The sequence below is a fragment of the Sanguibacter gelidistatuariae genome (genome assembly GCF_900096585.1).
Lineage (GTDB): Bacteria > Actinomycetota > Actinomycetes > Actinomycetales > Cellulomonadaceae > Sanguibacter > Sanguibacter gelidistatuariae.
On the sequence record NZ_FMYH01000002.1, the window covers coordinates 326956 to 383107 of the forward strand.

Genomic DNA, 56152 nt, shown 5'->3' on the forward strand with positions numbered 1-56152 from the left:
TTTCCCTGTGACGCGAACCACTTCCGCATCGAAGCAAAGGACTCTCTGATGGCTGCAGGGCAGCGCAGCACCACCGGCGCCCCCACGGGCGGCGCCACCACTGAGCAGAACGATCGTCGTAACGACCGTCGTGGCGGAGGCCGCGGAGACGGTCGGCGGGAGGCGCCCGAGAAGAGCGCCTTCGTCGAGCGTGTCGTGACGATCAACCGCGTTTCCAAGGTCGTCAAGGGTGGCCGTCGCTTCAGCTTCACCGCGCTCGTCGTGGTCGGAGACGGCGACGGAACTGTCGGCGTCGGCTACGGCAAGGCGAAGGAAGTTCCTGCGGCGATCGCCAAGGGTGTCGAGGAGGCCAAGAAGAGCTTCTTCAAGGTTCCTCGCATCCAGGGCACCATCCCGCACCCCATCACTGGTGAAGCAGCAGCCGGCGTGGTCTTCCTGCGCCCTGCGGCACCCGGTACCGGCGTTATCGCCGGTGGTCCGGTTCGCGCAGTGCTCGAGTGCGCTGGTATCCACGACGTCCTGTCGAAGTCGCTTGGTTCCACCAACGCGATCAACATCGTGCACGCCACGGTGGCAGCACTGCGCGGACTGGAGCTGCCTGAGGCAGTTGCAGCTCGTCGCGGGTTGCCGCTCGAGCACGTCGCCCCGGCGGCGCTGCTCCGTGCACAGGCAGCCGGTCGTGCTGCGGCAGCTGGGGCAGGTGCATGATGGCCCGTCTCAAGGTGACCCAGCTCAAGTCCGGTATCGGCGGCAAGCAGAATCAGCGCGACACCCTGCGCACTCTTGGCCTCAAGCGGATCGGCGACACCGCCGTGAAGGAAGACCGCCCGGAGATCCGCGGGATGGTAGCAACGGTGGCACACCTCGTCGCCGTTGAGGAGGTCGAGTGATCATGGCTGAGAAATCAGACAAGAAGGACGTCGCCGTTGAGGCTGTCGCTCCCGTAAAGAAGACCGCTGCGAAGAAGGCTCCGGCCACGAAGGCAGCTCCGGCTGCCGAGGCAGCGCCGAAGGCGAAGACGGCAAAGGCTCAGCCTGCTGACGTCGGAGCCGGTGGACTGGTCAAGGTTCACCACCTGCGTCCCGCCCCGGGTGCCAAGACCGCCAAGACCCGTGTGGGTCGTGGTGAGGCATCCAAGGGTAAGACCGCCGGACGTGGAACCAAGGGCCAGAAGGCTCGTTACCAGGTTCCCGAGCGGTTCGAGGGTGGACAGACGCCGATGCACATGCGGCTTCCGAAGCTCCGCGGGTTCAAGAACCCGTTCCGCACCGAGTACCAGGTCGTCAACCTGGAGAAGCTGTCCGCTCTCTTCCCCGAGGGTGGATCGGTCACGGTCGACGGTCTTATCGCGAAGGGCGCCGTCCGCAAGGGCGAGCTCGTCAAGGTGCTTGGCACCGGTGAGATCACGGTCAAGCTCGACGTGACTGTGGACAAGGTCTCCAGCAGCGCCAAGGACAAGATCCTTGCCGCTGGTGGTTCCGTCTCGCAGGACTGACACACCGCTGCAGGGCCGGTCGCGCATCGCGCGACCGGCCCTGTCTGCGTCTGCAGGTGAGATTGTGATCTGACTTTCGGACCGATTATCGTGAACTGCAACACAGCAGATAAGGTTCGGTGGGCGTCGGTCGACCGACGCCATCTTCAGCGGCCGGTTATCCGGTATCGACATCCCGCTCCGGCGGACCAGGAGGACTAGGTGCTCAGCGCATTCGCAAGGGCGTTCCGTACGCCCGACCTGCGGCGAAAGCTGCTGTTCACGATCTCGATCATGGCGCTCTTCCGTGTCGGGTCCTTCGTTCCCTCACCGGGCGTCGACTACGGGAACGTGCAGCAGTGCCTCAACAACGGGGGCACGAGCGACATCCTCGGCCTGGTCAACCTGTTCAGCGGCGGTGCGCTGCTGCAGCTGTCGATCTTCGCGCTGGGCATCATGCCCTACATCACGGCGTCCATCATCGTCCAGCTCCTACGCGTGGTGATCCCTCACTTCGAGGCGCTCCACAAGGAGGGCCAGTCCGGGACCGCGAAGCTCACGCAGTACACCCGGTACCTGACGGTCGGCCTGGCCGTGCTGCAGGCGACGACGTACGTGACCATGGCCCGCAGCGGACAGCTGCTGCCCGGGTGCGACGTCATCCCCAACACGAGCTTCCTGACCTCGCTGATCATCGTCATCACGATGACCGCAGGCGCCGGCCTGATCATGTGGCTCGGTGAGCTCATCAGCGAGCGCGGCATCGGCAACGGCATGTCCTTGCTCATCTTCACGTCGATCGCCGCGAGCTTCCCGCCCGCCCTGTGGTCGATCGCCGGCGGCGCCGGTGGCCCGCAGAAGTTCACGATCGTCATCCTCGTGACGCTGCTCGTGGTCGCCCTCGTGGTCTTCGTCGAGCAGTCCCAGCGACGCATCCCGGTCCAGTACGCCAAGCGCATGGTCGGTCGCAAGATGTACGGTGGCTCGACCACGTACATCCCGATCAAGATCAACATGGCCGGCGTGATCCCCGTGATCTTCGCGTCCTCGCTGCTCGCGGTGCCTGGCCTGATCGCGCAGTTCGCCAGCCCGGAGTCCGCCTGGGTCGCGTGGGTCCAGCGCAACATCGTCGCGACGAGCGCACCGCTGCACCTGGCGATCTACGTCGTGCTCATCCTGTTCTTCTGCTTCTTCTACACGGCCATCACGTTCAACCCGGACGAGGTCGCCGACAACATGAAGAAGTACGGCGGATTTGTGCCCGGCATCAGGGCCGGCCGCCCCACGGCTGAGTACCTCGACTACGTCATCACCCGGATCACCTCAGCCGGTTCCATCTACCTCGCGCTCGTCGCGCTGATCCCCACGATCACGTTCATCGTCATGGATGTCGGCACGAACATCCCCTTCGGTGGGACCTCGATCCTCATCATCGTCGGCGTGGGCCTGGAGACGGTCAAGCAGATCGACTCTCAGCTGCAGCAGCGCCACTACGAAGGGTTCCTCCGATGAGCGCACGACTGGTCCTCCTGGGCCCTCCCGGGGCCGGTAAGGGCACGCAGGCGGCCCGCCTGGCCGAGAGCCTCGGCGTCGAAGCCATCTCGACCGGCGACATCTTCCGCGCCAACATCAAGGGGGAGACCGAACTTGGCAAGCTGGCCCAGGCATACACCGCCAAGGGCGAGCTCGTGCCCGACGAGGTCACCAACGCCATGGTGCGGGACAAGCTGACTGCGAAGGCTGCGGCGGGTGAGGTCGGGTTCATCCTCGACGGGTACCCCCGCAACGTCGCCCAGGTAGCCGAGCTCGATGCGATCCTGGCTGACCTGGGCCTGGCCCTGGACGGCGCACTGGAGATCACGGCCGACGCCGACGTCGTGACCGAGCGCCTGCTCAAGCGCGCCGAGATCGAGGGACGCGCCGACGACACCGAACCGGTCATCCGTCACCGGCTCTCCGTCTACGCCGAGCAGACCGCCCCGATCTCCGGCCTCTACGCCGAGCGTGGCACTCTGGCCGAGGTGGACGGCCTCGGCGAGGTCTCCGAGGTGACCGATCGTCTCGTGGTGGCGCTGGCCGCCCTCAAGGCCTGACAGTCCCCGATGTTCGGACGCGAGCGGATCGAGTACAAGATGCCTGAGCAGGTTCTGCTCATGCGTCGCGCGGGGCTCGTGGTGGCTCAGGCGCTGTCGGTCCTCGAAGAGGTTGCCCGGCCGGGGATCACGACTGCCGAGCTCGACCGGATTGCGGCTGAGGTCATCGCGGACGCGGGCGCCGTACCGTCTTTCCTCGGCTACGAGGGCTTCCCGGCTACGGTCTGCATCTCTGTCAACGACGAGGTGATCCACGGCATCCCGGGCGGCCGCGAGCTGGGGGAGGGCGACGTGGTCTCGATCGACTGCGGGGCGATCGTCGACGGCTGGCACGGCGACGCGGCTCTCTCGCTCGTCCTGGAGGGCGGATCCGCTCAGGACGCGGACCTGGTCCGCGCGACCGAGGACGCTCTTTGGGCCGGGATCGCGGCGCTCGCGACCGGCACGAGGATCTCAGCTGTGGCGGACGCGGTCGAGGACTCGATCGCCGCGTCAGGCGCGGCTCACGGGACCCGGTACGGGATCGTCGAGGAGTATGTCGGTCACGGCATCGGGTCCCAGATGCACCAGGCGCCCGACGTGCTCAACTACCGCACCCGGGAGCGTGGTGCGAGGCTCCGGCCGGGCATGTGCCTGGCTGTCGAGCCGATGATCACCCGCGGGGAGCAGGTCACCCAGGTGTGTGAGGACGACTGGACGGTCGTGACGAGTGACGGGTCGCGCGCCGCTCACTGGGAGCACACCGTAGCGATCGGTGAGGCCGGCATCTGGGTGCTTACCGCCCGCGACGGTGGGGCGGCCCGCTTGGCGGCGCTGAACGTCCAGATTGCCCCGTTCTAGCTCGCCGCTGCTTGACAAGCGGCGGGTTTTCACCCTCCGCGTCCAGGAGACTTCGCGTAGTCTTCCCATTCTCGGATCGTTCCCATGAGGCGCGATCGACGGGGGAAGTGCAGACCTTGGGCAGGGGTGACGTGATGGCACCGGATACGGTCGGGGGTGGGGCTGTGACGCTCGCGCTGGGGCACGCGTCCCGGTGGCCGCGCACCCCCTCTGTGTTCGTCGTCAAGGCGAGCCTGATCGGCCTGCTGGACCGTCGAGAGCCGCTGACGATCGTGCGTGGCCCGCGCGGCTACGGCAAGACGAGCCTGGTCAGTCACTGGGTCCGCTCGCTCCCCGACGAGGTGAGCGTCGTGTGGGTATCCGGCCGCACGGCTCCCGGCGACGACGCCGGCCCGGTCCCGTCGTTGTGGGATCTGGTTGCGGACTCCATGGTTGGCTCGGGCCTCCTTCAGCTTCCTGAGAACGGGGCTTCCGGGCGCACGGAGGTGATCCACGCGCTGGCGAGCTCTCAGGGGGAGACCTGCCTCGTGGTCGACGACTTCGACCAGGTCCGTGACCCCCGCGTCGAGGCCGACCTCCTCGATCTCCTGCGCCGGTTCCCAGGCCTGTCCCTCGTGCTGTGCATGCGTGACGTGGCGAGCGTGGAGACCGTGCTGGCGGCGACGATCGACTCGGTCGTGATCCGTCCCATCGACCTGCTGCTCGACGCTCAGGAGACATACGAGCTGGCCGAGCGCCTTGGGTTCACGCTCTCGGGGGACGACGCGCGGGCGCTCCATCTGGAGACCGCGGGATGGCCGGCCTTGGTCCGGGCGATCCTCACCAACGGAGCGAGTCCCCACCCTGGCCGCAGCGGGATCGCGATCGACCTCCAGGCGGGTGAGCCGTTCCTGCAGTCGGTATGGACCGAGCTGACAGACCGGCGGATGCAGCGCTTGATCGTGCGGACCGCGATCCTCGACGAGTTCACAGCCGCCTCCGCCCAGCTCTGCTCAGGGCTGCGCGATGTCGGTGCCACGCTTCAGCTGCTTGTCGGGTCTGGGCTGCTCATGGCCGAACGCTTCCAGGACGCAGTCGTCTACCGCTACGCCCCGGCTGTGCGGCACGCGTGCCTGGACGCCCTGCGCCGCCAGGACCCTCGCCAGTTCCGCGTCGTCTCGCGCCGAGCCGCGCAGACCCATACCGCCCAGGGGCGCAGCGCCACCGCGTTGGCTCTGCTGTCCCGGGCATCACTGTGGGAGGACGTGGCCCAGCTTGTCGACGCGTTCTGGGTCGAGCTCGTCGCGGAGTCGCCAGACGAGATCGCGGCTGCCGTCGCGGCCATGCCCAGCGAGGTGCTTGAGCGTCACGCGCGCCTGGTCATCGCCCGCGACCACCTGCTCCCGTTGCACAAGCCGGCAGGGGATCCGGCCGACCATTCCCGCAGCCATGTGCTGGACCTCGCGGCTGTCGGACCGGCCAGCGTGGAGCGACGTGAGGTGTTTGCGCTGCCTGGGGTCGCCGAGGCCATGGAGCAGAGCCTGGCCCAGATCGCGATCCTGCGGATGACGGGTGACTTCATGGCCGCCCGGGTGGTTGCGGAGCGCGACCACGACGCGGTCCTCCTCCAGGTGGAAGACCTGCGCAACGACGTGCGGGACGAGCTGGCACCGGTCCTGCACGAATGGGCGGTGACGCGGCTCCTGGCCGCAGACCTGCCAGGTGCCCTGAGCGCGTTCCGGGAGGCCGCCGAGCTCGCCGGTGAGCACCACCACCCGGCGATCGTGCGTGAGGCCTCGGTGGGGGCAGCCCTGGCTTGCGCCATGCTCGGCTATCTCGAACCGGCCGAGGCGTGGCTCGCCGCGGCCGCCCGGGCGCCGGTCGGCTATGACCAGGATCCGACGGCCGACAAGATCGTGGCCACCGTGCGCGGGATCGTGGCGCTCGAGCGGATCGACATCGAGGCAGCGGTCGGCGCGGCTGCCTTCGACGTGCCCGAGGAGGCCGGGGAGTTCTGGGCCCTCGCAGCGATGATCAGGGCCCAGGTGGCACTGTTCGACGGGTCACACTTCCGCGTCCTGGGAGAGATCGAGGCAGCGAGAGTCGACGGGGGAGTGCCGGGGCTGCGGGAGGCGCTGCTCGTCGCGGCGTCGGTCGACCTGAACCTCGCGATCGGGCACTTTTCTCGGGCCCGGACCGCGATCGCGGGCTTCCCCCAGAGCTACGAGATCACTGGGCTGGCCCGGGCTCGCACGGAGTACTTCTCCGGAGAGTTCGCGCGCGCCGTCGATGTGGCGACCCGGTGGCTCAAGACTCGGATCTACGCGCCCGCGAACCGCCTCGACTTCCTGCTCATCCTGACCGGAGCCGAGCACGCCCGCGGGCGACGCTACGAGGCGGCGGTTGCGCTCGAGGAAGCCGTCGCCATCTCGCTCGCGACCGGCCTCCTCCGGGCCTTTCTCAAGGTTCCGCGGGCGACTCTGAGGGATCTGTCGACCGAGGTGCCACGGATCGCCGCCATCCTCGACAGGGAGGGGCTCGCCGATGCGGCTGAGCTGTTCCCGGCTCCGACGGCCAGTGCTCAGCTCAGCGAGCGTGAGAGGGAGGTGCTCGAGAGCCTCGCCACGAACGCCTCGTTGGCGGGTGTGGCGCGCTCGCTCTACCTGTCCTCGAACACCGTCAAGACCCACCTGCGCAGCATCTACCGGAAGCTGGGCACACACTCGAGTGTGGAGACGGTCGAACGGGCCTGGGAGCTCGGGTTGATCTCGCGACCCGAGTGAGGCCGACCCAGCCAGCACAGTCGGACCGGGTTTCCCTTCGCCGCTGCATGCCGTAGGATGCTTCGTTGGGTGTCTAGTGCTCTCGCACTGCCACCACCAATCCACGGGAAGCTCGGATCTGTAGGCTCCGGCCGGCCGGTTTCAAGGTAACCGTGGGCAGTAGTTCGTCACGAGAGTTAGCGGAGGATATGGCGAAGAAGGACGGTGTCATCGAGATCGAGGGCAGCGTGGTCGAGGCACTGCCGAACGCGATGTTTCGCGTGGAGCTGGCCAACGGTCACAGAGTGCTCGCTCACATCTCGGGCAAGATGCGTCAGCACTACATCCGAATCCTCCCTGAGGACCGGGTGGTTGTTGAGCTGAGCCCGTACGACTTGTCCCGTGGCCGGATTGTCTACCGCTACAAGTAACCACCACTCGATCAACTGCTGCCAGCGCGCTCCGGACACTATCGTCCGGATCTCGTCATGCGGCGGCGGAGGAACCACGATGAAGGTCAACCCCAGCGTCAAGAAGATCTGCGACAAGTGCAAGGTGATTCGCCGGCACGGTCGCGTCATGGTCATCTGCGAGAACCTGCGTCACAAGCAGCGCCAGGGCTGATTGCCCAGCGCTCTGCGCAGCTCGACCAGCATGTCCAGTGCCCCTGAGAGATGATCTCAATGGGCACGACCAGCGCACCATCACCGGGCCGCGCGCGGAGTGATCCGTGACGGCTCGTGAACCCTCGGCTCGGAGGCCGGGGCTCGCAGACAGCGAGAGATGATGCGGCAGACCTCCGAAGGCACTACAGGAGCCGGAAGGCACATGGCACGTCTTATCGGTGTCGACCTCCCCCGCGACAAGCGGCTAGAGGTTGCACTCACTTACATCTACGGCGTTGGCCGTACCCGCGCTCAGCAGACGCTGGGCGCCACCGGGATCAGCCCGGACGTTCGCGTGAAGGACCTCGGGGACACCGAGCTCGTCGCGCTGCGTGACTACCTCGAGGGCAACTACAAGCTCGAGGGTGACCTTCGCCGTGAGGTTGCTGCTGACATCCGCCGCAAGGTTGAGATCGGCTGCTACGAGGGTCTGCGCCACCGCAAGGGACTTCCCGTCCGCGGACAGCGCACCAAGACCAACGCTCGCACCCGCAAGGGCCCGAAGCGCACCGTGGCCGGCAAGAAGAAGGCCCGCTAGCAGCAGTAGTTCGCCGGGAACCCTCCGCAGCGCCCACGGCGCGACGGGGCGAGCGTCCCGCGATCCGAAGACCTCAATCCAGGAGAAAAACAGCACATGCCTCCCAAGACTCGCGGCGCGCAAAGCGCACGCAAGCCTCGCCGCAAAGACAAGAAGAACATCGCCGTCGGCCAGGCGCACATCAAGAGCACGTTCAACAACACCATCGTCTCGATCACGGATCCGTCCGGCGCCGTGATCTCCTGGGCCTCCTCCGGCCAGGTCGGCTTCAAGGGTTCGCGTAAGTCGACCCCGTTCGCGGCGCAGCTCGCCGCCGAGGCCGCCGCTCGCCGCGCCCAGGAGCACGGTATGAAGAAGGTCGACGTCTTCGTCAAGGGCCCCGGTTCCGGCCGTGAGACCGCGATCCGCTCCCTCCAGGCCGCTGGCCTCGAGGTCGGCTCGATCCAGGACGTCACCCCCCAGGCGCACAACGGCTGCCGCCAGCCGAAGCGTCGCCGCGTCTGACATCCACGCATCTCCTGCTCGATCGGGTTCTGCCCACCCCGCGCCTCGGTGCGGGGTGGGCATGGCCCCGCTCGGTGGGTGTGCTGCTGCAGGTCCCGGCAAGAAGTTTCGTCATGCCGGTCACACGATGCGTCATATAGCGGACGCACGCTGAAAGGAATTCACCAGTGCTCATCGCACAGCGCCCCACTCTGACCGAAGAGGTCATCTCGGAGAGCCGTTCACGCTTCTCCATCGAGCCCCTCGAGCCCGGCTTCGGCTACACGCTCGGCAACTCGATGCGTCGCACGCTGCTCTCCTCGATCCCCGGTGCCGCAGTCACGTCCATCCGCATCGACGGTGTGCTCCACGAGTTCACCACCGTTCCGGGTGTCAAGGAAGACGTCACGGAGATCATCCTCAACGTCAAGAACCTCGTCGTCTCCTCGGAGAACGACGAGCCCGTCGTGATGTACCTGCGCAAGCAGGGCTCCGGAGTGGTCACGGCCGCGGACATCGTCCCCCCGGCCGGCGTCGAGGTGCACAACCCTGACCTGCACATCGCCACCCTGAACGACAAGGGCAAGCTGGAGATCGAGCTCACTGTCGAGCGTGGACGTGGCTACGTCTCCGCCCAGCAGAACAAGTCGTTCGACGCTGAGATCGGTCGCGTTCCCGTCGACTCGATCTACTCTCCGGTCCTCAAGGTCACCTACAAGGTCGAGGCGACCCGAGTCGAGCAGCGCACCGACTTCGACAAGCTGATCGTCGACGTCGAGACCAAGCAGGCCATCAGCCCGCGTGACGCCCTCGCATCTGCGGGCAAGACGCTGGTTGAGCTGTTCGGTCTGGCTCGTGAGCTCAACGTCGAGGCCGAGGGCATCGAGATCGGCCCGTCGCCGACCGACGCTGCACTGGCCGCTGACCTCGCTCTGCCGATCGAGGACCTGCAGCTGACGATCCGTTCGTACAACTGCCTCAAGCGTGAGGGCATCCACGCTGTGGGCGAGCTCGTCGCACGCAGCGAGGCAGACCTGCTCGACATCCGCAACTTCGGTGCGAAGTCGATCAACGAGGTGAAGGACAAGCTTGCTGAGCTTGGCCTCTCGCTCAAGGACTCGCCTCTGGACTTCGACCCCTCGACCGCCGACTACTACGACGGCGACGAGTCGGACGACGAGCAGTTCAACTGACTTCAGGGTTGACCGGTACGCCGGACAGCTCGACCAATCCTTAAAGGAGCAAGAACATGCCTACCCCCACCAAGGGTGCACGGCTCGGTGGTAGCCCGGCGCACGAGAGCCTCATCCTCAAGAACCTCGCGACGAGCCTCTTCGAGCACGGACGCATCACGACCACCCAGACTCGGGCCAAGCGCCTGCAGCCCGTGGCCGAGCGCCTGATCTCCAAGGCCAAGCGCGGCGACCTGCACAACATCCGTCAGATCGCCAAGACGGTGCACAACAAGACGCCTCGCCGTCCCGACGAGCCGGGTGACGCAAACACCATCCTGCACCGTCTGATCACGGAGATCGCACCGGCCATGGCTGACCGCCAGGGTGGCTACACGCGCATCACCAAGGTCGGCAACCGCAAGGGCGACAACGCCCCCATGGCTGTCATCGAGCTCGTGCTCGAGCCGGTCAGCCCGAAGCAGGCTGTTGTGCGCGAGGCCGAGAAGGCCGCCAAGAAGAGCGCGCCCAAGGCCGCTGCTGTCGAGGCGCCGGTCGAGGCACCCGCCGACGAGGCCGTGACCGAGGTCGCTGCTGAAGAGTCCGCCAAGCAGGACTGACGAGCGATCGGCCTAGGCCGACGCCCGCAGATGAAGGCCCGGACCGAGATCACCTCTCGGTCCGGGCCTTCATGCATCCCAGGCGATATATGCACTACCGTCATCCCTGATCAGACAGCAGACGACGAAGGCAGATCCGGGTGACGTGGACCGAGCAGGTGCCGGCCTTTGCGGGCGCCTTCGCGTGCGTCGTGGCAATCTTCCTGATCCCCGGGGCGGGGCTGCTGTGGCTGGCCCGGGTACGTGGCCTTGTGGCGTGGGCGCTGGGCCCAGCGGTGTCCGCTCTGCTCTACGGGACCGCCGCGGTCGTCCTCGACCGGGTGGGCCTGCCCTGGGGGCTTCCAGCCGTCCTGGCGGCGGCCGTACCGGCCGCGGGCGTCGCCCTCTTGCTGGGGCGGTGGAGACGCCACGACCCGCCGCTGCGGACCGCACAGCTCCCGACCATGGTCATCCGCGCCCTCTGGACCGCCGCGCTGCTCGCCGGTGCGCTTCTCGTGATCGGCGTCTTCGCCGGTATGCCCGACCTCGCCGCCCCGCTTCAGGTGCGCGACGCCGTCGTGCACCTCAACGGTCTCGAGCTGGTCCGTCAGGATCACAACGCGTCGATGTTCGGTGGCCTGGACCTCGTGGTCAGCAGCGCCGGCGCGGGGGCTTTCTACCCGAGTCTGTGGCACGGAGCGCTCGCGCTCGTGCCCTTCGGGTCGGCCGGGGTGGTCTCGACCGCGGGCATGCTTGCCGTCGCGACCGTGCTGTGGCCGCTGTCCATGGTTGCGCTCGCCCGCGCCGTGCTGCCCGCCCAGCCGTGGGCCGTCGTCGTCGTGGCGGCGCTCAGTACGTCATTCTCCTTCTTTCCCTTCGGTCAGCTGGTGCTCTCGGCACAGTGGCCGAACGGGCTGGGCACCGCCATGATTCCGGCGGTGCTCGCCGCGACCGTGCTCTGGGTGCGCAGCTGGCACGACGCCGCGCTGGCCGCGCGGGTGCGCCGGCGACGCGCCCTGAGCGGCGCCGTCGTGCTGGCGGGGGCCGTCGGGGGGATGGTGCTCGTGCACCCGAACACGGTGTTCTCCTATCTCGTCTTTGCCGGCCCGCTCCTGCTGGCTGTCGCCTGGCGGGCGTGGCGAGCGCACCCGCGAACCGGCCGGACGGTGGTCTGGGTGGTCGCCGGTGTCGTCGTGGCTGCTGCCGGAGTCGCAGCGGCAGCGCGGGTCAGCGGGCTCGATCGCGTCCTGAAGGACGTCATGGGCTATCAGCAGATCCTGCCCGAGCGGCCCTACCTGTTCACGATCGCGCGCCTGCTCGGAGACACGACTCTGGCGTCGGTCCCCGGCAACGTGCTGCTCTCCGCCGCCGTCCTGACCGGCGTGGTGGTCCTGCTCCGGGAACGGCGACTGCGCTGGGTGGTGCTCGCCTGGGCCCTGACGATCGCGCTGGCTGCGCTGGCCGGCGGCCCCGAGATCGGGCTGCGCGGGATCACGGGTTTCTGGTACAAGCACGTGTTCCGGCTCGAGGCGCTCTACCCGATCACCGCGGTCCTGCTCGCGGCGGTGGGCGTCGGATGGTGGGCGAATCGCCTGCACACCCGCTGGTCGGCGCGGGTGAGGGACAAGGCGCCCCGCGGCGCCGGACGGCTGGTGAGCAGCCCGGTCCGGGCAGGCGCCACGGTGCTCGCGGCGGTCCTGGCCTCGAGCGTGGTCCTCGGGGTCCCGGCGATGGCCACCCGCTCGGCCGGCGTCTACGACCCCGAGAACCTGGGCGCCAGGCTGCTCGTCTCGGCCGACGACCGGCGGCTGCTCGACCGGCTCCCCGAGCTGGTGCCCGCCGATGCGGTCGTGCTCGGCGACCCGAACGCTGGTGCGGTGCTCATCTTCTCCTACGGGTCCCGGACACCGGTGTACTACCGGATCGGGGCGGACTGGCTGGGCACCGACCAGCTGCTGCTCGCCCTGCACTTCGACGAGGTGTCCAGCGACCCCGCGGTCTGCGAGGCCCTCGCCAGGCTCGGGGTGGAGTACTTCTACCTCAGCTCCGACCGGGAGGACAAGAAGTGGCCGAGCAACCTAGCCACCCACGCCCTGCGCGCTGTGGACACCGCGAGCGGCTTTGAGCTGCTCGCGAGCGAGGGCGCGGCGCAGCTGTTCCGGATCACCGCGTGCGAATGAGCCCAGCCGCTCTCGACGACGCCCACGGAGACCGCGGCGACCGCCTCCCCGTGCTGCTCGTGCACGGCATCCGGACGTCGTCGACCATGTGGCGTGCTCAGGTCGAGGCCCTGCATGCCGCCGGAGCTGCCGTCCTCGCCGTGGACCTGCCGGGTCATGGCACACGTCTGGGCGAGCCGTTCACAGTGGCCGCAGCGCGCGCGGTGATCACCGGCGGCGTCGAGCAGCTGGGCGGGCGGGTGCTCCTGGTCGGGCTGTCCCTCGGGGGGCTCCTGGCAGTCGACTATGCGGCCCGTCACCCCGACCAGGTCGGTGGTCTGGTGGCCGCGGCGTGCAGCACGAGCCCCCAGGTCCGGCTGCGGGCCGGATGGGCCGAGATCTCACGGTGGATCGAGGCGACACCGGGTTCGGGGGCCCAGCTCAACGCCTTCGTCGTGCGGACCTTCCTCACGCCCCAGGCGGCTCTGGACATCGGTGCGGGCGGCTTTGCGCTGACGGTCATGTCTCAGGCGCTGCGGGCCGTGGCTGGGTTGGACCCGGAGGCGGACCTGGCCACGGTGGGATGTCCGGTGTGGGTGGTCAACGGTCGCTTCGACCACTTCCGGTCCCAGGAGGGCCGCATGCTGCGGGCCGCCCGCAGCAGCGGCCAGCCGGTCCACCACGTCGTCGTGCCGCATGCGCGGCACCTGGTGAGCCTCGACGCCCCGGTCGCCTTCACCCGGGTGCTGCTCGAGGCGCTGGACGCGACCGCAGCGGGCCGTGCCGGCCACGGGGCAGGCCAGGGGTCAGGTCAGCAGGTCCCAGGCCCGCGACCCACCGACCAGAGCCGCTGAGTTCGTCACCACGACGACGTCGTCGCCGAGCTGGTCGAGGACCGGCTGGGTGAGCTGGCGGGAGTTGCCGCCGCCGAGGTAGAGCCTGTCCCACCAGAAGACCGGGCGCAGACCGGCGACCACGCGGGCGACCCTGCGCGACCACAGGCCGTTACCGAGGCGGCGACGTTCGATCTCCCCGATGTACTCGTCGTAGCTGGTCCCGCGGCGCAGGGGCGCGTGGGAGAGCTCGAGGTGGGGCGCGATCGCGCCGCCGTCGAAGTGTGCCGAGCCGAGACCGGTGCCCAGCGTGAGCACAAGCTCCAGGCCGGTTCCGGCGATGACCCCGGCGCCGTGCAGCTCGGCGTCGTTGAGCACGAGGGTGGGCGCCGCGAGCCGTTCGGTGAGGGCAGCCCGGATGTCGAAGCCGGTCCACTGCTCGCGCAGCTCGGGGTCGACACGGGTCCGCGGACCGGATCGGGTGATGTAGTGCGGGGTGTGGATCACGACGCCGTGCCGGATCATCCCGGGCATGCCCACGCTGACCCGGTCCGCGCGGGGGAGGTCGGCGGCCAGCGCGGCGATCGTGGAGACCAGCAGCGACGGCGGGAGCGGATACGGTGTGGGGACCCGAGCGGCCGGCGCGTGCGCAGTCCCTGCGGAGTCGAGCACGGCCGCCTTGATCCCGCCGCCTCCGCAGTCCACCGACAACGTGAGGGTCCCGGGTGAGTGCGCAAGAGCCATGTGCCCACACTAGTGGCACGCGGGCAGGGCGGTAGGCGATGATGTACGGCGTGATCCGCATCCGGCTCGACTTCTCCTACCGAGGTACCGACTTTGCCGGGTGGGCTACCCAGCCCGGCCTGCGGACCGTGGAGGGCGTGCTCGACGACGCGCTCACCACGGTCCTGCGCGTGCCGGCCCCGCGTGTCACCGTCGCCGGGCGCACCGACTCCGGAGTGCACTCCCGGGGTCAGGTGGCCCACCTGGACCTCGACCCGCAGGTGTGGGCACGGGTCGCCGGACGGCCGGGTGAGGCCCGGCGGACCCCGGCCCAGGCCCTGCTGTCCCGGCTCAACGGGGTGCTCCCCGGCGACCTGAGGGTGCGCGCGGTGAGCGAGGCCCCACCCGGCTTCGAGGCACGGTTCGGGGCGTTGCTGCGCCGGTACACCTTCCGCATCGCCGACGCCCCGGAGCTGCACGACCCGCTGACCCGCGACTGGGTGCTCTGGACCCGGCGCGGCCTCGACGTCGGCGCGATGCACGCAGCCCTCCAGCCGCTCCTGGGCGTGCGGGACTTCGCGGCCTTCTGCCGTCCCCGCCCGGGTGCCACGACCATCCGCCACCTGCAGGAGTTCAGCTGGGAGCGGCCCTCACAGGGTCCCGATGCCGGGCTGGTCGTCGCGCGGATCCAGGCCGACGCGTTCTGTCACAACATGGTGCGGGCGCTCGTGGGCGCCTCGCTCGCCGTGGGGGAGGGCCGTCAGGACATCGACTGGCCCGCCCAGGTGCTCGCCCTCGGGGAGCGCGACCCACGGGCCGGGGTCATCGATGCGCACGGCCTCGTGCTCGAGGAGGTGCTCTATCCCCCGGACGCCGAGCTGGCGCTGCGCGCCGAGCAGATCCGGGCTCGCCGGATGGACGAGCACGTCTGGGTGCCGGGCGAGCCGTAGGCCAGCCCTGTCTGCCCGGTCGGTCTCAGGGCTCCTGGATGACGTGCATGGCGGCTTCCTCGGCGGTCGCCGCCCCGCCGGCCACACCCTCGTCCTCGGCGAAGGTGTCGTTCACCCGCCCGTCCAGGGCATCGGAGTCGGCGACCAGCCGCCCCGCGCGGTCGGGCTCGCCGCCGCCGATGTCAGGGCGGTCCCAGACGTCGGGCTCCTCCTGGGCGAGGTGCTGGTCGAGGGACTCCCCGGTGCTCTCCTCCCGTGCGGTCTCACCGAAGTGGTTGTTGCGGTCGCGCTCGGGAGGGGAGTACCCCTCGTCGAGCAGGTCGTCGACGCCGCGCTCGAGGAGGGTGTCCTCCTTGGTCAGCTGGTCGGAGTCGACCTCCGAGCCGAGCTCGGGGTCCGTGCCGGGGTCTGATGTGTTGTTGCTCATGACCCCACACTTGCACCGGACCAGGGAGAATGCATGTCGGGCGCGCGTCCGCGGTCGAGCCGATCGGGGCACGGAAAGGGTTCGCCTCTTCCGGCCCCCAGGCCGCACACTTGGTCGGTGGGCCATATCGACATCAACGACATCAGCTACTTCCTCCCCGACGGGCGTCCCCTGCTCTCGGGAGTGAACCTCCGGGTGGGCGACGGCGCCAAGGTCGCCCTGGTCGGTCCCAACGGGGCCGGCAAGACGACGCTCATGCGGATCGTCGCCGACGACCTCGCCCCGCACAGCGGCCGGGTGAACCGCAGCGGCGGCCTCGGGGTCATGCGTCAGTTCGTCGGCCGGATCGACGACGACCGCACCATCCGGGACCTGCTCACCGATCTCGCCCCGCCCGCGGTGCGCGAGGCCGGGATCGAGCTGGCCGCCGCGGAGCTGGCGATGATGACGGCCGAGGACGAACCGACCCAGATGCGCTACGCGCAGGCGATCGCCGACTGGTCCGACGCCCGCGGCTACGAGGCCGAGAACGACTGGGACCACGTGACCGACGAGGTCCTGTCCATCCCCTTCGAGCGGGCCCAGTGGCGCGAGGTCCGGACACTGTCCGGCGGGGAGCAGAAGCGTCTTGTCCTTACGTCGCTGCTGCGCGGCCCTGAAGAGGTGCTGCTGCTCGACGAACCGGACAACTACCTCGACGTGCCCACCAAGCGGTGGCTGGAGACCCAGCTTGCCGCGACCGCCAAGACCGTCCTGTTCATCAGCCACGACCGGGAGCTGCTCTCGCGGACCGCGACCCAGGTCGCCTCGCTCGAGCCGAACCCGTCCGGGGGGTCCATCTGGGTCCACAGCGGAGGCTTCGCGACCTACGGGGCGGCTCGCGACGACCGGATGAGCCGGCTCGAGGAGATGCGCCGACGCTGGGACGAGGAGCACGCCAAGCTCAAGGACCTGGTGAACGCGCTCAAGAACAAGTCCGCCTTCAACGACGGGCTGGCCAGTCGGTACCAGGCCGCCCAGAGCAGGCTGCGCCGCTTCGAGGACGCCGGACCGCCCGAGGTGGTCGTCCGCGAGCAGAACGTCCGGGTCCGCCTGACCGGCGGTCGCACCGCCAAGCGCGCGGTCGTCGCGGGGGCCCTCGAGCTCACCGGCCTGATGGAACCTTTCGACGCCGAGGTCTGGTTCGGCGACCGGGTCGCGGTCCTGGGCTCCAACGGCTCGGGGAAGTCCCACTTCATGCGGCTGCTCGCCGCGGGTGGGTCGAACCCGGACCCCGCCGACTCCGACCACGCCCCGGTCCCGGGCGGGGCCCCGGTGCACGGTGGACCGGTCGCGCACACCGGGACGGTCACGCTCGGCTCACGGGTGCGTCCGGGATGGTTCGCGCAGAACCACACCCACCCCGAGTTCGACGGCAAGACGCTGCTGGACATCCTGCACCGCGGGGAGGGCGCCCGGGACGGGATGAGCCGGGAGCCGGCGAGCAAGGCGCTCGACCGCTACGAGCTCGCCGGCCAGGCCGAGCAGCGCTTCGAGACCCTGTCCGGTGGGCAGCAGGCCCGCTTCCAGATCCTGCTGCTCGAGCTGGGGGGAGCGACCCTGCTGCTGCTCGACGAGCCGACCGACAACCTCGACCTGCACTCGGCCGAGGCGCTCGAGGCCGGGCTGGCGCAGTTCGAGGGCACGGTCGTCGCCGTCACCCACGACCGGTGGTTCGCGCGCGGGTTCGACCGCTTCCTCGTCTTCGGCAGCGACGGCCGGGTGCAGCTGACCGACGAGCCAGTGTGGGACGTGGAACGGGTCCGGCGCGAGCGCTGAGCCCGCGCCCGGGTGCGGTATCACCCGGGCGCCGAGCCGGGGACACGTCGACCGTGCTCAGGGGGCCAGCTCGAGGGAGACGGTGACGTAGGAGTGGGCCGGCAGGTCCACCTCGAGGCCGAGGGCGTGCGTGCGGATACCCGTGTGCAGAACCGGCGCGACGGCGTCGGGCACCTCGGGGGTGTTGTGCGCCTGGATGTCGCTCGCGCCGAGCAATCGCGCCGAGAACGCGCTCACCGCCCGCCCGCGCAGGTCGAGCACCACGGTGCGGGGGCCCTCCGCGTCCAGGTTGGACAGCGAGACCAGGGCCGTGTCGCCCTTGGTGGAGGCCGAGGCCGAGAGCAGGTTGAGCGCCGATCCCTCCACCTCGCGCGTGGGCAGGTCGCCCTTGAGGTGCACGGGGAGCTGCTGGGCGTCGTGGTGCCCGGTGTTCATCTCGAAGACGTGGTAGGTCGGCGTCAGGACCAGTGCGCCGGAGTCCGGGTCGGTGAGGATCATGGCCTGCAGCACGTTGACGGTCTGGGCGATGTTCGCCATGGCCACGCGGTCGGCGAAGGCGTGGAAGACGTCGAAGTGGACGGTCGCCACGAGCGCGTCGCGCAGGGTGTTCTGCTGGTACAGGAAGCCCGGGTTGGTGCCCTCCTCCACGTTCCACCAGGTGCCCCACTCGTCGACGATCAGGCCGACGGTGCGCTCGGGGTCGTAGCAGTCCATGATCGCGGCGTGCCCGCGCACGAGCTCCTCGATCCGGGCGGCCCGCTTCATCGTCAGGTAGTACTCCTCCCGGGTGAAGGACGTCGCGTCGCCCTTGTCCTCCCACGGCCCGGTGTGGGTGTAGTAGTGCAGGGACAGGCCCTGGAAGAAGTTGTTGGGCGTGCGCGAGCACCCCAGGCAGGAGAGCGCCTTCATGAGCGTCTCGGTCCAGGTGTAGTCGTCGACGTTCGCGCCGGCGGCGATCTTGTAGACCTGGTTCTCGCCGTGGTTGCGGACGTACGTGCCGTACTGGCGCGCGAGGCTCGCGTAGTGCTGGGCGTCCATGTTCCCCCCGCACCCCCATGCCTCGTTGCCGATCCCGAAGAAGGGCACCTTCCACGGCTCGTCCTGCCCGTGCTCGCGGCGCAGGCTCGCCATCGGTGAGTCGTCGCCGCGGGTCAGGTACTCGACCCACTCGCTCATCTCGCGTACCGTGCCCGATCCGACGTTGCCGTTGACGTAGGGCTCGGCCCCGAGCAGCTCGCACAGCTTCATGAATTCGTGGGTGCCGAAGGAGTTGTCCTCCACGACGTCGCCCCAGTGCGAGTTGACCATCCGAGGGCGGTCTTCGCGTGGGCCGACGCCGTCGCGCCAGTGGTAGTCGTCGGCGAAGCAGCCGCCCGGCCAGCGCAGGTTCGGGATGCTCAGCGCCCTCAGCGCCTCGACGACGTCGAGGCGGATGCCGCCCTCGTTCGGGATGTCGGAGTCCTCGCCCACCCAGAAGCCGCCGTAGATGCAGCGGCCCAGGTGCTCGGCGAAGTGGCCATAGACGTGGCGGGAGATGGTGGGACCGGGTACATCGAGGTTGATGACGGCGGTTGTGGTGGTTGACACGTGAGGAGGCTCCAAGTCGGGGTAGAAGCGGGGACGGGTGGTGGATCAGCCTTTGACGCCCCCGGCCAGCAGGCCGTTGACGATGTGCTTCTGGGTGAAGACGAAGAAGATGACCATCGGGATGAGGGCGACGACGGAGACGGTCATGAACATCGGCCAGTCGGTCGTGAACTCCGAGACGGCGTTGTAGACCTGCAGCACGATCGTGCGCTTGCCGGGCGAGGAGATGAACACCGTCGGCAGGAGGAAGTCGTTCCACACCCACATGGTCTGAAACACCCCCACCGTGAACAGGATCGGCTTGATGAGCGGCAGCACGATGCGCCAGAAGATCTGGAACGCTCCAGCCCCATCGAGGCGCGCGGCCTCGATGATCTCGAAGGGCAGCGTGCGGATATAGCCCTGGATGAGGAAGTAGCAGAAGATCGCCCCTCCCATGTACATCACGACGAGGCCGTTGAGGCTGTCGACGAGCTTGAAGCCGACCAGGGTCCGATAGAGCGGGATGAGGGTGGACTGGCCGGGAACGATGAACCCCAGGAGCAGGACGCCCCCCAGGAAGGCGTTCAGCTTGCTGGTGCGCATGACCATCGCGTACGCGGCCATCGCGCCGACCACAAGCTGCAGGATCACCGACAGTGCTGTCACGTACAGCGTGTTGGCGAAGGACCGGAAGATGCGAGGGTCGCTGAAGACCTCCTTGAAGTTTCCGAAGAACCACTCCGTGGGAGGGGACAGCGGGGAAGCCACCATGTCGGCCTGGGTCTTGAAGGTGTTGATGACGATGTAGTAGAGCGGGATGGCGACGAAGCAGGCCATGGTGATCATGACCACGCTCAGGAGGGCGCGACGCCACATCGGAGCCTTCATGTGAACCGCCTCTCGATCGTCTTGGTCAGTCGGAGCTGACCGAAGGCCAGCAGCCCGACGGCGAGGGTGAAGAGCACAGCGAGGGCCGAGGCCAGTCCGTAGCGCCCCTGTCCCACCCCGGAGACCACGATCGACTGCGTGATCGTGTAGGTGGAGAACCCGGGTCCGCCGTTGGTGAGGGTGTACGGCAGGTCGAAGACCTTCAACCCTCCGGTCATCAGCAGGAACGTGCTGATCACCATGGCCGGGGTCAGGAGCGGGAGGGTGATCGCGAAGAACTGCTGCCGCGGGGAGGCGCCGTCGATCTTGGCCACCTCGTAGTAGTCGTCCGGGATGGACTGCAGGTAGGCCGTGTAGAGCACGGCGTGCCATCCGACGGCGCCCCAGACGCCGACGACGATCACGGAGAGCTTGGCGAGGTTGTCCACGGACAACCAGCCGATGGGTCCGATGCCGAACACCGTCTTGAGGACCGAGTTGAGCACGCCGGACTCGAGCGGGGACAGGATGTAGCGCCAGACCAGGCCGAGGATCGCCATGCTGGGGATTGCGGGGAAGAACCACAACGACCGCACGAAGTTGCGTCCGAAGAAGGCCTTGTTGAGCTGGACCGCCAGCGGGATCGCCAGGGCCGTGATGATGATGGTTGTTCCCACGCCGAACAGCAGCGTGAAGCTGAGCCCCGCGAGCATCGAGGGATCGGTCAGAATCACCTTGTAGTTGTGCAGACCGATGAAGTTGGTCTCGGGGCTGTAGCCCGTGAAGTCGGTCAGGCTCCAGTAGAAGGTCTGCCCGAGCGGGATGACGAAGAGGAACACGAAGACGACGATCGCGGGTAGAAGGAATGCCTGGTTGACGGTGATCTGCTTCCAGCCGCCCGCGGTCCCACCCCCGATGCCGCGCCGTGTGCTCCGCCCGCCAATTTTTTCGGCGTCTCCGGCGGGGCTCCGCCGGTTGAGCAGTGCTGTCATGTCTGGGTCGCCTTTCGCAGTGTGCGAGCGACGCGGGGAGGCCGAAGCGGCCTCCCCGCGTCGCCGAGCTTTTGCTAGCTCAGGATGCTGCGAGCTTGGAGTCCATCGCCTTGGCGACCTCGGCCGGCGTGATCTGGCCCTGGATCATCCGCTGGATCTGCGCCACGGCCTCGACGTTGAGGATGTCCTCCGAGCGCTGCCAGGAGATCATCGGCAGGTAGAGGTCGCCGGCCCGGATCGCGCCGGCGAGCGGGGCGAAGGCCTCGTCGACGGGCGGGTCGAAGTCGCTCGTGACGGTGACGTCGTTCGTCTGGGCCTGATAGACCTTCACGCCCTCCGGTGAGGAGAGGAACGTCAGGAAGGTCTTGGCGGCCGCCTGCTTGGCCTCGCTCGACTTGGAGTTGATGGCGTAGCCGGGTGACGCGGCTCCGGCGAGGAACGGTGCGTTCCCGTCGATGCCGGGGATGGCGGAGTAGGCGAAGTTGAGGTCGGGAGCCGCCTCGCGCACCGGTGCGATGATCCACGGGCCGGCGTTGATGATGGCGACGCGACCGTTGGCGAACTCGTCACGGACCATGTCGCCGTCCAGGCCCACGACGTCCTTGGACATGATGCCCTCGGTGAAGACGCGGTTGTACTCCGTGAGCGCCGGTGTCCACTGCTCCTCGAAGGTCGACGCACCGGAGAAGATCTGGTCGTCGAGCGTGGGGCTCATGGACGCGCCCTGAGCGCCGACCCAGGAGGAGATGGTGGTCGGCATCTGGTCGACGCTCTCGAGGAACGGCGTGATGCCTGCGTCCTTGAGCTTGGTGCACATCTCGAGGAACTCGTCCCAGGTCTCGGGGATCGCGTCGTACCCGACCTCGGCCAGGAGGTCTTTGTTGTAGGCGTAGCCGGCCGCCCAGGAGGACACGGACAGGCCGTACACGGCTCCGTCGCGGCCGTAGGTCTCCTGGTTGAACTCGGCGACGTTGTCGAGGAACGGCTCGCCGGCCAGGTCGACGACGTGGCCGCCGTCGATGAGGTTGGTCTTGTTCTCGGCTGCGATGAGGAAGACGTCGGGGGCCGTGCCGGAGAGCACGCGCGTCTGGAGGGCCTGGATGTACTCGGCGACCGGTGGCGAGTAGGAGGTCTCGACCTTGATCTCGGGGTGGGCCGTGGCGAAGGCGTCGAGGACCGGGGTCATCTGCGCCTCGCCCGTCCAGGACAGGAAGGTGATCGTGGTCTTGCCGGAGTCGTCGCCATCACCGCTGCCGCATGCGGAGAGGGTGAGGGCCATGGCTGCCGCCATCGCAGTGGCGATGATGAGTGGGCGTCGCTTCATGAGGGAACTCCTTCGTTTCCAGGGGCGTGCACTGCTCGCACCGGCGCGTCGATCTCTCCGGTGAGGTGGGTCGGCCGCATTGCCGACTACGCTCGTCATCGAGGTGGTATATCGATACACCTGGGTGTTGAAGAGGACTCTGGCACCTCGCCCCCGAGGTCGTCAACCCTCGACGATCACGTTTTGAGAACGTTCACATCTGGAGCCGTGTGGGAACGTGTTCCCACCAGTGCGTGAAAGGAACCACCGTGACCACCATGAGCGACGTCGCTCGCGAGGCCGGCGTCTCCGTGATGACGGTGTCCAACGTCGTCAACGGCAGGCCCCGGGTCGGCGCCGAGACGCGGCTGCGGGTGCTCGACGTCATCGCCGGTCTGGGCTATGAGGTCAACCTGAACGCCCGCCGCCTGCGCGCGGGACGCACCGACACCGTCGCCCTCATCGTTCCGTGCTTCGACCACGTCTACTTCGGCGACCTGGCCGCGCGGGTGGCCCGCGCGCTCGAGGCGACCGGCCGACACCTCGTTGTCGAGCAGGGTGGGGCGACCCGCGAGGGCGAGCTGGCCGCCGTCTCGCTCGCCCGGCTCAAGATGTATGACGGCGTCCTGCTCTCCGTGGTGGGGCTCGACAGCGCCGACGTGGACCGTCTTCGCACCGCGACCCCCATCGTGCTCCTGGGCGAGCGCGAGCTCCCGGAGCGCTTCGACCACGTGTCCATGGGCAACGTCGAGGGCGCCCGGCTGGCGACCGCCCACATGCTGGCGACCGGCTCGCGATCCGTCGTGATCCTCGGTGGCGCTCGGGAGTGGTCACCCCAGGAGAGCGGCATGTCGCAGATGCGTACCGCCGGGTGGCGCGCGGCTCATGCCGACGCCGGGCGCGAGCCGGACCCGCGGCTGGTCATCGAGATGGCGGCGCCGGACAGCGCCGAGGCGCACCGCGCCATCGGCGCGCTCGTGGACTCCAGGGTCCCCTTCGACGGCGTCTTCGCGGTGACCGACGCCGTCGCCATCGGGGTCCTGGCGGGCCTCGCGGCGGCCGGGCTGCGCGTGCCCGAGGACGTCCAGGTGATCGGCTTCGACAACCTCAATCTCTCCGAGTTCCTGGTGCCGGCGCTCTCGACGGTCGACCCCGGCCACCTCGCGATGGTGGACGGGGCGCTGCGCCTCCTCGACCGCCGGATCGCGGCGGGCGACGAACCGGTCGTGCCCGAGCACGTCGTGGGACCTGTGCGGCTCGTCCTGAGGGGCTCGACGCGTCGCTGACCGCGGGCGCCCTCTAGGCTTGGGGCATGGCTGTGCACAAGATCGTCCTCTTCTACGCCTTCACCCCGGTCCCCGACCCGCTCGCGGTCAAGCTCTGGCAGACGGCGCTCGCACAGCAGTGGGACCTGACCGGCCGGGTGATCGTCTCCGAGCACGGGATCAACGCGACCCTCGGCGGCACGGTCGAGAACCTCAAGCGCTACGTCCGGACGACCCGTCAGTACCCCGGCTTCGCGGACATGGACGTCAAGTGGTCGCAGGGGACCGGGGTCGACTTCCCGCGGCTGAGCGTCAAGGTCCGCCCCGAGCTCGTGAGCTTCGGCGCCCCTGACGAGCTCACGGTGGACTCGACCGGGGTGGTCGGGGGAGGGGTGCACCTGAGCCCCCAGGAGGTTGACGACCTCGTGGCCGCGCGGGGCGAGGAGGTCGTGTTCTTCGACGGGCGCAACGCCTTCGAGGCGGAGATCGGCCGGTTCAAGGGCGCGATCGTGCCCGATGTAAGCACGACCCACGACTTCGTGGCCGAGCTCGACTCGGGCAAGTACGACGACCTCAAGGGCCGCCCGGTCGTGACCTACTGCACGGGCGGGGTGCGCTGCGAGGTGCTCTCCTCGCTCATGGCGTCCCGCGGCTTCGGTGAGGTCTACCAGCTTGACGGCGGCATCGTCCGCTACGGGGAGACCTTCGGTTCCCAGGGCCTGTGGGAAGGCTCGCTCTACGTCTTCGACCAGCGGATGCACGTCGAGTTCGACGATCAGACCCGCTCGCTCGGGCGCTGCGTCCTGTGCCAGGCGACGACCGCGAACTACGAGAACTGCGCCGCGCCGTCGTGCAAGACGTTGCGGGTCGTCTGCGCCGGATGTGTCCCCGGTGCGGCCGTCCAGGTCTGTGCGTCCTGTGAACCCGTCAGCGTGTGAGGTAGTCGTGATATGCCGATCGCCAGCGCTCGGGTAGTATCTGTTAACGGCTTGTCATTTCTGCTCTTGCTTCTAAGAACGGTGACCTGATTTCGGCAGCATCTGCTGAGGCTCGTCGCTGTGATGTAACCGGTTTTGACCGGCTGCCCCTAGAGCGGATATCGTGACTAGTCGTTGTGCTTCCACACGTGACCGGTGCGCCCACTCGCGAGGTCTACCCACGAAGCGCTCACCGACCTCGCCGACTGCAGAATCCTGCGTCGGAGAAGACACACGAACACGAAACGAAGGCTACGACCGTGCGCACGTACACCCCGAAGCCCGGCGATGTCCAGAGTGACTGGTACGTCATCGACGCGACCGATGTCGTCCTGGGCCGCCTCGCTACCCACGTTGCTACCTTGCTCCGAGGCAAGCACAAAGCCACCTTCGCTCCGCACGTCGACGGCGGTGACTTCGTCATCGTCATCAACGCCGGCAAGGTTGCCCTGACCGGCAACAAGCGTGAGCAGAAGCTTGCATACACCCACTCCGGTTACCCGGGTGGTCTGCGTGCGGTTGTTTACTCCGATCTCCTGGAGAAGCACCCCGAGCGCGCAGTGGAGAAGGCCGTCCGCGGCATGCTTCCCAAGACCACCCTCGGTCGCAACCAGCTGGGCAAGCTCAAGGTCTACCGTGACGCTGAGCACCCCCACGCTGCGCAGCAGCCGAAGCCCTTCGAGATCACCCAGGTCGCCCAGTAGGCTCCGCCTGCTGAGCCGACATACAAGGACACGAGGACACCGCTGTGGCTGAAACCACCGTTGACATCGACACGCTGGACGAAGAAGCTCCCAGCACCTACACCTCTGAGACTGCTGCCCCCGCGGGCCGCGGCCAGAGCAACACCGCGCCGGCCCAGGCCCTGGGACGTCGCAAGGAGGCGATCGCCCGCGTGCGCATCGTCCCCGGCACCGGACAGTGGAAGATCAACGGGCGCACGCTCGAGGGTTACTTCCCGAACAAGGTCCACCAGCAGCTCGTGAACTCCCCGTTCAAGCTCGTTGACGTCGAGGGTCGTTTCGACGTCGTCGCACGCATCAACGGTGGTGGCACCTCCGGCCAGGCCGGCGCGCTGCGTCTCGGCATCTCTCGTGCACTCAACGAGGTCGATGAAGAGAACAACCGCCCCGCGCTGAAGAAGGCTGGCTTCCTCACTCGCGACGCACGCGTCGTCGAGCGCAAGAAGGCCGGACTCAAGAAGGCCCGTAAGGCACCTCAGTACTCCAAGCGCTGATCTTGCGCTCTCGCGGCGGCCCCGATGGTTCTCCATCGGGGCCGTCGCTTTTTGTTAACTAGACAAACATTCTTTCAAGGTGGGGCGTGGCAGACATGGGTCGACTTTTCGGAACAGACGGCGTGCGGGGCTTGGCGAACCGCGACGTCACTGCGGAGCTGGCCCTCGACCTCGCCGTCGCCGCCGCGCACGTGCTCGGCCAGCGCGGCGTCTTCTCCGGGCACCGCCCCAAAGCCGTCGTCGGACGCGACCCGCGGGCCTCGGGGGAGTTCCTCTCCGCCGCCGTCTGCGCCGGCCTGGCCAGCGCGGGGATCGATGTCGTCGACGTCGGCGTGGTTCCTACCCCGGCGGTTGCCTACCTGGCCGGGAACATGGACTTCGACCTTGGCGTGATGATCTCCGCCTCGCACAACCCGATGGAGGACAACGGCATCAAGTTCTTCGACCGCTCGGGCTACAAGCTTGCCGACGATGTCGAGGACCAGATCGAGACCCGCATGGGTGAGGACTGGGAGCGCCCGATCGGCCCCGCGGTCGGCCGGATGACCCAGGACTTCACGGCTGTGTGGCGCTACGTCGACTACATCGTCGGGACCGTTCCCTACCGGCTCGACGGCCTCAAGGTCGTCGTCGACAGCGCCAACGGCTCCGCGAGCGAGGTCGGCCCCGAGGCGTTGCGCCGCGCCGGCGCCGAGGTCGTGGTGATCGGCTCCTACCCCGACGGGGAGAACATCAACAACGGCTACGGGGCGACCCACCCGCGCCGGATGGCGGCCGCCACAGTCGGGCACTGGGCGCACGCCGGTGTCTCCTTCGACGGCGACGCCGACCGGTGCATCGCCGCGGACGAGGAGGGCAACATCGTCGACGGCGACCAGATCATGGGAATCCTCGCCCAGGCGCACGCGGCGCGCGGCACCCTCGCGAACGACACCTTGGTGACCACGGTCATGTCCAACCTCGGGCTCAAGCTCGCCATGGCACGCTCGGGCATCCGCACGGTCGAGACGAACGTGGGGGACCGCTACGTGCTCGAGGAGATGCGCCGCGGTGGGTTCTCCGTCGGCGGGGAGCAGTCCGGGCACGTGCTGCTCACCGACTACGCGACGACGGGGGACGGCACGCTGACCGCGCTGCACCTGCTCTCCCGGCTCGCCGAGGCCAAGGTGACCATGTCCGAGCTCGCGTCGAGCATCGGGCGGCTGCCGCAGACCATGGTCAACGTGACCGGGGTGGACAAGTCCGCTGCGAAGACCGACGTCGAGGTGCTCAGCGCCGTGGCTGCCGCCGAGGCTGTCCTGGGGGAGACGGGCCGGGTGCTGCTGCGCCCCTCCGGAACCGAGGCGCTCGTGCGGGTCATGGTCGAGGCGGAGAGCCAGGACCAGGCTGATCAGATCGCCCACTCCTTGGCCGACGTCGTCCGCGCGCGACTCTCCCTCTGATCGTGGCGACCGATCCCGTGTTCCGGGCGGCCGTCGAGGCGTTCCTCGATGCCAACGACCGTGGTGTGCTGCCGATCGTCCAGGCCGGGCACCCGGTGCTGCGCGCGCCGTCCGCCGTCTACGACGGACAGCTTGGCGACCTGCTCGACGACTTCCTGCACGCCATGCGCCTGACCATGCTGGACGCCCCCGGCGTGGGGCTCGCCGCGCCGCAGATCGGCGTCGGGCTCGCGATCGCCGTGGTGTGGGACCCGGGGGTCGGGGAGAACGCCGCGAGCGACCCGCGGGAGCGGACGCCGGTTGCGCACCGGACACTCATCAACCCGTCCTACGAGGGGGTGGGGACCGAGCGCCGCGCCTTCTACGAGGGATGCCTGAGCGTGGACGGCTACCAGGCCGTCGTCTCCCGTCACCGCAGCGTCCGCCTCACCGGACAGGACCAGGCCGGGCGCGAGCTCGATGAGGTCCTCACCGGGTGGCCGGCGCGGATCATCCAGCACGAGACCGACCACCTGCGGGGCCAGCTCTACCTCGACCACGCCGAGCTGCGGTCGTTGTCCAGCAACGAGAACCTCTCGCGGTTCTGGGCCGACACCCCGGACCCGGCCACAGCGGCGGAGATCCTGAACTTTCCGCTGGGCTGATCGGCATTTGGCCGATGTTCTGGCCGGTCGTCCCACGATGGGATCTCAGGGGAGAGATGGGGGACACCCCTGATGTCTCTAGAGGCCGCCCCTGCCTAGGCTGGCCGGGACCGGATCGGCGACGGAAGGCCTGCCATGCTTGACGGACTTGAAGTCTGGGCCGCGACCCTTGCGGCATCGCCGTGGATCCTTGCGATCGTCATTGCGTTTGTCTTCATCGACGCGTTCTTCCCGCCGATCCCGAGCGAGTCCTTGATCATCGGGGTCGCGGCGCTGGCCTCGTCCTCGGCGGGTCCCAACCTCTGGCTCCTCGTCGCGGCGGCCGCGGTCGGTGCCTTCGCGGGTGACCTGCTGGCCTACACGATCGGTGCGCGACTGCCGATCCGCAGGCTCCCATTCATGCGAGGCCGGCAGATGCAGGCGGCCTTCGCCTGGGCGGATGGCGCCCTCCTCGACCGGCCCGCGCCGCTCATCATCGCGGCGCGGTACATCCCGGTGGGGCGGGTCGCGGTGAACATGACCGCGGGATCTGCACGGTACCCGCTGCGGCGGTTCCTTCCCCTGTCCGCGATCGCCGCGGGCACCTGGGCGGTGTACTCGACCCTGATCGGCCTCGGAGCCGGGACGTGGTTGAACGGCAACCCGCTCCTGGCGGTCGTGCTCGGCGTCGTCGGCGGCGGCGCGATCGGCTTCGGGGTGGACTGGGTGCTGGGCAGGGCGCTCCGGGTACGCGGCGCGGGCGAGGTGGCCCGCAAGCCAGCTCTCGCGCCGCTCAGATCTTGCGCAGCCGCACCCGCTGGACGGAGTGGTTCGGCCCCTTGGTGAGAACGAGCGTCGCCCGGGACCGGGTGGGCTGGATGTTCGCCAGGAGGTTCGGCTCGTTGATCGAGTCCCAGATGCCCTCTGCCTTGGCGACGGCCTCGTCGTCGGACAGCGTCGCGTAGCGGTGGAAGTAGGACTCTGGGCGGGCGAAGGCGGTGCTGCGCAGGGACAGGAAGCGGTCGACGTACCACTGGCGCACGTCGGAGGTGCGGGCGTCGACGTAGATCGAGAAGTCGAAGAAGTCGCTCACCGCGAGGCTCGACCCGCTCTCGGTCGTGCGGCCCGGCTGGAGCACGTTGAGGCCCTCGACGATGAGCACGTCGGGCCGGCGGATGACGATCTCCTTGCCCGGCACGATGTCGTACGTCAGGTGGTCGTAGACCGGGGCGCGGACCTCGGGGCGGCCGGCCTTGACCTTGGTGAGGAAGCGGAGCAGGGCGCGTCGGTCGTAGGACTCGGGGAACCCCTTGCGGTCCATCAGCCCGCGGCGCTCGAGCTCGGCGTTGGGGTAGAGGAACCCGTCGGTCGTGATGAGCTCTACCCGGGGGGTGTCCGGCCAGCGGGCCATCAGCTCGCGCAGCACCCGCGACGTCGTGGACTTGCCCACCGCGACTGACCCGGCCACGCCGATGACGTAGGGGGTGCCCCCGGACTCCTCGCGCAGGAATGTCGACGTCGCGCGGGTCAGGCTCGCGGCCGTCGCGACATACAGGTTGAGCAGCCGCGAGAGCGGACGGTAGATCGTGTCTACCTCGGCGAGGTCGATCGGGTCGCCCAGGCCCCGCAGCCGGGCGACGTCGTCGTCGGTCAGCGGGAGCGGGGTCGACTCCGAGAGTCGGTACCAGGCCGCGCGATCAAGATCGACATACGGCGTGGCTGGGACGAGGCTGGTGGCTACCACCCGATGATTCTGCCTGATCGAAGTGGGGGGCGCGTCGATTAGACTGGCGACCATGTGTGGAATCGTTGGATATGTAGGCGCCCAGACCCCGTCCGACCGTGCCCAGGAGGTCGTGATCAGCGGCCTGCGGCGCCTCGAGTATCGCGGATACGACTCTGCCGGTGTGGCGCTCGTCGCACCTGGAGCGCTGCTGACGATGATGAAGAAGGCCGGCAAGCTGGTCAATCTTGTCGACGAGCTCGAGGCGCGCCCGCTCGCTGACGCGACCGCCGCGATCGGGCACACCCGGTGGGCCACCCACGGCGCGCCCAACGACCTCAACGCCCACCCGCACCTGTCCGAGGACGGGAAGCTCGCGCTCATCCACAACGGGATCGTCGAGAACTTCGCCGTGCTCAAGCAGGAGCTGCTCGCCGACGGCGTGACCTTCCTCTCCGAGACCGACACCGAGGTCGCCGCCCACCTGCTCGCGAAGGAGCTGGCCGCGGCCGGTGACCTCACCGAGGCTATGCGCCGGGTCGCGCTGCGCCTGGACGGCACCTTCACCCTCCTGGCCGTGCACGCGGACCACCCCGACACGGTCGTCGGCGCCCGTCACGACTCCCCGCTCGTCGTCGGGCTGGGGGAGGGCGAGAACTTCCTCGGCTCCGACGTCGCCGCCTTCATCGCCTACACCCGCGAGGCCCTCGAGCTCGGCCAGGACCAGATCGTCACGATCACCCCGGACGCCGTCTCCGTGATCGACTTCCAGGGCGAGGCCGTCGAGCCGCGCCGCTTCACGGTCGACTGGGACGCGGCCGCCGCGGAGAAGGGCGGCTTCGCCTCCTTCATGGACAAGGAGATCCACGACCAGCCGCAGGCCGTGGGCGACACCCTGCTGGGCCGCACCGACATCGCAGGTCGTCTGATCCTCGACGACCTGCGCATCGACGAGGCCGTGCTGCGCAGCATCGACAAGATCGTCGTCATCGCGTGCGGGACCGCGGCCTACGCCGGTCACGTCGCGAAGTACGCGATCGAGCACTGGTGCCGCATCCCGGTCGAGGTCGAGCTCGCCCACGAGTTCCGCTACCGCGACCCGGTCGTCAACGAGAAGACCCTCGTCGTGGCGATCACCCAGTCCGGGGAGACCATGGACACGCTCATGGCCGTCCGCCACGCCCGCGAGCAGGGCGCCAAGGTCATCTCGATCGTCAACACCCACGGGTCGACGATCCCGCGCGAGTCCGACGCCGTGCTCTACACCCACGCCGGCCCGGAGATCGCGGTCGCCTCGACCAAGGCGTTCCTGTCCCAGATCACCGCCGCGTACCTGCTCGGGCTGTACCTCGCCCAGCTGCGCGGCAACAAGTTCCCCGACGAGATCGCCGAGATCCTCGACGACCTCAAGGCCATGCCCGCCAAGATCCAGGAGGTCATCGACCGCGGCGGCCGCGTCCGGGAGATCGCCCGCTGGATGGCCGACACCTCCTCGGTCCTGTTCCTGGGCCGCCACGTCGGATTCCCGGTCGCGATGGAGGGTGCGCTCAAGCTCAAGGAACTCGCCTACATCCACGCCGAGGGCTTCGCGGCAGGCGAGCTCAAGCACGGCCCGATCGCGCTCATCGAGCCCGGCCAGCCGGTCTTCGTCGTCGTGCCATCCCCGCGTGGCCGTGACTCCCTGCACTCCAAGGTGATCTCCAACATCCAGGAGATCCGGGCCCGTGGCGCGCGCACCCTGGTCATCGCCGAGGACGGCGACGACGCGGTGCTGCCCTTCGCCGACGAGGTGTTCTGGGTGCCGCAGTGCCCCACGCTGCTCGCCCCGCTGCTGACCGTCGTGCCGCTGCAGATCTTCGCCTGCGAGCTCGCGACCGCCCGCGGCCTCGACGTGGACCAGCCGCGCAACCTCGCAAAGTCCGTCACGGTCGAGTGATCCTCGGGGTCGGGGTCGACGTCGTCGACATCGCGCGCTTCATGGCCACGCTCGAGCGTGCGCCGAGGCTGCGGGAGAAGTTGTTCACTCCCGTCGAGCGCGACCTCGCCCCGTCCTCGCTGGCTGCCCGGTTCGCCGCCAAGGAGGCCCTGGCCAAGGCCCTGGGCGCCCCGGGCGACCTGCACTGGCACGATGCGACGATCCCGCGGGTCCCCGGCGGTGCCCCGGTCATCGAGATGCGCGGGACGGTCGCCGCGAGGGCGGCCGCCCTCGGCGTGACGAGCCTGCACCTTTCCCTCTCGCACGACGGCGGGATCGCAACCGCGATGGTCGTGATCGAGGGACCGGACGCTCGCTCGTGAGCAACTGTCACTCGCCCGCCGGGTGATCGCAGGTTGTTCGACTACGCGAGCGCCGGGGCGACCTGCGACTCGAAGAGCTCGATGCCGGACCGGTCGTAGGCCGCCTCGGCGAAGTACGTGATCGCGTAGGTCATGCCCAGCGCCTTGAGCCCCGTGAGGGTCTCGACGATCTGCTCGGGGGTCCCCACGAGCGGACCCGAGCGGAGGTCCTCGACCGTACTGGCGGCCTTCGCCGGAACCGTCTTGGCGTAGTGCTCACCGATCCACGCGAGGCGATCGGCGACGTCCTTCTCGGTCTCCCCGATGACGACGTTGTAGTTGGCCGATCGGGTGATGTCGGCGAAGTCGCGTCCCTGCTCCGCGCAGTGCTTGGCCAGGATGGCCGACTTGTGGGCGAAGACCTCGGGCGCGCCGTCGAAGTTCGTGAAGTCGGCGTGCTGGGCCGCGATCCGCAAGGTCTTCTTCTCCCCGCCACCCGCGATCCACAGCGGCAGCCCGCCGTCCTGGAGCGGCAGCGGGTAGTTGAGCGCGCCGTCGACCTGGAAGTGCTTCCCAGCGAAGGTCGCCGACCCTTGGGTCCACATCTGCTTCATGATCTGCACGCCCTCGTCGAGGGCGTCCAGGCGCTCCCCGGCACGCGGGAAGCCGTAGCCGTAGGCCCGCCACTCCTCCTCGTACCAGCCGGCGCCGATGCCCATCTGCGCACGGCCGCCGCTGATGATGTCGACCGTCGTGGCGGCCTTGGCGAGGTAGGCCGGGTTGCGGTAGGCCATGCACGTGCACATCTGCCCCAGCTTGACCCGGGACGTCGACGCCGCGAAGGCAGCCATGAGCGACCACGCCTCGTGGGTGGCCTCCGTGGTCGGCTCGGGCACGGTGTGGAAGTGGTCGTAGACCCACACCGAGTCGAAGACCGTGCCCGTGTCCGCGTGCTGGGCGAGGCCGTTCATGGTGGTCCAGTGGGCGGCTGGGGCGATGCCTGTGAGGTCTTGGCGCCAGCCCTGTGGGATGAAGAGTCCGAATCGCATGGCTCCACAGTACGCATTCGCAGCCGTGACCTTCCGGCGCAGACGCCCTGTTCACGGCATGATGGCCAGATGATCGAGGCCTACGAGTCGTCCGCCGTCCGTGCCGCCGAGGAGCCGCTCCTGGCGGCGGGCGTTCCGCTGATGGACCGGGCGGCCTTCGCGCTCGCGGCCGCGGCGGTGCGCGAGCTGCGCGCGCGCACCGGTCGTCCGGGGCTGAACCGCAACCGCGCGGTCTTGCTTGTGGGACCGGGCAACAACGGAGGGGACACGCTCTACGCCGGAGCGAGGGTCGCCGCGCGCGGCGTCCACGTCGTCGCCGTCCTGGTCGGCGATCGCGTGCACGACGCCGCGCTCGCGGCCCTGCGCGCGGCCGGCGGGACGGTCGTGGCGTGCACGGGAGAGGACACCACGACCGGTGCCCTCGCCGGCGATATCGTCACGGTCGCCGAGGCCGCCGACCTCATGGCCTCGGCGGACATCGTTCTTGACGGACTGCTCGGGATCGGTGGGAGGGGCGGGCTGCGCGGGTCGGCGCGTGACCTCGTCGCCGCGACCGTCGCAGTCCTGGGGACCCGCCCGCTCCGGTCCCGGCCGGTCGTGGTCGCCGTCGACGTGCCGAGCGGGATCGGCGTCGACGACGGCGCCATCTATGGGGCGGCCGACGGCCCGGTTCTGACCGCGGACCTGACCGTCACCTTCGGGGCGGTCAAGTCCGGGTTGCTGCTGCCCCCGGCCTCGGCCCACGTTGGCCGGATCGAGGTCGTCGACATCGGGCTCGGTCTCCCCGGGCAGGCCGGGCCGGCCACCACCAGCGCAGCCGCCGTCCGCCGTCTCACCGCCGCGGACCTCGTCTCGCGCGGCGTCCTCGCCGTGCCCGCCGCCGACGCGCACAAATACACCCGCGGGGTGCTCGGCGTCGTGGCCGGCACCCAGCAGTTCCCCGGGGCCGCGGTCCTCACGGTGAGCGGCGCGATCCGGGCCGGCGTCGGGATGGTGCGCTACCTCGGCGCGCGGGAGGTCACCGCGGCGGTTCTCGCGGCGCGCCCCGAGGCAGTCCCGGCCGGTGGCCGGGTGCAGGCCTGGGCGCTCGGCCCCGGGATCTCGCCCGCCCCGCCCGCGACCGACGAGGCGGCCCGGGCTCAGCAGGGACGCATCCGCCACGCCCTCGCGCAGGTGACCGGTCTGCTCGGCTCGGACGTCGTCGGCGACGTGGTCCCGGCCGCGGTCGACGCCGGAGCGATCGCGCTGCTCCCTCGCGACTGCCCGCCGTGGCTCGTCATCACCCCGCACGCCGGCGAGCTCGCCGAGCTGCTGCGGTCGAGGGGGGAGAGCGTGGAACGGTCCGACGTCGAGGCGCACCCGCTGGCCTGGGCCCGCCGGGCCCGCGACCTCACCGGCGCGACCGTCCTGCTCAAGGGGGCCACGACCGTCGTCGTCGGCCCCGGAGTGACCTACACCCAGGCCGACGGGCCGTCGTGGCTGGCGACCGCGGGCGCCGGGGACGTGCTCACCGGCCTGCTCGGCTCGTTGCTCGCCGCCCACAGCGTGGCCGCGGTCAAGGACCCCGCGCTGCCGGCCCTGCTCGCGGCGTCGGCCTCGCTCCTGCACGGGCTCGCGGCCCACCGCGCCAACCCCGGCGGCCCGGTCGCGGCCCTCGACGTCGCGCGGGCGCTCCCCGCGACGATCGCCGATGTGCTCGCCGGACGGGACCCGCTCGCGTGACGGAACAGCTGCAGCCCGTCTACGCCCCGGACGACCTCCTCAGCCGCGTCCAGGCGTTGCTCGCCGCGGCCCGGCCGGACCAGGCCGCCCCGCCCGACTCTTCCGGAGTGCGTCCGCCGCGGATCCTCGTCGGCATCGCCGGGCCACCCGGCTGCGGGAAGTCGACCCTGGCCGCCGGGCTCGTCGGCGCGCTGAACGCGGCCGGCACGACCGCGACCTGCGTCCCGATGGACGGCTTCCACCTCGCCGGGGCCGAGCTCGCCCGGCTGGGCCGCCAGGACCGCAAGGGCGCCCCGGACACCTTCGACGCCGCCGGCTTCGTCAATCTCCTGACCCGGCTGCGCTCGCGGACCGAGACGGTCTACGCACCGTCCTTCGACCGCGACCTCGAGGAGCCGATCGCCGGCGCGATCGCCGTCGACCCGTGTGTTGAGGTGGTCGTCACGGAGGGCAACTACCTGCTGCTCGACGACGGCCCGTGGGCGCGCGTCCGGACGCTCCTGGACGAGACCTGGTACCTCGACCTGCCCGACGACGTCCGGGTGGAACGCCTGGTCGCCCGGCACGTGCGGCACGGGCGCACGCAGGCCGCGGCGCGGGCCTGGACCCTGGGCCCCGACCAGGGCAACGCCGATCTGGTCGCGGCCACCCGCACCCGGAGGGACGCCGCCGTGCGCGGGCGGTGAGAGAATCGGACACCATGAGCACCAACTACCCCTACTACCCGGCGCGGGCGCTCGTGGACCTCGCCGCGATCCGGTCGAACGTCCGAGCCCTCGCCGCCCACGCCGCACCCGTCGCCGGCCGCAGCGCCCAGGTGATGGCCGTGGTCAAGGCCGATGCCTACGGGCACGGCCTCGTCCCGTCGGCCCGCGCCGCCGTCCGGGGCGGGGCCACCTGGCTGGGGACCGCGCAGATCGCCGAGGCGCTCGCGCTGCGTGCCGCGGGCCTGACCGGGCGCATCCTCACCTGGCTCTACGCCCCCGGTGCCCCGCTGGGCGACGTGCTGGACGCCGACATCGACGTGTCCGTCGCCGCGCCGTGGGCCCTGACCGAGGTGGTCGCCGCGGCGCGCGAGCGCGGACGGACGGCCCGGGTGCACATCAAGGTCGACACCGGGCTGGGCCGCAACGGCCTGCTGCCCGCCGCGCTGCCCGCCTTCCTCGCCGGCGCCGTCGCCGCCCAGTCCGCCGGGCTCGTGGAGGTCGTCGGCATCTGGTCGCACTTTGCCTTCGCCGACGACCCCACCCACCCCACGGTCCTGGCGCAGGCGGACACCTTCGACGCCGCGGTGCGCCTGGCTGAGCGGGCCGGGGCGCACCTGGAGGTCCGCCACCTCGCCAACTCCGCGGCCACACTGACCAACCCGCGCATGCACTACGACCTGGTCCGCCCCGGCCTCGCCGTCTACGGCCTGTCCCCGGTCCCGGACCTCGCCGGGCCGCAGGCCTACGGGCTGCGCCCCGCGATGACCCTCGAAGCGAGCCTGGCGACCGTCAAGACCGTGCCGGCCGGCTCCGGGGTGTCCTACGCGCACGCCTACACCACGACGCAGGACACGACGCTCGGCGTCGTGCCCCTCGGCTACGCGGACGGGATCCCGCGGCACGCCTCGGGCTCCCTGCCCGACCACCCCGGCGGACCCGTGCGGGTCGGGACGGGCGGCGCCGCGCGCACCCTCGCCGTCGCCGGCCGGGTCTGTATGGACCAGCTGGTCCTCGACCTCGGTCCCGACGCCGCCGAGCAGGCGGGGGACCGGGTCGTCCTCTTCGGCGACGGCCTCGACGGCGGCCCGACCGTCCAGGACTGGGCGGACGCGGCCGGCACCATCAGCTACGAGATCACCACCCGGCTCGGTGACCGGGTGCCCCGCGTCTACCTCGGACAGGACTGAGCACATGACCAGCCCCGCAACCGGCACCCCGGTCTTCGCGATCAACCTGCCCGACGCCGAGACGACCCGGGACTTCGGCCGCACCCTCGCGGGGCTGCTGCGGGCCGGTGACCTCGTCATGCTCACGGGCGACCTCGGGGCGGGCAAGACCACCCTGACCCAGGGGATCGGCCAGGGGCTGGGCGTGCGCGGCCAGGTGGCCTCCCCGACGTTTGTCATCGCCCGGGTGCACCCCTCCCTCGCGGACGGGCCGGCCCTCGTGCACGTCGACGCGTACCGGCTCTCCTCCCTCGAGGACGTCGACGCCCTCGACCTGGACGCGAGCCTGGACGACTCGGTCACGGTCGTGGAATGGGGGGTGGGCCTCGTCGAGCGCCTGTCCCGGGACCGCCTGGAGATCACCGTCGAACGCCCCCGCGGCGGTACGGACCTCGAGGCGATCCTGGCCGATGCCGAGGCGGGCGTCCGCCGGGTGCGGGTGCAGGGCTTCGGGCAGCGGTGGGCGGACGTGGCGATTCCGGGTGTAGTCATGACTTCACCTCCACCGTTGCCGCCCACCGCGCCACAGAAGTCAGTAGGCTGAGGCTGTGGCAGTTCTAGCGCTCGATACGTCAGCGGCGGTCGCCGTCGCCCTGCTCGACAATCTCGGCTCGCAGCTTGCGGCCCGTCGGGTGGTGGAACAACGCCGCCATGCCGAGCTCCTGGCCCCGATGATCGAAGAGGTCCTCGCCGAGGCCGGGCTGACCCCTGCAGACCTGCGGGCGATCGTCGTGGGCACCGGCCCGGCCCCCTTCACGGGTCTGCGGGTGGGGCTGGTCACGGCCCAGACCATGGCGCACGCCCTGGGCATCCCGGTGTTCGGGATCTCCAGCCTCGACGCGATCGCCGCCGAGACCGCTGACGTCCTGGACCTCCCGCACGGCGCGCACGTGCTCGTAGCCACGGACGCCCGCCGCGGCGAGGTCTACTACGCCCGGTACACGGTCGACGACGTCGAGGTGCTCGGCGCCCGTGCCGTGCACACAACTGCGGGACCCGCCGTCGCCTTGGCGAGCGACGTGGTGGCCGCCGGGCATGCGCAGGACGCGATCGTCGTCGGGCAGGGGACCGAGCTGTACGGGGAGGCCTTCGCCGAGGCGAACACCCCCGACGACGCGCCGTGCCTGCCGGACCCGGCCTACCTGGCCCGGCTCGCGCTGGCCCGGGTCGCCGCCGGTGAGGACCTGCCGAGCGAGCCCTTGTACCTGCGCCGTCCCGACGCGCAGGAACCACCCGCAAGGAAGCGAGCCACAGGGTGAGCGCGACAATGGATAGTGCGAAGATGAATACCCCGCCCCGCACGCGTGCGAGGTTGCGGCCGCTGCGCGCCGCGGACCTGCCGCGCGTCGTCGAGCTCGAGGTGGAGATGTTCGGGCCGAGCGCCTGGACCTACGGCATGCTCGCCGAGGAGCTCGGCGGCCTGGGGCGCTGGTACATCGCCGCGGAGGAGATCCGCGACGACCGCCCCGGCCCGGGCGACATCGTGGGCTACGCGGGGCTGTGGTTCGACGGTGAGATCACCCAGATCATGACCCTCGGAGTCGCCCCGCGCGCCCAGCATTGCGGGATCGGCTCGCAGATGCTCGGCGCGCTCATCGACCGCTCCCGCGAGCTGGGCGCCTCCGCGATCCTGCTCGAGGTGGCCGTGAACAACGCTGCGGCTCTGGGCATGTATGAGAAGTACGGCTTCGCCCGACTCGGCCTGCGCAAGCGGTACTACCAGCCCGAGGACGTCGACGCGTACACGATGCGGCTCGACCTGACGGCTGTGGACACCGCTGTGGATTCAGTGGCGGAGACTGCATGAACGACGTCGACGCGGACCTCGACTCCCGGCGAGCCCGGGTGTTCGTGGGCCCGGCCGAGCTGGCCGGGATCCTGGAGACCGGAAAGCCGGTGACTCTGCTCGACGTGCGGTGGGCCCTGGGGCGCAGCGACGGCCGCGAGGCCTACCAGGCCGGGCACGTCCCCGGCGCGGTGTTCGTCGACCTGGAGACCGAGCTGGCCGGGCCGGCGAGCCCCGCGGTCGGCCGACACCCGTTGCCGACGCTCGAATCTCTGCAGGACTCCGCCCGCAGCTGGGGCGTGCGGGACGGCGTCCCCGTCGTCGTGTACGACGCCGTCGACGGGCTCTCTGCGGCGCGCGCCTGGTGGCTGCTGCGCTGGGCCGGGCTCTCCGACGTCCGCATCCTCGACGGCGGCCTCGGCGCCTGGACTGACCGCGGGGGCTCGCTCGAGTCCGGCGACGTGGTCGTGGCCGAGAGCCAGGTGGTCCTCACCGGGGGAGACCTCCCGGTCCTGGACGCCGACGGCGCGGCTGCGCTCGCGACCGAGGGGGTGCTGCTCGACGCCCGTGCCGGGGAGCGGTTCCGCGGTGAGATCGAGCCGGTCGATCCACGCGGGGGACATATCCCCGGGGCCCGATCGGCACCGACCGGTGAGTCCCTTGGCGCGGACGGACGGCTGCTGCCCGCCCACGAGCTCTTCACGCGCTTCGCCGACGTCGGCGTGCGCGCTGGCGATGCGGATCCCGCCTCGGGGACGCGGATCGGGGTGTACTGCGGGTCCGGCGTGACGGCGTCGCACGAGGTCGCGGTGCTGGCGAGCCTGGGGATCGACGCGGCGCTCTACCCCGGGTCATGGTCGCAGTGGTCGAACGACCCGGGCCGCCCGGTCGCGACCGGGGCCTGAGCACTGACCTGACCGCTCGGCGGGACCGGTAAAGTTGGGAGCATGTCTGCGCCCCTCATCCTTGGCATCGAGAGCTCCTGCGACGAGACGGGCGTTGCCCTCGTGCGCGGCAACGACCTGCTCATCGACGCGGTCGCGAGCTCGGTCGACGAGCACGCACGGTTCGGCGGGATCATCCCCGAGGTCGCCTCGCGCGCGCACCTCGAGGCCATGGTGCCCACGATCGAGCGGGCGATCGCCGGCGCCGGCGTCACCCTGGCCGAGGTCGACGCGATCGCCGTGACCGCAGGTCCCGGGCTGGTCGGTCCCCTGACCGTGGGGGCCTCGGCCGCCAAGGCGCTCGCGGTGGCCCTGGGCAAGCCGCTCTACGGGGTGAACCACGTCGTCGGGCACGCCGCCGTCGACCAGCTGGTGCACGGGGAGTTCCCCGAGCGGTTCATGGCCCTCGTGGTCTCGGGCGGGCACTCCTCGCTGCTGCTCGTCGACGACATCGCGACCAAGGTCGACGAGCTCGGCTCGACCCTCGACGACGCCGCGGGGGAGGCCTTCGACAAGGTCGGGCGCCTGCTCGGCCTGCCCTACCCGGGCGGGCCGCACGTGGACTGCCTCGCGCGAGAGGGTGACCCGCTGGCCATCCGGTTCCCGCGCGGCCTGACCGCCTCCAAGGACCAGGCCAAGCACATGTACGACTTCTCCTTCTCCGGCCTCAAGACGGCCGTGGCCCGCTGGGTCGAGGCGCATGCCGACGCCGGGAAGCCGATCCCCGCGGCCGACGTCGCGGCGTCCTTCGCCTTCGCGGTCGCCGACGTGTTGACCGCCAAGACGATCGCCGCGTGCAAGCGCAACGACGTGAGCACGCTTGTCGTCGGCGGCGGGTTCTCCGCGAACTCTCAGCTGCGCGAGCTTGCCGCGGCGCGCTGCGCGGAGGCCGGGATCACCCTGCGGATCCCGCCGATCCGCTTCTGCACCGACAACGGCGCCATGATCGCGGCACTGGGGTCCGCGGTCGTCCGCGCCGGCGTGGCGCCGTCGAGCCTCGACATCCCCGTCGACTCCTCGATGCCCCTGACCACCATCACGGTCTGACCCACCCCACCCACCCCATCAGCGGCGGGGCCTTACATCAAGGAGCGGGCGCGGGGTGCCGATAGGCGGGGTATGGGCGAGACGGCGCGGTTGTGAAGCGGGTTCTGCTGGTCATCGCGATGCTGGTCGTCTGCGGTGGGATCGGCATGGGCGTGCGGGTGTGGACAGCCGGCGAGCCCGAGCTCGAGGTCGTCACGGTCGACCCGCCGGCGGAGCTGGTACCGCTCGCCGAGACGCTGACCGTCGACACGACGGGCATGGGGACCTGCCCAGGGTTCACGGTCCAGGCTCCACGACCGCCGATGTCGCCTCCCACGACGGCCTCCGACGGCACCACCTCGCTCGCGACGGTGATCCTGGACGACTCCAGCTCGGCCTTCCTCGTCGTGTGCCTAGGGCAGACCGCAGATCTCGGGACGCCCCGGGAGCTCGTAGCTGCGATCGAGCCCCATGACGGCGTAGAGGTCGTGGGCACGTCGGTCGAGATGCGGGCCGGCTTCGCAGAGGTGGTGCGTCGTGACGTCAAGATAGGTGGGACTGAGCTCTCCGACAGGTACTTCGAGCACGACGGCTGGCTCTACGTCGTCGGGTTCCTGCGCAAACCACAGGAGACCACCGCACTCGAGGCAACCATCGAGACGATCCTGCTGAGCTGGACCTGGAGCTAGCGTCGTGCTGGTCTGCGGTGGGTCCAGAGGCGCCAGCCGCGGGCCGCGAGGAAGAACACCGTGAAGTACAGGGCGAGCCCTGCGCGGTCGTCGCCGCGCCCGCGGTGCTGCCGACGGCGTCGAGCAGGCCGAGGGTGTAGGCGAGAAGCATGAACGTCGTGAGCGCCGCCAGGAACCCGGCGGCCAGTCCGCCTACCCACCACTGCGGGAGCTTGCGGCCCTGAGCGGTTGCCGCGGCGCCGAGGTCCGCGCGGAGCTCGGCATAGATCGCCCTGCTGCGGTCCGGGTGGGAGCGGATGTCATCAGATCTCTCCGGGGGTAAGGATGTTGACGATCTCGCTGAGCTCGTTCCAGGCTGCGAGCCCCTGCGCAAGGCGCACGGCGCCGTGGAGCGTGGGCGCGTAGTACTTGCGCGCGGGGCCAGACGACGAGGCGACGAGTCGCGAGGTGATGGCACCTTCGCGCTCGAGACGGGTGAGGATCGGGTAGACGGTGCCGGTCGCGACGTCGGTGAGGCCGCCGGCCTGGAGCCGGGTGACGAGCTCGTAGCCGTAGGACTCCTCGGTGCGGAGCAGGGCAAGGACGAGCGTGGGGAGGATGCCCTTGAGGAGCTGGGGGTCGCGATGGATACTCACGGTCGTAACCTATACCCACTAGCGGGCATTGCCAGCTAGTGGAGCGCGGAAACTCTCGTCCAGAGGGGTGCCTGGCTAGAGCGGCTTGCCGGCGCGCATCTCGGCCACGAGGGCCGAGACGACGACGTCGAGCTCGCCGCCGTTGCGCCGGGCGACCGCGCGCTGGCGCTGGTAGCCGGCCCCACGCCGCATGATCGTGCGGATGCCGTCGAGCTCGTCGAGGCAGCCCAGACGGACGGCGACCGGCTCGAGCTCGACGAGCAGGCGGGAGACCGCGTCGGTGACTAGCTCCTCGTGGCCGCGCTTGTCGAGGATGAGGATCGCGTCCATGCCGTAGCGCGCCGAGCGCCACTTGTTCTCCTGGGCGAACCACGGCGGGATGGTCGGCAGCTCCTTGCCCTCGTCGAGCATGGTCGACAGGTGCTCCACGAGGCAGTGGTTGAGTGCGGCCAGCGCGAGCACCTCGGTGATGTTGGAGGCACCGTCGCAGATGCGGGTCTCCAGGGTGCCGAACCGGGGGGAGGGGCGCAGGTCCCAGCGGACCTCGTCGAACTGGTCGATCACGCCCGTGTGCATCATGTCCGCGACGTAGGCCTCGAGCTGGGACCACTCCTCGAACTGGAAGCCGAGCCCCGCGGTGGGCAGCTGCTGGAACATGAGCGCCCGGTTGGAGGCGTAGCCGGTGTCCTTGCCGCCCCAGAACGGGCTCGAGGCGGACAGGGACTGGAAGAAGCCGAAGTAGGTGAGCATCGCCCGCGAGATGGGCAGCACCTTGTCCCGGTCCTCGATGCCCACGTGCACGTGCACGCCGTAGATGAGCATCTGCCGGCCCCACCACTGGGTGCGGTCGATGAGCGTGGCGTACCGCTCCTTGTCGGTGACCTTCTGCTGGGCCCACCGGGCGAAGGGGTGCGTGCCGGCGCTCATGAGCTCGACCCGCAGGGGGTCGGTGAGGGTCCGGATCTCTTCGATGCTGCGCTCGAGGTCGTCGCCCGCCTGGCGCACGGTCCGGGACACCCCGGAGACCACCTCGACGGTGTTGAGCAGCAGCTCCTGGCGGATGTTGGGGTGCTGGGACCCGTCGGCGGGCGCGACGGCGTCGAGCACGGTCTGGGCGACCTGGCGCAGGTCGCCGGAGTCCTTGTCGACGAGGGCAAGCTCCCACTCGATGCCGACGGTCGACCGCTCCGAGCGGGCGAAGGGCAGGTGCATGGTCACTCCATCTCCGCTGCGGGCGGCGGCGTCGGGCGGTCGGTCGCGGGACGGTCGAGCGGGTCGACGATCAGCACGTGCTGCGCACCGGCGACCCTGGTCAGCACGATAGTCGCCTCGGCCGAGCCCTTGAGGCCGAGCTGGCCGCGCAGCTGCTCAGGCGTGACCGCGGTCCCGCGCTTCTTGATCGTCAGGCGGCCGACGTCGCGCTCGCGGAGGTAGCTGCGCAGCCGCTTGAGCCCAAACGGCATGGTGTCCAGGATCCGGTAGCCGGTTGCGAGCGAAATATCCGGCGTTCCGCCATCAGCGGCTTCCGGCCCGAGGTCGCTCGTGATGTAGGCGATCGTCGGGTCGAGCAGGCGTCCACCCAGGGCGCGGGCCGCGTCGGCGACGAGGCCTGCGCGGATCACCGCGCCGTCGGGCTCGTAGAGGTACCCGCCCAGGCCGGTGGTGTCGGAGACCGACTCCGGGCCGGTGGCTCCGGGCAAGGAGTCGACGCCGTCGCTGCGGAACGTGCGCCCGGCTGTCTGGCCGTCGTGGGTGCGCAGCAGCAGGGCGGTGCGGCCGTGACCGTCGGGGGCGAGCGGCCCGAACCACAGGCCGGCCTCGACGACGTCGCCGTCGACCGACACCCACTGCGCCTCGCAGTCGCTGGGTAGCCCCTCGTGCGGGATGCCAGGGCCGACCTTGATGCCGACGGCAGGCACGCGGCTGCGTAGCGCCCATACCTCGTCGAGGGCCGGGGCGTAGGCCTTGGGGTCGAAGATCCGCTTGCCGGAACTCGTGCGACGGGCCGGGTCGGCGTAGATCCCGCCGCTGCCCGAGGTGTAGCCCTCGGCCTCGAAGTCGAGGCTCAGGCCGTCGGCGTGGCGCACGACCGCCTCGGGGAAGGCGCGCAGGTTGACGGTCGCGACCGCGGCGGTCGCCTCGTCGATGTCGGTCGCGAGGACCCGTAGGCCGACGCCGGCGAAGGCCATCGAGTCGGCGCCGATCCCGCAGGTGAGGTCGGCCACCCGGTCGATCCCTGCGGCGAGGTAGCGCTGGGCGTGGCGGGCCGCGACGACGAGCCGGGTGGCCTGCTCGAGGCCGGCCGGGGTGAAGAGCATGCCGTCGGCGAAGGGACCGAACTTGGGCTCGGCCTTGGCGCGCAGCCGGGACTGGGTGAGGACGAGGGCGACGACGTCGGGGTCGAAGCCCTTGGCGCGCAGCCGCTCGGAGAGCACCATCGCGAGCTTCTCCTCATAGGGAGGAAGTGCGTTGAGGAGCGCCCAGGCGTCCTGGTCGAGGAGCTTGGCGAGCGCAGCGGGATCCATGAAGCGATCCTTTCACGTCGCGTCCCCCCGAAACCCACCCCCACCCGCTGAGTGCGGTTAAACGGCTGCCTGATGTCCGGTTTGAGCAGCCGTTCGGGGGCACTCAGCGGTGGGGGTGGGTCGCTTCGGCGGGGACGCGTTGGGCGTCCAGCTCGGCGACGACAAGCGGGTCGGTCTGCTCGGGGGCGAGACCGACCGCCACGACCGGCTCGGGAGCGTGCAGGTCGACCTGCGTGCGCTCGGCGTCCAGGGCGTGGAAGCGTTCCTCCTCGAGGAGCCAACGTCGTTGCTTGGCCCAGGAGATCCACACCGGGACCAGCGCCGCGATCCACGCCAGCGGTGCCGCCAGCGCCACGCCGACGAAGCCGAAGTGCTTGGCCAGGAGCAGCGCAGCGGCAACCCGGGTGACCAGCTCCATCACCCCGGCGAGGGTCGGGACAAATGTCTTCCCGAGGCCCTGGAGGGTGCCGCGCAGTGCGAAGAGCAGGCCGAGCGAGATGTAGAAGATGCCGTTGAGCACGAGGTAGGTGTGCGCCAGCTCGACGACATGCACCTCGTGGTTACCGACGAACAGACGGACCATCGACGGCCCGAAGACGATGTTGACGCCCGCGATGAACAGGCTGAATGCGACGGACATGGCGCAGGTCACCCAGACGCCCTGGCGGATGCGCCGATAGGCGCGGGCGCCGTAGTTCTGCGCGGTGAAGGTCGCGATGGCGAGGCCGAAGGAGGCCAGCGGCGCGATGGCGAGGGTATCGACCTTCTGGGCGGCGGTGTACGCGGCGACCGACTCGGCGCCCAGGCCGTTGAGGGCGTACTGCAGCACGAGCGTGCCGATCGCGATGATCGAGGACTGGAAGCCCATCGGCAGGCCAAGCCGGAGCTGGATCAGCAGGTCCGACTTGGTCACCCGCCAGTCGGCGCGCGTCAGGTGCAGGATGGGCATCTTCTTGCGGATCAGCCACAGGCACGCGACGACCGACACGAGCTGAGAGGAGATGGTCGCCAGCGCGGCGCCGCCAACACCCATGCCGAAGGATCCGATGAACAGGAACACCAGGGCGACGTTGAGCACGCAGGAGATCGCCAGGAAGATCAGCGGGGTGCGGCTGTCGCCGAGTGCGCGGATGGTGCTGGCGAGGAAGTTGAAGAACATCGTCGCCCCGATGCCCCAGAACGTCACGACGATGAACACGGTCGCGTCGTCGATGATCTCGGGTGGGGTCCGCATGAGCTCGAGGAGGGGCCGGGCGATCGGCACGGCGATCGCGGTGAGAATGACGGCGAAGGCGCCGGTGATCAGCGCACCTGCCGCGACGGAGCGGCGCACGCCGGCGTGGTCGTTGGCGCCGAAGGCCTGAGCGGTGGGGATCGCGAAGCCGGCGGTCATACCCCAGGCGAAGCCAAGCAGCAGGAAGGACAGGCCGCCGGTTGAGCCGACCGCGGCGAGGGCGTCGATGCCGATCAGGCGACCCACGACGAAGGCGTCAGCGAAGCCATAGAGCTGCTGGAACACGTTGCCGATGAGGAGCGGCAGCGTGAAGAGCAGGATGATTTTCGCTGGTTTGCCGGTTGTGAGGATCTTGGCCATGGGGGAGAGCGAGCTTCCGCGAGCAGGGGTGGGGGATCTATCCGGCCGTGTCCGCTGCGCTGTGTGGGGCTGAAGCAGGTGGTCGTCTGAGGATTCGAGCGTAGGCCCAGGTCGAGGCGATTGTCGAATCGATTCGAGGGTGGAATCTCAAAGGGAAAGAGGCGGCCATCTTTGCGTCATGGCGCGGGCTGGTGGAGGGAGGAGAAGAGCCTGGAGGGCACCTCGTTCGCGCTCACGAGGTTCGGTGCTTGCCCGGCGACGTCGCCACGCCGGGGCCGCGCGGTGTTCACCTTTCGGTGAGGTCGGCGCCGTCGTGCGTTCACGTCGTCTCGCAAGAATGTGAAAACGCTATCGGACACCCCGGTGGCGTTCTCTTTGATTGGATGATCGTGACCCAGACCCACCACGGGCCGCCCGGACGCAGGACGGCGGCACAGCGGCTCACGGCGATGCTCGGCGCCGCAGCGACCGTCGGAGTGCTCGCCCTGGCACCCGCTCCGGCTGTCGCAGCCATCCTGACCAATGACGTGACTGCACCGGCGGACGCTGCGCTCGGCTCTCGCTTCACCCTCGCCGTGCTTCCGGACACCCAGTTCTACTCGCGCTACTCCGAGGACCAGTTCCTGCCGCGGTACGGAAGTGACCCGTTCGCCACGCAGACCGCATGGCTCGTGGACCACCGTGAGGAGCTGAACATCCCCTTCGTCGCCCACCTCGGCGACATCGTCGACCAGGTCGGGACAGAAAAGGAATGGCGCGCCGCCGACCGTGCGATGGCGACGCTCGACGATGCGGGGATGCCCTACTCGATCCTCGCCGGCAACCACGACGTCCTGAACTCCTCCGACGACTGGTTCGACACCGACTACACCCTCGCGGACGAGCCGTTCGTCCAGTGGTTCGGCACCGAACGGGCCGCGAAGCAGTCGACCTATGGCGGAAGTGACGATACCGGCTTCAACCAGTTCCACATCTTCGAGGCCGCAGGGCAGGAGTTCCTCGTGCTCGCCCTCAGCTGGCGTGCCTCGGACGAGTCGCTCGCCTGGGCTCAGGACGTGCTCGCGGCGCACCCCACACTTCCGACGATCCTGACGACCCACTCCTTGCTCAACATCGAGCCCGACGGCACCTCGCCGAAGGAGGACCCCAACGGTCTGCGCCTCTGGGAGAAGTTGATCCGCAGCAACGACCAGATCTTCCTCACCTTCAACGGCCACTTCCACGGCGCGACCCAGCTGACGAAGACCAACGACTTCGGCAATCCGGTGACCGAGGTCCTCATGGACTACCAGATGGCCTACGAGGGCGGGAACGGCTACCTCGGTCTGCTGGAGTTCGACCTCGGGGCGAACACGATTTCCCTCGAGACCGGTTCCCCATGGGTCGCGAGCAAGCCGCGTGACATGCTCACCTCCTATGACCAGGTGCTCCTGGAGGGTGAGCAGCAGCGTTTCACGATGCCGATCGTCTTCGCCGAGCGGTTCCGCGGATTCGCCCCCAACTTCGCCGCAGGCCCCGCGGACCAGCCTTCGCTCACCGCGAAGGCCAGAGAGATTCTGCTCGACGGGTTTGAGGCACCGGACTCCGCCTCGCTAGAGTTTCCCGGCTCCAGCGAGGACTACGTGCCCGTCGATGGGACGCTTGCACACTGGCGGTTCGGGGGCGCCGAGGGGGTCGTGGCCGAGGGGCAGGTCTTCGAGGACGTCGCCGGGGGCGCCGACCTGCACCGGGTGGGCATCGCCGAGTCCGGTTCGGCCACGGCCCAGGCCGCGGACGTGACCGTCTCAGCGGACACGAACCCGTATTCCTCCGACGGCGGTGCGGTCTGCTTCGCCAACTCGGACAAGCGCACCGGTCGCCTGAGCTACCTGTCGACCGACGCGGACGCGGCGATCAACGACGTCAACCTCGACAAGGGCTACACGATCGAGACGTTCCTCAAGGTCGACCCGGGCTGGAGCGCAGACGCGAACGGGTGGATGAAGGCGATCGTGCGGTCGGGGAACCGATCCACGATGCCGGGGATGCCGTGGATGCGCTGGGACTACACAGCGTCTCCCGCCGCGCTCGGCCTCTCGAACCTCAAGGAGCTCCAGTGGACCGAAGTCCCTGTGGACACCACCAAGGGCGACCGGACCTCGTGGTCGGGCGAGATCATGCCTGACCGCTGGATCCACGTAGCACTCGTCAACGATCCCCAGACCTCGCGCACCACCATGTACATCGACGGGGCGCCGGTCCTGCGCAATGCGACGGACACCTTCGGCCAGAGCGTCAACGGCGCCATGCCGTGGATCTTCGGCGCGGACTGGTTCGACGACCGGGTGGGCAACGGCTGGGCCGGCTGCATCGGGGAGACCCGGGTCATCGATCACCCGACCGGACCCGAGCAGTGGCTCACCGCTCGTCCCTCCCTCACCGGGTTCACGGCACTCGCGTCCGAGACCGAGGTGGTGGCGGGGCAGCAGGCCGTGCTGCACGGGACTGGCACACCGCGCGCCGAGGTGACGCTGAGCGGCGCTCTGGCTGGCCAGGCACAGGTCTCCTCCGACGGACGGTGGTCGATCGAGCTCGAGACGTCATCGGCTGCTGCCCGCGCCGTGGCCATCCTGCCGGGAGAGCACCACTACACGGCGACGCAGTCGTTCGGGACGCGCCAGTCGGCCCCGGTTGCCGGTGTGCTGCGGGTCGCTGAGACCTCGACACCGGATCCGGAGACGCCGGATCCGGGTACGCCGGGCACACAGGTGCCCGACGCCGGTACGCCTGCGCCGGGTGGGTCGTCGAGCGATCCCACCCAGCCGGGTTCGGGACACCCGAGTGATGGCGGCGGTCAGGCCGGGACGGTTCCCGGAGGTGACGGAAGCCTGGCGATCACCGGGGCGGGTGCGGTCGACCTGGCCTGCCTCGCTGCAGCAGTGCTCGCTCTAGGCATCGTCCTGCTCGTGATCAAGCGCCGGACGGCCCGCATGGAACTGTGATCGGTGCCCAGGGGGAAGGGGGAGCCATCACGCGATCGACGGTGCCGCCACCGCATATTGGCACTCGCCTTGACCGAGTGCTAACGCGGGCATAGATTTGTGCATGGCGACACACCTGATCGTGACCGACCCCCGCGACGGCGGTCCGGCCAGGACGTGGCCACCCTGAACTGTCCTGCATCTCTTTAGCGAAAGGGGATCCGCGTGTCGGTCTCCATCAAGCCGCTCGAGGACCGGATCGTCGTCAAGGCTCTCGAAGTTGAGCTCACGACGCCCTCTGGTCTTGTCATTCCTGACACTGCCAAGGAGAAGCCCCAGGAGGGCGAGGTCCTGGCAGTGGGCCCGGGTCGTGTCGACGACAACGGCAACCGCGTCCCGCTCGACGTCGTCGTCGGTGACAAGGTCATCTACAGCAAGTACGGCGGAACCGAGATCAAGTACTCCGGCGAGGAGTACCTCATCCTCTCGGCTCGTGACATCCTCGCCGTGGTCGTCAACTGATCACTGCGTGATGCATTAGGTGCATCGCTTACGTGATGCACAGGGAAGGCCCCGTGACCACCAGGTCACGGGGCCTTCCTCGTGCTCGGGGGACTACCCCACGCGGCGGGTCTTCGTCGGCATCGTTCCGGCCAGGGCTGCTGCGCGCTCGTCCTCGCTGAGCCCGCCCCAGACCCCGTACGGCTCACGTACGGCGAGGGACTGCTCCCGGCACTGCATCATGACCGGGCAGCCGTGGCAGATTGCCTTGGCGGCTTCCGCGCGACGACGCCGCGCGGCGCCGCGCTCGCCCTCGGGGTGGAAGAAGAGGGTGTCGTCGACGTCGCGGCACGATCCTTGGTACTGCCATTCCCAGAGGTCCATCACGGGTCCTGGAAGTCTCGAGAGCTCGGTCATCGTCAATCCGTCCTTCAGTCGTGGTGCTTGCGTCTACGTCCTGTGCACCGTGAGGTGCCGAGGGTGAGTTCGAATGCGAACTGATCGCTGTGCGGCCATGGCTAGGTACTTGCCCCAAGGTACAACCGTTTCAAGAGTTGTTCAAGGGGCGGGGTGAAATCTCGGCGAACAAGTTTGCGAGGATGACTTGTCGCGATAGGGTGCTATGTGGAGTCGACAGCCTACGGAATCGGCGCGTGCATCGATCGCATGCCTCGACATCTGATATCGCGAGCGCCCGGTGAACAACTACCGACCTGTTTTGTGGGGCCCCGCATGGGCGAGCCGGGTGGCACTCTGGCTCGACTCTCGGCACAATCGAGTCATGACAGTTCCGCGATCCTCCGAGGACGCCCTCGGAGGCTCAGGCTCCGGTGGCGGGACTCCTGGGCTCGCGGTCGCAGCCGTCGCGCGCCGCCTCGGCGTCGCCCCAGCCACCTTGCGCACATGGGACCGCCGGTACGGGCTGGGTCCTTCGGCGCACTCCGCGGGTGCGCACCGTAGATACTCCGACGACGACGTCGCCCGACTCATGGTCATGCGCCGGCTCGCACTGGAAGGCGTGGCTCCGGTCGACGCGGCCCGCGCCGCGCTTGCCGTCGACCTCGCCGCGACGACGCGCGAGCAGCTCGAAGAGGAGCTCAGCGACTCCCTCGCGCAGGCGGATGCGCCCCGCGGGCGCGGCGGCGAAGGCAACGGGGGGGACGGGCACACGGTGCGGGGAGTGAGAAGCCTGCGGGCCGGAGACGCCGACCCTGCCGGCGACGGCGAGACAGGGGCGGAGGGAGCGCAGCCGCTCGACCGCCCTCGCGCGATCCTGCGCCTCGCCGCTCCTGTGGACCACCTCGTACCCACCCCGACGGACGTCATCGACGCGGTCCTGCGGGGCAACCTCTCGGCCTGCGAGCGGCTGCTGGCGCTCGACGTCGACCAGGACCCGGCCCAGTGGTGGATGACGCTCGTCGAACCCACCGTGCGCCGGCTGGCCGAGCGCACCGTCCTGACCAAGCCCGGCGAGGCGCCCGAGATCATCCTGGCGAGCGCGACGCTCAAGGTGCTCGCCGACTTCATCCGGGCGCGCGAGCAGCGTGCGGCGCTCGTCACGGGAGTCAGCTCTCCCCACCCGAGCCAGATGAAGAAGATCGTGCTGCTCTTCGGGGCGGCCGACGACGCCCAGCCTCTCGCGATGCACGTCCTTGCCGCAGCACTCGTAGCTGCGGACGTCACCGCGAGGATCGTCACAGGCCCGGCGAACGCCCACCGGGCGATGGAGCTCGTGACGATGGTCCGCCCCGTGGCGACCGTCCTGGTGACATCGCTCACACGACCGGAGCTCGGGATCGTCCATGCGCTCCACGAGGCCCAGCCCACGCTGCCGATCTTCGTCGGGCTCAGCAGTGACGACGCCGCCGCCGACCTGCCGCTCTCGGCCAACGTCACCCGGGTGCGCAGCTTCCAGGGCCTGCTGCACGAGGTTCTCGCGGTCGCGCGGTAGTGACCCGGTGCCCCGTCCGCTGTGCGGGCGGCGACGGTGAGGGCGGGTGACGGTGAGTAGACTCCATCCATGAACGAGTCGAGCAGCGCGCCGTCCCACGACCCCTTCGGATTCATCGGTCTCACCTACGACGATGTCCTCCTGCTCCCCAACGAGACGGACGTCATCCCCAGCGAGGTCAACACCACGGCCCGGCTCACCCGCGAGATCAACGTCTGCATCCCGCTGCTCTCTGCGGCGATGGACACCGTGACCGAGGCGCGCATGGCGATCGCCATGGCCCGCCAGGGCGGCGTCGGGATCGTGCACCGCAACCTCTCGATCGAGGCGCAGGCGAAGGAAGTCGACCTCGTCAAGCGCTCCGAGTCCGGGATGATCACGGACCCCGTGACAGTCAGCCCCGGCGCGACCCTCGCCGAGCTCGACGCGTTGTGCGGGCAGTACCGGGTCTCCGGCCTTCCTGTCGTCGACGAGCGCGGCACCCTCGTGGGCATCATTACCAATCGCGACCTGCGCTTCGTCCCCGGCGGTGACTTCGCCACCCGACGCGTGCACGAGATCATGACCCCCATGCCGCTGGTCACCGGTCCGGTAGGCATCTCTCGCGACGCCGCTGCCGCGCTCCTGGGAAAGCACAAGATCGAAAAGCTCCCGCTGGTCGACGGGGACGGTCGCCTGCGCGGGCTCATCACCGTCAAGGACTTCGTCAAGACTGAGCAGTACCCCGACGCGACCAAGGACGGCGAGGGCAGGCTCGTCGTCGGCGCCGCGATCGGGTTCTTCGGTGAAGCGCTCGAGCGAGCCGGTGCGCTCGCCGAGGCTGGCGTCGACGTCCTGGTGGCCGACACCGCGAACGGGCACGCACGGCTGATGCTCGACATGATCCGCAAGCTCAAGGCCGACCCCTTCTTCTCCGGCGTCCAGATCATCGGCGGGAACATCGCCACCCGTGCCGGCGCGCAGGCGCTCGTCGACGCGGGAGTCGACGCGGTCAAGGTCGGCGTAGGCCCAGGTTCCATCTGCACCACCCGCGTGGTGGCCGGCGTCGGCGTCCCCCAGGTCACGGCCATCTACGAGGCGTCCCTCGCCTGCAAGCCGGCCGGGGTCCCGGTCATCGGCGACGGCGGCCTGCAGTACTCCGGCGACATCGCCAAGGCTCTCGTGGCCGGGGCCGACACCGTCATGCTCGGCTCGCTCCTGGCCGGCTGCGACGAGAGCCCGGGCGATCTGGTCTTCGTCAACGGCAAGCAGTTCAAGCTCTACCGCGGCATGGGATCCATCGGGGCCATGGCCTCGCGCGGCAAGAAGGTGTCCTACTCCAAGGACCGCTACTTCCAGGCGGACGTGGCCAGCGACGACAAGATCGTCCCCGAGGGCATCGAGGGCCAGGTGCCCTACCGCGGCCCGCTCGGCGCCGTCGCGCACCAGCTTGTCGGCGGGTTGCACCAGTCGATGTTCTACGTCGGTGCGCACACGATCCCGGAGCTGCAGGAGCTCGGGAAGTTCGTCCGGATCACCCCGGCAGGGCTTAAGGAGTCCCACCCGCACGACATCCAGATGACCGTCGAGGCCCCGAACTACACGGGCCGCTGAGCAGGTCTCGCGGGGCCCGCACCGCACCGCTTCCGGTGCGGGACGGCCTCAATCCGGTGCGGCTGCAGATGCCCCACTCCGGGGGCGGACCGCACCCGCAGCCGTACCCGCAGCCCCACCCGGACCAGGGCGGCGGGTCGTCCTGGCCGACTGTGCTCGACTACCTCGTGGCGCGGTTCCCCGAGGATGCCACCCGGCTTCGGGAGAAGGTCGCCGGGGGAGAGGTCGTCGACGAGGCCGGCCGATCCTTCCACGAGGGGTCGGCCTTCGTCCCCGGCGCCCTCGTCTATCTCTACCGGGACGCCCCGGTCGAGAGTCGGGTGCCGTTCGAGATCGACGTGCTGCACCGCGACGACGACCTGCTGGTCATCGACAAGCCGCACTTCTTGGCGAGCACGCCGCGCGGGGCCTACGTCGTGGAGTCAGCGGTGGTCCGCCTGCGCCGCCAGTTCGACCTCCCGGAGATCAGCCCGGCCCACCGGCTGGACCGGATTACCGCCGGGGTGCTCATCTTCACGACGCGCCGTGCCGTTCGCGGCGCCTACCAGTGCATGTTCGCCGAGCGCACCGTGCACAAGACCTACGAGGCCGTGGCGCGGGTCGACCCGGCCCTGGCCTTCCCGCAGACCGTCCGCAGCCGGATCGTCAAGGAGCCGGGGGTCCTCGCGGCTCAGGAGATCCCAGGCGAGCCCAACAGCGAGAGCCGCATCGACCTGACGGACGTCAGGAGCGACGGGGACGGCGACCCACGCGGCCGATATGAGCTGCGTCCGCACACCGGGAAGACCCACCAGCTGCGGTTGCACATGGCCTCCCTCGGCCTGGCGATCTGCAATGACAACTTCTACCCGCGCTTCTACGACGTGGCCCCCGACGACTACTCCGCGCCGCTGCAGCTGCTCGCCCGGTCGGTCGAGTTCACGGACCCGCTCAGCGGCCAGCGCCGGGAGTTCGTGAGCCGCCGACAGCTGAGCCTGTGGCCCGACTCACCCACCTGACGAGCGCAGTCCTAGAGCGCGCCGATCTGACGGTGATCGCTCAACCACGACTCCCCGGCGCCGGGCCCGTCCAAGCCCTTGCTCTCCCGCCAGGAGTTGAAGTTCACGGCCCACTTGGTGTGCTCGACGGCCTGGAAGGCGTGCAGGGCGGTGAGCTCGAGCTCGGCGAGGCTGGGGTGGCGCGCAGTCATGGCGGCGAGGACGTCCAGGGTCGCGAGGACGTCGACGTCGGCGTTGTGCAGGTCCCCGTCTCCGCCGACCCCGTAGACCTCGCACAGGTCGACGAGCTTGCGCTTGCCCCTGCGGTACCGGTCGACCGCGCGGTCCAGCACGAGCGGGTCGATCACCGGGCTCACCTCGCGCCCGATCCGGTCGGCCAACGAGACCAGGCCGTGGCGGGCGAGCTCGGCCTCGAGGATGCAGATGTCGAAGGTGGCGTTGAAGGCGACCACCGGGACGCCGTCGTGCAGCGCGCGGGCCAGGGCGGCCGCGATCTCGTCGAGGGCCTGGGCCGGCGCGGCGCCCTGCGCCTGGGCCATCTCGGTGGTCACGCCGTGGATTGCCGCGGCCTCGGCCGGGATCGGCACGCCGGGGTTGATGATCCACGTTCGCACGTCAGATCCGGTGGCATCACGACGCACGAGCGCGGCGGTGACGATCCGGTCGTTGGCAACGTCGACCCCGGTCGTCTCGGTGTCGAAGCCGAGCAGAGGGCCCGCAGTCCAGGTCATGATTCTCATCTCCTGACCGACGACCGGGAGGTCGCCGTCGTGCTCGTGGGTGCTGGAAGGCGTGCCGCCGGTCGACGACCACCGTGCACAGCATCCCAGGAGGCACTGACACTGTGGTCCACCACTCCGGTCCACGGGCCACGTTTCTGCGTGGGTCGCTGTGGATCGGCGGTAGCCTAGTCGCGTGAGCAACGAGATCGAGATCGGCCGAGGCAAGCGCGGACGGCGCGCATATTCCTTCGACGACATTGCGGTTGTGCCGTCCCGCCGCACCCGTGACCCCGAAGACGTGTCGGTGGGCTGGCAGATCGATGCCTACCACTTCGACCTCCCGATCGTCGCGGCACCGATGGACTCGGTCATGAGCCCGGCCACGGCCGTGGCGCTGGGCCACCACGGCGGCCTCGGCGTGCTCGACCTCGAGGGCCTGTGGACCCGCTACGAGGACCCGACGCCGCTGCTCGCCGAGATCGCCGAGCTGGCCCCCGAACTCGCGACCCGCCGCATGCAGGAGATCTACGCCGCGCCGATCCAGCCGGAGCTCATCACGGCCCGCCTCAAGGAGATCCGCGCCGCGGGCGTCACGGTCGCCGGGGCGCTCTCGCCACAGCGGACCCAGGAGTTCTACCAGACGGTCATCGACGCCGGGGTGGACCTCTTTGTCATCCGCGGTACGACCGTTTCCGCCGAGCATGTCTCGGGCAACGCCGAGCCGCTCAACCTCAAGCGTTTCATCTATGAGCTCGATGTCCCGGTCATCGTTGGTGGCGCCTCGACGTACACCGCGTCGCTGCACCTCATGCGGACCGGTGCGGCCGGCGTGCTTGTCGGCTTCGGCGGCGGCGCGGCGCACACGACGCGCATCTCCCTCGGGATCCACGCGCCGATGGCGACCGCGGTGGCCGACGTCGCGGCGGCTCGCCGCGACTACCTGGACGAGTCCGGTGGCCGGTACGTCCACGTGATCGCCGACGGCGGCGTCGGCCGGGCCGGGGACCTCGTCAAGGCCGTGGCCTGTGGCGCGGACGCGGTCATGGTCGGTGCCGCGCTCGCGCGCGCCGAGGAGGCTCCGGGCCAGGGCTGGCACTGGGGTTCCGAGGCGCACCACCCGGAGCTGCCCCGCGGGGAGCGGGTCAGTGTCGGGACCGCGGGGACCCTCGCCGAGATCCTCTTCGGCCCGGGCCGCCAGGCCGACGGCACGCTCAACCTCGTCGGCGCGCTCAAGCGCGCCATGGCGACCACCGGATACTCTGACCTCAAGGAGTTCCAGCGCGTCGAGGTCGTCGTCTCCCCGTACCAGCCGCGCTGAGCGCGCTGAGAGCACCGAGCACCACGCGCATGGACGACGGCGGGCACGTGCCAGCCGGCCCCGGGACCACGATCTCGGAGATGGCCGACGGCGACGCGTCCGCCCAGGGCGCGGGCAAGGTCCAACTCATGGTCCGCACAGCCAACACCGCGGTGGCCGACTTCTACGCCGCGCTCGGATACACCGACCAGGAGTCTGTGGTGCTCGGGCGACGGTTCGAGTAGACCGACGCCTGCGTCGTGGTGAATGCGTGGTGGTGCTCTGTCGGGGGCCCGGCGTACGCTCGCCCGTATGCCAAGCACACCTGGACCAGCAGCACCCGGCTCCCCTCAGATCAGCGTCCTGGACCCGGAGAACGATCCGCGCGCCAGCTACCTGCTCTCGCCCGCGCTCACCACGCCGCTCGTCGCGCGGAT

Annotated in this window: 58 protein-coding genes (2 of these 58 running past the window's edge); 44 read left to right on the plus strand and 14 right to left on the minus strand. The window is 69.6% G+C overall.

What is annotated here, in order from left to right; translation table 11 throughout:
* The 16 genes from rplR to BLQ50_RS06380 all read left to right on the plus strand — a co-directional run.
* Positions 1-11, plus strand: partial view of a 50S ribosomal protein L18 gene (gene rplR / locus BLQ50_RS06305; protein WP_093182144.1) — the end only. It extends 361 nt beyond the left edge of the window; only the last 11 of its 372 coding nucleotides appear in the window; its start codon lies beyond the left edge, outside the window; it ends in the stop codon at positions 9-11.
* Between the two features lie 37 nt (positions 12-48).
* Positions 49-708 carry a 30S ribosomal protein S5 gene (gene rpsE, locus BLQ50_RS06310; RefSeq protein ID WP_093182146.1) on the plus strand — a complete coding sequence of 220 codons (660 nt, stop codon included), beginning with the start codon at positions 49-51 and terminating at the stop codon, positions 706-708.
* The gene (rpmD, locus tag BLQ50_RS06315; protein ID WP_066464643.1) at positions 708-890 is read left to right on the plus strand and encodes a 50S ribosomal protein L30; all 183 of its coding nucleotides are present in this window, start codon (positions 708-710) and stop codon (positions 888-890) included. Before rpsE ends, rpmD begins: the two co-directional genes overlap by 1 nt.
* 2 nt (positions 891-892) lie before the next feature.
* Entirely contained in the window at positions 893-1495 is a 603-nt protein-coding gene (gene rplO / locus BLQ50_RS06320) for a 50S ribosomal protein L15 (RefSeq protein WP_093182605.1), read from the plus strand.
* 201 nt (positions 1496-1696) lie between these two features.
* Positions 1697-2986 carry a preprotein translocase subunit SecY gene (gene secY, locus BLQ50_RS06325; RefSeq protein ID WP_093182147.1) on the plus strand — a complete coding sequence of 430 codons (1290 nt, stop codon included), beginning with the start codon at positions 1697-1699 and terminating at the stop codon, positions 2984-2986.
* Positions 2983-3567, plus strand: coding sequence for an adenylate kinase (locus tag BLQ50_RS06330; protein ID WP_093182149.1), 585 nt, complete (start codon positions 2983-2985; stop codon positions 3565-3567). The genes secY and BLQ50_RS06330 overlap by 4 nt, the downstream gene beginning before the upstream one ends.
* 9 nt (positions 3568-3576) lie before the next feature.
* Positions 3577-4407 carry a type I methionyl aminopeptidase gene (gene map / locus BLQ50_RS06335; protein ID WP_093182150.1) on the plus strand — a complete coding sequence of 277 codons (831 nt, stop codon included), beginning with the start codon at positions 3577-3579 and terminating at the stop codon, positions 4405-4407.
* 164 nt (positions 4408-4571) lie between these two features.
* On the plus strand, positions 4572-7169 hold the full coding sequence (locus BLQ50_RS06340) for a LuxR C-terminal-related transcriptional regulator (RefSeq protein WP_175559043.1): 2598 nt from the start codon (positions 4572-4574) through the stop codon (positions 7167-7169).
* A 188-nt stretch (positions 7170-7357) separates the two neighbouring features.
* Complete coding sequence (gene infA, locus BLQ50_RS06345) at positions 7358-7579, plus strand: translation initiation factor IF-1 (RefSeq protein ID WP_024286981.1); 222 nt, start codon at positions 7358-7360, stop codon at positions 7577-7579.
* A 79-nt stretch (positions 7580-7658) separates the two neighbouring features.
* Entirely contained in the window at positions 7659-7772 is a 114-nt protein-coding gene (gene rpmJ, locus BLQ50_RS06350; protein WP_018682809.1) for a 50S ribosomal protein L36, read from the plus strand.
* A gap of 204 nt (positions 7773-7976) precedes the next feature.
* Positions 7977-8351, plus strand: a complete 375-nt coding sequence (gene rpsM / locus BLQ50_RS06355; protein WP_093182154.1) for a 30S ribosomal protein S13 — start codon at positions 7977-7979, stop codon at positions 8349-8351.
* 96 nt (positions 8352-8447) lie between these two features.
* Positions 8448-8855, plus strand: coding sequence for a 30S ribosomal protein S11 (gene rpsK, locus BLQ50_RS06360; protein ID WP_093182156.1), 408 nt, complete (start codon positions 8448-8450; stop codon positions 8853-8855).
* A gap of 167 nt (positions 8856-9022) precedes the next feature.
* Positions 9023-10027 (plus strand): DNA-directed RNA polymerase subunit alpha, encoded by a 1005-nt coding sequence (locus tag BLQ50_RS06365; protein WP_093182158.1) that lies wholly within the window; start codon positions 9023-9025, stop codon positions 10025-10027.
* 56 nt (positions 10028-10083) lie between these two features.
* Positions 10084-10626, plus strand: coding sequence for a 50S ribosomal protein L17 (gene rplQ, locus BLQ50_RS06370; RefSeq protein ID WP_093182160.1), 543 nt, complete (start codon positions 10084-10086; stop codon positions 10624-10626).
* 140 nt (positions 10627-10766) lie between these two features.
* Complete coding sequence (locus BLQ50_RS06375; RefSeq protein WP_093182161.1) at positions 10767-12785, plus strand: DUF6541 family protein; 2019 nt, start codon at positions 10767-10769, stop codon at positions 12783-12785.
* Positions 12782-13618, plus strand: a complete 837-nt coding sequence (locus BLQ50_RS06380) for an alpha/beta fold hydrolase (RefSeq protein WP_093182163.1) — start codon at positions 12782-12784, stop codon at positions 13616-13618. The genes BLQ50_RS06375 and BLQ50_RS06380 overlap by 4 nt, the downstream gene beginning before the upstream one ends.
* On the opposite strand, the gene BLQ50_RS06385 is transcribed toward BLQ50_RS06380, so the two are convergent.
* Positions 13571-14341: an ROK family protein gene (locus BLQ50_RS06385; RefSeq protein ID WP_093182165.1), complete on the minus strand. Its 771-nt coding sequence runs from the start codon at positions 14339-14341 to the stop codon at positions 13571-13573. The two genes, BLQ50_RS06380 and BLQ50_RS06385, sit on opposite strands and share 48 nt — an antisense overlap.
* Positions 14342-14382: 41 nt before the next feature.
* On the opposite strand from BLQ50_RS06385, the gene BLQ50_RS06390 reads away from it, so the two are divergent.
* Positions 14383-15270, plus strand: a complete 888-nt coding sequence (locus tag BLQ50_RS06390; RefSeq protein ID WP_093182607.1) for a tRNA pseudouridine synthase A — start codon at positions 14383-14385, stop codon at positions 15268-15270.
* Positions 15271-15295: 25 nt separating this feature from the next.
* Here BLQ50_RS06390 and BLQ50_RS06395 read toward each other — a convergent pair whose 3' ends face one another.
* On the minus strand, positions 15296-15697 hold the full coding sequence (locus BLQ50_RS06395) for a DUF5709 domain-containing protein (RefSeq protein ID WP_093182168.1): 402 nt from the start codon (positions 15695-15697) through the stop codon (positions 15296-15298).
* A gap of 117 nt (positions 15698-15814) precedes the next feature.
* Here BLQ50_RS06395 and BLQ50_RS06400 point away from each other — a divergent pair, with 117 nt between their 5' ends.
* Positions 15815-17515 (plus strand): ABC-F family ATP-binding cassette domain-containing protein, encoded by a 1701-nt coding sequence (locus BLQ50_RS06400; protein ID WP_093182171.1) that lies wholly within the window; start codon positions 15815-15817, stop codon positions 17513-17515.
* Positions 17516-17572: 57 nt separating this feature from the next.
* Here the strand turns inward: BLQ50_RS06400 and BLQ50_RS06405 are convergent, their stop codons facing one another.
* The 4 genes from BLQ50_RS06405 to BLQ50_RS06420 all read right to left on the minus strand — a co-directional run bounded on the left by BLQ50_RS06405 (position 17573) and on the right by BLQ50_RS06420 (position 22267).
* A complete protein-coding gene (locus tag BLQ50_RS06405; protein ID WP_093182173.1) occupies positions 17573-19102 on the minus strand; it encodes an alpha-N-arabinofuranosidase in 1530 nt (509 codons plus the stop codon).
* Positions 19103-19147: 45 nt separating this feature from the next.
* Positions 19148-19972, minus strand: coding sequence for a carbohydrate ABC transporter permease (locus tag BLQ50_RS06410; protein WP_175559044.1), 825 nt, complete (start codon positions 19970-19972; stop codon positions 19148-19150).
* Positions 19969-20943: a carbohydrate ABC transporter permease gene (locus BLQ50_RS06415; RefSeq protein ID WP_093182175.1), complete on the minus strand. Its 975-nt coding sequence runs from the start codon at positions 20941-20943 to the stop codon at positions 19969-19971. The genes BLQ50_RS06410 and BLQ50_RS06415 overlap by 4 nt, the downstream gene beginning before the upstream one ends.
* 79 nt (positions 20944-21022) lie before the next feature.
* Positions 21023-22267 (minus strand): ABC transporter substrate-binding protein, encoded by a 1245-nt coding sequence (locus BLQ50_RS06420; RefSeq protein ID WP_175559045.1) that lies wholly within the window; start codon positions 22265-22267, stop codon positions 21023-21025.
* A 257-nt stretch (positions 22268-22524) separates the two neighbouring features.
* Between BLQ50_RS06420 and BLQ50_RS06425 the strand changes: the two genes are divergently transcribed.
* The 7 genes from BLQ50_RS06425 to BLQ50_RS06455 all read left to right on the plus strand — a co-directional run bounded on the left by BLQ50_RS06425 (position 22525) and on the right by BLQ50_RS06455 (position 28636).
* Complete coding sequence (locus BLQ50_RS06425) at positions 22525-23532, plus strand: LacI family DNA-binding transcriptional regulator (protein WP_093182611.1); 1008 nt, start codon at positions 22525-22527, stop codon at positions 23530-23532.
* A gap of 26 nt (positions 23533-23558) precedes the next feature.
* Positions 23559-24449 (plus strand): oxygen-dependent tRNA uridine(34) hydroxylase TrhO, encoded by an 891-nt coding sequence (trhO, locus tag BLQ50_RS06430; RefSeq protein WP_093182178.1) that lies wholly within the window; start codon positions 23559-23561, stop codon positions 24447-24449.
* A gap of 299 nt (positions 24450-24748) precedes the next feature.
* On the plus strand, positions 24749-25192 hold the full coding sequence (rplM, locus tag BLQ50_RS06435; protein WP_093182179.1) for a 50S ribosomal protein L13: 444 nt from the start codon (positions 24749-24751) through the stop codon (positions 25190-25192).
* Between the two features lie 44 nt (positions 25193-25236).
* Entirely contained in the window at positions 25237-25725 is a 489-nt protein-coding gene (gene rpsI / locus BLQ50_RS06440) for a 30S ribosomal protein S9 (protein ID WP_093182181.1), read from the plus strand.
* A 95-nt stretch (positions 25726-25820) separates the two neighbouring features.
* On the plus strand, positions 25821-27167 hold the full coding sequence (glmM, locus tag BLQ50_RS06445; RefSeq protein WP_093182182.1) for a phosphoglucosamine mutase: 1347 nt from the start codon (positions 25821-25823) through the stop codon (positions 27165-27167).
* Entirely contained in the window at positions 27167-27811 is a 645-nt protein-coding gene (locus BLQ50_RS06450) for a peptide deformylase (RefSeq protein ID WP_425424082.1), read from the plus strand. The genes glmM and BLQ50_RS06450 overlap by 1 nt, the downstream gene beginning before the upstream one ends.
* A gap of 135 nt (positions 27812-27946) precedes the next feature.
* Positions 27947-28636, plus strand: a complete 690-nt coding sequence (locus BLQ50_RS06455; protein WP_093182185.1) for a DedA family protein — start codon at positions 27947-27949, stop codon at positions 28634-28636.
* Here BLQ50_RS06455 and coaA read toward each other — a convergent pair.
* Entirely contained in the window at positions 28584-29534 is a 951-nt protein-coding gene (coaA, locus tag BLQ50_RS06460) for a type I pantothenate kinase (protein ID WP_245700932.1), read from the minus strand. The genes BLQ50_RS06455 and coaA overlap by 53 nt on opposite strands.
* A gap of 52 nt (positions 29535-29586) precedes the next feature.
* Between coaA and glmS the strand changes: the two genes are divergently transcribed.
* Entirely contained in the window at positions 29587-31449 is a 1863-nt protein-coding gene (gene glmS / locus BLQ50_RS06465; RefSeq protein WP_093182188.1) for a glutamine--fructose-6-phosphate transaminase (isomerizing), read from the plus strand.
* Positions 31446-31811, plus strand: coding sequence for a holo-ACP synthase (locus BLQ50_RS06470; RefSeq protein ID WP_093182190.1), 366 nt, complete (start codon positions 31446-31448; stop codon positions 31809-31811). The genes glmS and BLQ50_RS06470 overlap by 4 nt, the downstream gene beginning before the upstream one ends.
* Positions 31812-31852: 41 nt before the next feature.
* Here BLQ50_RS06470 and BLQ50_RS06475 read toward each other — a convergent pair whose 3' ends face one another.
* Entirely contained in the window at positions 31853-32839 is a 987-nt protein-coding gene (locus BLQ50_RS06475; protein ID WP_093182191.1) for an LLM class F420-dependent oxidoreductase, read from the minus strand.
* 69 nt (positions 32840-32908) lie between these two features.
* On the opposite strand from BLQ50_RS06475, the gene BLQ50_RS06480 reads away from it, so the two are divergent.
* The 9 genes from BLQ50_RS06480 (at position 32909) to BLQ50_RS06520 (ending at position 40939) form a co-directional block, all read left to right on the plus strand.
* The gene (locus BLQ50_RS06480; protein ID WP_093182193.1) at positions 32909-34561 is read left to right on the plus strand and encodes a bifunctional ADP-dependent NAD(P)H-hydrate dehydratase/NAD(P)H-hydrate epimerase; all 1653 of its coding nucleotides are present in this window, start codon (positions 32909-32911) and stop codon (positions 34559-34561) included.
* Entirely contained in the window at positions 34558-35247 is a 690-nt protein-coding gene (locus tag BLQ50_RS06485) for a nucleoside/nucleotide kinase family protein (protein ID WP_245700933.1), read from the plus strand. The genes BLQ50_RS06480 and BLQ50_RS06485 overlap by 4 nt, the downstream gene beginning before the upstream one ends.
* A 14-nt stretch (positions 35248-35261) precedes the next feature.
* Positions 35262-36455: an alanine racemase gene (alr, locus tag BLQ50_RS06490; RefSeq protein WP_093182194.1), complete on the plus strand. Its 1194-nt coding sequence runs from the start codon at positions 35262-35264 to the stop codon at positions 36453-36455.
* Between the two features lie 4 nt (positions 36456-36459).
* Positions 36460-37038, plus strand: coding sequence for a tRNA (adenosine(37)-N6)-threonylcarbamoyltransferase complex ATPase subunit type 1 TsaE (gene tsaE, locus BLQ50_RS06495; RefSeq protein ID WP_093182196.1), 579 nt, complete (start codon positions 36460-36462; stop codon positions 37036-37038).
* A 4-nt stretch (positions 37039-37042) separates the two neighbouring features.
* A complete protein-coding gene (tsaB, locus tag BLQ50_RS06500; RefSeq protein WP_093182198.1) occupies positions 37043-37753 on the plus strand; it encodes a tRNA (adenosine(37)-N6)-threonylcarbamoyltransferase complex dimerization subunit type 1 TsaB in 711 nt (236 codons plus the stop codon).
* A 23-nt stretch (positions 37754-37776) separates the two neighbouring features.
* Positions 37777-38301 carry a ribosomal protein S18-alanine N-acetyltransferase gene (gene rimI, locus BLQ50_RS06505; protein WP_093182199.1) on the plus strand — a complete coding sequence of 175 codons (525 nt, stop codon included), beginning with the start codon at positions 37777-37779 and terminating at the stop codon, positions 38299-38301.
* The gene (locus tag BLQ50_RS06510) at positions 38298-39185 is read left to right on the plus strand and encodes a sulfurtransferase (protein ID WP_093182201.1); all 888 of its coding nucleotides are present in this window, start codon (positions 38298-38300) and stop codon (positions 39183-39185) included. Before rimI ends, BLQ50_RS06510 begins: the two co-directional genes overlap by 4 nt.
* Before the next feature lie 42 nt (positions 39186-39227).
* Positions 39228-40271: a tRNA (adenosine(37)-N6)-threonylcarbamoyltransferase complex transferase subunit TsaD gene (gene tsaD / locus BLQ50_RS06515; RefSeq protein WP_093182203.1), complete on the plus strand. Its 1044-nt coding sequence runs from the start codon at positions 39228-39230 to the stop codon at positions 40269-40271.
* Between the two features lie 92 nt (positions 40272-40363).
* Complete coding sequence (locus tag BLQ50_RS06520) at positions 40364-40939, plus strand: hypothetical protein (RefSeq protein ID WP_093182205.1); 576 nt, start codon at positions 40364-40366, stop codon at positions 40937-40939.
* Positions 40940-41241: 302 nt separating this feature from the next.
* Here the strand turns inward: BLQ50_RS06520 and BLQ50_RS06525 are convergent, their stop codons facing one another.
* From BLQ50_RS06525 to BLQ50_RS06540, 4 genes are all read right to left on the minus strand, one after another.
* Positions 41242-41574: a PadR family transcriptional regulator gene (locus tag BLQ50_RS06525; RefSeq protein ID WP_093182206.1), complete on the minus strand. Its 333-nt coding sequence runs from the start codon at positions 41572-41574 to the stop codon at positions 41242-41244.
* A 75-nt stretch (positions 41575-41649) separates the two neighbouring features.
* Positions 41650-42786: a glutamate--cysteine ligase gene (locus BLQ50_RS06530; protein ID WP_093182208.1), complete on the minus strand. Its 1137-nt coding sequence runs from the start codon at positions 42784-42786 to the stop codon at positions 41650-41652.
* Between the two features lie 2 nt (positions 42787-42788).
* Positions 42789-44099: a class I SAM-dependent methyltransferase gene (locus BLQ50_RS06535; RefSeq protein WP_093182210.1), complete on the minus strand. Its 1311-nt coding sequence runs from the start codon at positions 44097-44099 to the stop codon at positions 42789-42791.
* A 103-nt stretch (positions 44100-44202) separates the two neighbouring features.
* Positions 44203-45693: an MATE family efflux transporter gene (locus tag BLQ50_RS06540; RefSeq protein WP_093182213.1), complete on the minus strand. Its 1491-nt coding sequence runs from the start codon at positions 45691-45693 to the stop codon at positions 44203-44205.
* A gap of 389 nt (positions 45694-46082) precedes the next feature.
* On the opposite strand from BLQ50_RS06540, the gene BLQ50_RS06545 reads away from it, so the two are divergent.
* Both BLQ50_RS06545 and groES read left to right on the plus strand, forming a co-directional pair.
* Positions 46083-48674, plus strand: coding sequence for a LamG-like jellyroll fold domain-containing protein (locus BLQ50_RS06545; RefSeq protein ID WP_217629117.1), 2592 nt, complete (start codon positions 46083-46085; stop codon positions 48672-48674).
* A 204-nt stretch (positions 48675-48878) separates the two neighbouring features.
* Entirely contained in the window at positions 48879-49175 is a 297-nt protein-coding gene (groES, locus tag BLQ50_RS06550; RefSeq protein ID WP_093182216.1) for a co-chaperone GroES, read from the plus strand.
* Positions 49176-49268: 93 nt separating this feature from the next.
* On the opposite strand, the gene BLQ50_RS06555 is transcribed toward groES, so the two are convergent.
* Entirely contained in the window at positions 49269-49571 is a 303-nt protein-coding gene (locus tag BLQ50_RS06555) for a WhiB family transcriptional regulator (protein WP_093182217.1), read from the minus strand.
* A gap of 364 nt (positions 49572-49935) precedes the next feature.
* Between BLQ50_RS06555 and BLQ50_RS06560 the strand changes: the two genes are divergently transcribed.
* The 3 genes from BLQ50_RS06560 (at position 49936) to BLQ50_RS06570 (ending at position 53696) form a co-directional block, all read left to right on the plus strand.
* Entirely contained in the window at positions 49936-51105 is a 1170-nt protein-coding gene (locus tag BLQ50_RS06560; protein WP_093182219.1) for a MerR family transcriptional regulator, read from the plus strand.
* A 69-nt stretch (positions 51106-51174) separates the two neighbouring features.
* A complete protein-coding gene (gene guaB, locus BLQ50_RS06565) occupies positions 51175-52698 on the plus strand; it encodes an IMP dehydrogenase (RefSeq protein WP_093182220.1) in 1524 nt (507 codons plus the stop codon).
* Positions 52699-52766: 68 nt separating this feature from the next.
* On the plus strand, positions 52767-53696 hold the full coding sequence (locus BLQ50_RS06570; protein WP_093182615.1) for a pseudouridine synthase: 930 nt from the start codon (positions 52767-52769) through the stop codon (positions 53694-53696).
* Positions 53697-53707: 11 nt separating this feature from the next.
* On the opposite strand, the gene BLQ50_RS06575 is transcribed toward BLQ50_RS06570, so the two are convergent.
* On the minus strand, positions 53708-54427 hold the full coding sequence (locus BLQ50_RS06575; RefSeq protein ID WP_093182222.1) for an exonuclease domain-containing protein: 720 nt from the start codon (positions 54425-54427) through the stop codon (positions 53708-53710).
* A 184-nt stretch (positions 54428-54611) separates the two neighbouring features.
* Between BLQ50_RS06575 and BLQ50_RS06580 the strand changes: the two genes are divergently transcribed.
* The 3 genes from BLQ50_RS06580 to BLQ50_RS06590 form a co-directional block, all read left to right on the plus strand.
* Positions 54612-55736 (plus strand): GuaB3 family IMP dehydrogenase-related protein, encoded by a 1125-nt coding sequence (locus BLQ50_RS06580; RefSeq protein WP_093182223.1) that lies wholly within the window; start codon positions 54612-54614, stop codon positions 55734-55736.
* A 29-nt stretch (positions 55737-55765) separates the two neighbouring features.
* Positions 55766-55960 carry a GNAT family N-acetyltransferase gene (locus BLQ50_RS18580; RefSeq protein WP_175559046.1) on the plus strand — a complete coding sequence of 65 codons (195 nt, stop codon included), beginning with the start codon at positions 55766-55768 and terminating at the stop codon, positions 55958-55960.
* 67 nt (positions 55961-56027) lie between these two features.
* On the plus strand, positions 56028-56152 hold the start of the coding sequence (locus BLQ50_RS06590) for a succinic semialdehyde dehydrogenase (protein WP_175559047.1). Its footprint extends 1510 nt past the window's final position; the window shows 125 of its 1635 coding nt (coding positions 1-125); the start codon lies at positions 56028-56030; its stop codon lies off the right edge, out of view.

Coding starts and splice junctions, on each gene's coding strand:
- BLQ50_RS06575 (WP_093182222.1), bottom strand. CDS start 54,427: ATGACCTGGACTGCGGGCCCTCTGCTCGGCTTCGACACCGAGACGACC.
- rpmD (WP_066464643.1), top strand. CDS start 708: ATGGCCCGTCTCAAGGTGACCCAGCTCAAGTCCGGTATCGGCGGCAAG.
- map (WP_093182150.1), top strand. CDS start 3,577: ATGTTCGGACGCGAGCGGATCGAGTACAAGATGCCTGAGCAGGTTCTG.
- BLQ50_RS06510 (WP_093182201.1), top strand. CDS start 38,298: ATGAACGACGTCGACGCGGACCTCGACTCCCGGCGAGCCCGGGTGTTC.
- BLQ50_RS06415 (WP_093182175.1), bottom strand. CDS start 20,943: ATGACAGCACTGCTCAACCGGCGGAGCCCCGCCGGAGACGCCGAAAAA.
- BLQ50_RS06535 (WP_093182210.1), bottom strand. CDS start 44,099: ATGGATCCCGCTGCGCTCGCCAAGCTCCTCGACCAGGACGCCTGGGCG.
- BLQ50_RS06410 (WP_175559044.1), bottom strand. CDS start 19,972: ATGAAGGCTCCGATGTGGCGTCGCGCCCTCCTGAGCGTGGTCATGATC.
- infA (WP_024286981.1), top strand. CDS start 7,358: ATGGCGAAGAAGGACGGTGTCATCGAGATCGAGGGCAGCGTGGTCGAG.
- BLQ50_RS06455 (WP_093182185.1), top strand. CDS start 27,947: ATGCTTGACGGACTTGAAGTCTGGGCCGCGACCCTTGCGGCATCGCCG.
- BLQ50_RS06420 (WP_175559045.1), bottom strand. CDS start 22,267: ATGAAGCGACGCCCACTCATCATCGCCACTGCGATGGCGGCAGCCATG.
- BLQ50_RS06380 (WP_093182163.1), top strand. CDS start 12,782: ATGAGCCCAGCCGCTCTCGACGACGCCCACGGAGACCGCGGCGACCGC.
- BLQ50_RS06330 (WP_093182149.1), top strand. CDS start 2,983: ATGAGCGCACGACTGGTCCTCCTGGGCCCTCCCGGGGCCGGTAAGGGC.
- rpmJ (WP_018682809.1), top strand. CDS start 7,659: ATGAAGGTCAACCCCAGCGTCAAGAAGATCTGCGACAAGTGCAAGGTG.
- trhO (WP_093182178.1), top strand. CDS start 23,559: ATGGCTGTGCACAAGATCGTCCTCTTCTACGCCTTCACCCCGGTCCCC.
- rplO (WP_093182605.1), top strand. CDS start 893: ATGGCTGAGAAATCAGACAAGAAGGACGTCGCCGTTGAGGCTGTCGCT.
- rpsM (WP_093182154.1), top strand. CDS start 7,977: ATGGCACGTCTTATCGGTGTCGACCTCCCCCGCGACAAGCGGCTAGAG.
- BLQ50_RS06390 (WP_093182607.1), top strand. CDS start 14,383: ATGTACGGCGTGATCCGCATCCGGCTCGACTTCTCCTACCGAGGTACC.
- BLQ50_RS06480 (WP_093182193.1), top strand. CDS start 32,909: ATGATCGAGGCCTACGAGTCGTCCGCCGTCCGTGCCGCCGAGGAGCCG.
- tsaE (WP_093182196.1), top strand. CDS start 36,460: ATGACCAGCCCCGCAACCGGCACCCCGGTCTTCGCGATCAACCTGCCC.
- alr (WP_093182194.1), top strand. CDS start 35,262: ATGAGCACCAACTACCCCTACTACCCGGCGCGGGCGCTCGTGGACCTC.
- tsaD (WP_093182203.1), top strand. CDS start 39,228: ATGTCTGCGCCCCTCATCCTTGGCATCGAGAGCTCCTGCGACGAGACG.
- rpsK (WP_093182156.1), top strand. CDS start 8,448: ATGCCTCCCAAGACTCGCGGCGCGCAAAGCGCACGCAAGCCTCGCCGC.
- BLQ50_RS06395 (WP_093182168.1), bottom strand. CDS start 15,697: ATGAGCAACAACACATCAGACCCCGGCACGGACCCCGAGCTCGGCTCG.
- BLQ50_RS06555 (WP_093182217.1), bottom strand. CDS start 49,571: ATGACCGAGCTCTCGAGACTTCCAGGACCCGTGATGGACCTCTGGGAA.
- BLQ50_RS06385 (WP_093182165.1), bottom strand. CDS start 14,341: ATGGCTCTTGCGCACTCACCCGGGACCCTCACGTTGTCGGTGGACTGC.
- BLQ50_RS06560 (WP_093182219.1), top strand. CDS start 49,936: ATGACAGTTCCGCGATCCTCCGAGGACGCCCTCGGAGGCTCAGGCTCC.
- BLQ50_RS18580 (WP_175559046.1), top strand. CDS start 55,766: ATGGACGACGGCGGGCACGTGCCAGCCGGCCCCGGGACCACGATCTCG.
- guaB (WP_093182220.1), top strand. CDS start 51,175: ATGAACGAGTCGAGCAGCGCGCCGTCCCACGACCCCTTCGGATTCATC.
- BLQ50_RS06530 (WP_093182208.1), bottom strand. CDS start 42,786: ATGCACCTGCCCTTCGCCCGCTCGGAGCGGTCGACCGTCGGCATCGAG.
- glmS (WP_093182188.1), top strand. CDS start 29,587: ATGTGTGGAATCGTTGGATATGTAGGCGCCCAGACCCCGTCCGACCGT.
- BLQ50_RS06475 (WP_093182191.1), bottom strand. CDS start 32,839: ATGCGATTCGGACTCTTCATCCCACAGGGCTGGCGCCAAGACCTCACA.
- BLQ50_RS06425 (WP_093182611.1), top strand. CDS start 22,525: ATGAGCGACGTCGCTCGCGAGGCCGGCGTCTCCGTGATGACGGTGTCC.
- rplQ (WP_093182160.1), top strand. CDS start 10,084: ATGCCTACCCCCACCAAGGGTGCACGGCTCGGTGGTAGCCCGGCGCAC.
- BLQ50_RS06570 (WP_093182615.1), top strand. CDS start 52,767: ATGCCCCACTCCGGGGGCGGACCGCACCCGCAGCCGTACCCGCAGCCC.
- glmM (WP_093182182.1), top strand. CDS start 25,821: ATGGGTCGACTTTTCGGAACAGACGGCGTGCGGGGCTTGGCGAACCGC.
- BLQ50_RS06540 (WP_093182213.1), bottom strand. CDS start 45,693: ATGGCCAAGATCCTCACAACCGGCAAACCAGCGAAAATCATCCTGCTC.
- rpsE (WP_093182146.1), top strand. CDS start 49: ATGGCTGCAGGGCAGCGCAGCACCACCGGCGCCCCCACGGGCGGCGCC.
- rimI (WP_093182199.1), top strand. CDS start 37,777: ATGAATACCCCGCCCCGCACGCGTGCGAGGTTGCGGCCGCTGCGCGCC.